Genomic DNA, 54,614 nt, shown 5'->3' on the forward strand with positions numbered 1-54,614 from the left:
CGCCTCGCCCGCCCCGGCACCGGCCCAGGCGCCGCGCGCGCCCAGCTCGGCCGATGACGCGGCGCGCGAGGAGCGGGTCAAGATGACCCGCCTGCGCGCCACCATCGCCCGCCGGCTGAAGGACGCGCAGAACACCGCCGCGATGCTGACCACCTATAACGAGGTGGACATGAAGGGCATCATGGACCTGCGCAACACCTACAAGGACCAGTTCGAGAAGAAGCACAAGGTCAAGCTGGGCTTCATGTCCTTCTTCGTGAAGGCCTGCTGCCATGCCCTGAAGGAAGTGCCCGAGGTCAATGCCGAGATCGACGGCAGCGACGTGGTCTACAAGCATTTCGTCCATATGGGCGTGGCCGTGGGCACGCCGAACGGTCTGGTGGTTCCGGTGGTGCGCGATGCCGATCAGAAGAGCTTCGCCCAGATCGAGAAGGAAATCGCCGAACTGGGCCTGCGCGCCCGCGACGGCAAGCTGACCATGGCCGAGATGCAGGGCGGCACCTTCACCATCTCGAACGGCGGCGTCTATGGCTCGCTGATGTCCTCGCCGATCCTGAACCCGCCGCAATCGGGCATCCTGGGCATGCACAAGATCCAGGAGCGGCCGGTCGTCGTCGACGGCCAGATCGTCATCCGGCCGATGATGTATCTGGCGCTGAGCTACGACCACCGCATCGTGGACGGCAAGGGCGCCGTGACCTTCCTGGTCCGCGTCAAGGAGGCGCTGGAGGATCCGCGCCGGCTGCTGATGGATCTGTGATCGCATCGGGGTGCGGCTTCGGCCGCGCCCCGGCCCGCTCGGGGCGCGCATCCGCGCCATGCGTGTCTCGCGCAACTCTTTCCGGCCTGTTCCGTTGTCCCGCACGGGGCCGCCTTGCCGCTCATCCTGACGGGAAGCCGGGCCGCAACGGAGGATTGTCCCATGACCCAGTTGATCGCCCATTACACCGTCGCCGGCTATGCCGCCTTCAAGACCGCCTTCGACGCGGATGCCGAGGATCGCGGCAATAACGGCCTGTCGCTGTTGCAGCTTTGGCGCGAGAGCGACCAGAGCGCCTGGGCGCTGTTCCAGGTCGGTGACGCCGTGGCCGCCAGGGCCTATCTTGAGGGCGCGGCCGGGGTCTTCAACAGCCAGGCCGGCGTTTCGGCCACCGAGTTCCACTTCGTCGAGACCGCCTGATGGCCGCCGAGACCACCGCCCTGGCCCTGGCCGCCTTGCTGCAGGCCATGCAGATCGGCCTTGCCGCAGCCTCGATGAACCGCGACGTGGGCGCGAAATGGAATGCCAGCCCGCGCGACCGGCAGCCGGAATTCTCGGCCCTGACCGGCCGGCTGCGCCGCGCGGTGGACAACCATTTCGAGGGGCTGGTCCTGTTCACCATCGCCGTGGTGCTGGTGGTGCTGTCCGATGCCGGCAGCCCGCTGACCACGCTTTGCGCCTGGCTCTATCTGCTGGCGCGCATCCTCTATGTCCCCGCCTATGCGCTTGGCTGGTCGCCCTGGCGCTCGCTGATCTGGGCGGTCGGATTTCTCGCCACCCTGGTGATGATCGTCACCAGCCTGTTTACCTGAACCGCGCCGGCGCAAGCGGCACCGGCTGATGCAAGGAGTCCTGAATGTCCACCTATGACCTGATCGTGATCGGCGCCGGCCCCGGCGGCTATGTCTGCGCGATCCGCGCCGCCCAGCTGGGCCTGAAGGTCGCCTGCGTCGAGGGCCGCGAGACGCTGGGCGGAACCTGCCTGAACGTCGGCTGCATCCCCTCGAAGGCGCTGCTGCATGCCAGCCACATGCTGCACGAGGCACATGAGAACTTCGAGAAGATGGGCCTGATCGGCGCCGCGCCGCAGGTCGACTGGCAAAAGATGCAGGGCTACAAGGCCGAGACGGTCGGCGGCAACACCAAGGGCATCGAATTCCTGTTCAAGAAGAACAAGATCGACTGGCTGAAGGGCTGGGCCAGCATCGAGGCGCCGGGCAAGGTCAAGGTCGGCGACACCACCCACGAGACGAAAAAGATCGTCATCGCCACCGGCTCGGAGCCGGCCAGCCTGAAAGGGGTCGAGGTCGACAACGCGGCGGGCGTGGTGGTCGATTCCACCGGGGCGCTGGCGCTGCCGAAGATCCCCAAGTCGATGGTGGTGATCGGCGCCGGCGTGATCGGGCTGGAGCTGGGCTCGGTCTATGCCCGGCTGGGCGCCCAGGTGACGGTGGTCGAATACCTGGACGCCATCACCCCCGGCATGGACGCCGAGGTGCAGAAGCAGTTCCAGAAGATCCTGGCGAAACAGGGGCTGAAATTCGTCCTCGGCGCCGCCGTGCAGGGCGCCACGGTCGAGGGCGACAAGGCCAAGGTCAGCTACAAGCTGCGCAAGGATGACAGCGAACATGCCATCGAGGCCGAGACGGTGCTGGTCGCCACCGGCCGCCGCCCCTATCTCGCCGGGCTGGGCCTCGACACGCTGGGGGTGGCGCTGACCGATCGCGGCTTCGTCAAGGTGGACAGCCATTGGCAGACCAATGTGGCGGGCATCCATGCCATCGGCGACACGGTGCCCGGCCCGATGCTGGCCCACAAGGCCGAGGACGAGGGCATGGCGGTCGCCGAGGTCATCGCCGGCAAGCATGGCCATGTGAATTACGACGTGATCCCCGGCGTGATCTATACCACGCCCGAGGTCGCCTCGGTCGGCTTGACCGAGGAAGCGGCGAAGGAAGGCGGCCGCAAGGTCAGGATCGGCAAGTTCCCCTTCATGGGCAATGCCCGGGCCAAGGCGCTGTTCCAGGCCGACGGTTTCGTCAAGCTGATCGCCGATGCCGAGACCGACCGCGTGCTGGGCTGCCACATCATCGGCCCGAATGCCGGCGAAATGATCCACGAGGTCTGCGTGGCGATGGAATTCGGCGCCTCGGCGCAGGACATCGCCCTGACCTGCCACGCGCATCCGACCTGCTCGGAAGCGGTGCGCGAGGCGGCGCTGGCCTGCGGAGACGGCGCGATCCACGCCTGATCGGGCCATATCGGCGGATTGCCACCGAAACTGCCGCAACCTTACGGCGAAATTCCGCCGACAGGCCGTCCCGACCGGGGCGGCCGTTTCTTTTGAATTCCCCGACTCTCGCGGCTGTGGCTAATCCCTTGGTCAATGAAAACACGAGGGCAGCCATGAAATCCATGATCGGTCTGTTGGTGCTGAGCGGTGTGCTGGCCGTCAGCGCCTGCGGCGATAACCGGGTTGACCCCGACCGCCGCTATCTGGTTGAACCGCGCGCCTCGGCCGCCGAGACCGTTGGCCTGCACGCGAACGAGACCCCGGAACTGCGGCGGCTGATCAACAAATACGCCGCCGAATACGATGTGCCGACCGATCTGGTGCATCGCGTCATCATCCGCGAATCGCGCCATCGCCCCGGCGCCCGCAACGGCCCCTATTACGGGCTGATGCAGATCCTGCCGGCCACGGCGCGCGGCATGGGCTACCAGGGCAGCGCCCAGGGGCTTCTGGATGCCGAGACCAACCTCAAATATGGGGTCAAATACCTGCGCGGCGCCTATATGGTCGCCGATGGCAACAAGGACGCCGCCGTCAAATGGTATGCGCGCGGCTATTACTACGAGGCCAAGAAGAAGGGCCTGCTGAAGGCCACCGGCCTGCGCTGATCACTTGGGACGGTGATGCGAGAGGGCGGCCCTGGGCCGCCCTTCTCCGTTTCAGAGCTTGCGGTTGTAGCGGATGAACGGCGATTTCGCCGCCACCCGGTCGTAAAGCATCCGCCCCGGATAGTTGTCCTCGGCCGTCAGCCAATAGACCGCGGGCACGCCGGCCCGGTCGGCGGCGGCATAGACGGCCTCGATCAGCCCCCGCGCCACGCCGCGGCCGCGCGCCTCGGGCGCGGTGAACAGGTCCTGCAGATAGCAGACCCCCTCGTCGCGCCAGAGATTCGGGTGAAAGACGTAATGCGTCAGCCCCAGCAGCCGGCCGCCCTCGTCCCAGACCAGCCCGTGAAAATCGCGCGCATCGCCCGAGACCAGCCGGGCGAAGGCCTTGTCGTAGAATGCCGCCGGCCGGTCGTGGAAGCCATAGAAGGCCTGGTACCCCTCATAGAGGCGTTGCCAGGGCGCGCGGTCCTCGGGGCGCAGTTCGCGGATCATCGCTGCCGCCGGGCCATGAAGGCCAGCCGCTCGAACAGCGCCACGTCCTGCTCGTTCTTCAGCAGCGCGCCGTGCAGCTTGGGCAGCATCTCGCCGGCCGGGCGCTTCAGATCCTCGGGCGACAGGTCTTCGGCCAGGATCAGCTTGAGCCAGTCCAGAAGCTCGCTGGTCGAGGGCTTCTTCTTCAGCCCCTGCACCTCGCGCAGTTCCAGGAACTGGCTCAGCGCCTCGTCGAGGATGCGGCGCTTCAGCCCGGGATAATGCACCTCGACGATGCGCTTCAGCGTCTCGGCATCGGGAAAGCGGATGTAGTGGAAGAAGCAGCGGCGCAGGAAGGCGTCCGGCAATTCCTTTTCGTTGTTCGAGGTGACGATGACCACCGGCCGGTGCCGGGCCACCACCGTCGCGCCGGTCTCGTAGACGTGGAACTCCATGCGGTCGAGTTCCTGCAGCAGGTCGTTCGGGAACTCGATGTCGGCCTTGTCGATCTCGTCGATCAGCAGCACGACCTTGCCCGGCGCCTCGAAGGCCTGCCACAGCTTGCCCTTGCGGATGTAATTGCCGATGTCATGCACCCGCGCCTCGCCCAGCTGGCTGTCGCGCAGCCGCGACACGGCATCGTATTCGTAAAGCCCCTGCTGCGCGCGGGTGGTCGATTTCACGTTCCATTCGACGATGGGCAGGTTCAGGCTGGCGGCGACCTGCCGCGCCAGTTCGGTCTTGCCGGTGCCCGGCTCGCCCTTGACCAGCAGGGGGCGTTCCAGCGTGATCGCCGCGTTGACGGCCATCGCCAGATCGGCGGGCGCCACATAGGTTTCGGTCGAGGAAAACTGCATCCGCCTGTCCTTTGCGCAATCTGCGCGACCCTAGCCAGCAGCCGCCGGCTTCGCAAGCGGCGGACAAAACCTGACGGAATGGCCTAGTGACAATTGGTCTGCCATACTTTATGCGGGCGCCAAGGATCGGGCATCCAGTCGCCCGGCTCCCGGAGGAACGATGAAAGCCCAGACCTTTCTGCCCGAAGATTATCGCCCCGCCGAAGACGAACCTTTCATGAACGAGCGGCAACTCGAATATTTCCGCCGCAAGCTGATTGCATGGAAACAGGAGCTGCTGGACCAGTCCGCCGAGACATTGGAAGGTCTGCAGGATAGCGCCCGCAACGTGCCCGACCTGGCCGACCGCGCCTCCGAGGAAACCGACCGCTCGCTGGAGCTGCGCACCCGCGACCGCCAGCGCAAGCTGGTCGCCAAGATCGACGCGGCGCTGCGCCGCATCGAGACCGGCGAATACGGCTATTGCGAGATGACCGGCGAGCCGATCAGCCTCAAGCGGCTGGACGCGCGTCCCATCGCCACCATGACGCTGGAGGCGCAGGAGCGCCACGAGCGGCGCGAGCGCGTGCATCGCGACGACTGAGCCCGCAGCCGCCCCGGCCTCGCAGCCCGAAAGGAGCAAGCATGCCGGACCACAGCTTGAAACCCGTGACGATCCTGCCGCCCGACCGGGCCGCGGATTGGGGAACCCCGCCGATCTCTGGCGTCGGCCGGGATTTCCATAGGCTGGGGGTCCGCCACGCCGCGCCGGGCGGCGGCACGGTCCGCCCCACCGGCAGGCCGATGGTGACCGGGCTCGGGAACACGATCCGCCGCGAGGATAAGGTCGTGGTGCTTTGCGGCGGCGAAAGCTGGACCGGCGCCGCGGCCCCCGACCTGACCGAGATGCGGCGGCGACGCCCCGATCTGCCGCAGGACCGGCTCGACCAGGTCCGCGCCGGCACCAGCGCCGAGGTGCGACGCTGAGCCCGCCCCCCGTCACCATCATCGGCGCCGGCATCGCCGGCCTGACCGCCGCCTGCGCGCTGGCGCAGCGCGGTTTTGCTGTCACCGTGCTGGAACGCGCCGGCGCGCTGCGCGAGGTCGGCGCCGGCCTGCAGATCTCGCCCAACGCGGTGCGGGTGATCGAGGCGTTGGGGCTGTGGCCGCGCTTCCGGGCGATCTCGGCACCCTCGCAGCGGGTCGAACTGCGCGATTCCGCCGGCCGGCCGGTCGCGGTGCTGGACCTGGCCCGGCATCGCCCGCAGGACCGCTTCCGGCTGGTGCATCGCGCCCGGCTGGTCACGCTGCTGGAACAGGCGGCGCGCGAGGCCGGTGCCCGGATCGAGCTGGGCCACGAGGTCACCGCCCTGCCCGACGTGCCGCTGCTGATCGGCGCCGACGGGGTGAAAAGCCGGCTGCGCCCGGCGCTGAACGGCGCCGAGACGCCGTTCTTCACCGGCCAGACCGCCTGGCGGGCGCTGATCCCGGCCGAATCCGATGCCGTGCCCGCGGCCCAGGTGTTCATGGGACCGGGCCGGCACCTGGTCAGCTATCCGCTGGGCCAGGGCCAGCGCAATATCGTCGCCGTGGTCGAACGTCCCGACTGGCACGAGGAAGGCTGGTCCATCTCCGGCGATCCGGCCGAACTGCGCGCCGCCTTCGCGCGCTTCGGCGGCCCGGTACCCGGCTGGCTGGAACAGGTCGAGCGGGTCGGCATCTGGGGCCTCTTTCGCCATCCGGTCGCCGCGCATTGGCAGGACGGCCGGCGGGCGCTGATCGGCGATGCGGCGCATCCGACCCTGCCCTTCATGGCCCAGGGCGCGGTCATGGCGATCGAGGATGCCTGGATACTGGCCGCCTGCCTCGACGCCGGCCCCGACCAGCAGACCGCCCTGGCGCGCTTCCAGGCCCTGCGCCAGCCGCGCTGCCAGCGGATCGTCGAGGCGGCCAATGCCAATGCCCGCAACTACCACCTGCGCGGCCCGACCCGCGCCGTCGCCCATGCCGGGCTGCGCGCCGTCTCGCGCCTGGCCCCGACCCGGCTGATCGAGCGCTTCGCCTGGCTCTACGATTACGACCCGACGGCGCTCTGACGCGTCCCTGTGCTGCAACGCTCATGCGGAACGCCCGCGTCACCGCAGCATGGGTATTTGTGAAACGGTGAAAGCGCCGCCGCGCCGCCATGGCACGCCTGTGCCCCGTTTCACCGTTTTCCAAATACCCCGGCCAACCTCGCCAGCGGCGCGACCCGCGCCCGCGGTCAGGCCGCCCGTTCCACCGCCGCGACGATATTCTCGACCACCTCGCGCAGCACGGTCTCGTCCTCGGCTTCGGCCATGACCCGGATCAACGGCTCGGTGCCGGACTTGCGGATCAGCACCCGGCCGCAGCCGTCCAGCCGCGCCTCGGCCCGCGCGATCTCGGCCTGCACGCTTTCCTGGGACAGCGGATCGGCCCCGACGGCATAGCGCACGTTCTTCAGCAACTGCGGCACCGGCTGGAATTGCACCACTAGATCCGAGGCGCGCCGGCCGCTATCCGCCAGCGCCGCCAGGAATTGCAGGCTGGCGATCAGCCCGTCGCCGGTGGTGGCGTAATCGGTCATCACGATATGGCCCGACTGCTCGCCGCCCAGGTTGAAGCCCTGGCCGCGCATCCGCTCGACCACGTAGCGGTCGCCGACAGCGGTCCGCTCCAGCCGCAATCCCCGGCCCTGCAGGAACCGCTCGAGCCCCAGGTTCGACATCACCGTCGCCACCAGCGCCCCGCCGCGCAGCCGGCCCTGCGCCGCCCAGCGATCGGCCAGCAGCGCCATGATCTGGTCGCCATCCGCCACCTGGCCCCTTTCATCGACGATCATCACCCGGTCGGCATCGCCATCCAGGCTGATGCCCATGTCGGCGCCATGCTCCAGCACCGCGCGGGCGCAAGCCTCGGGATGGGTCGAGCCCAACCCGTCATTGATGTTGTGGCCGTTCGGGGACACGCCCAGCGGGATCACCTCGGCGCCCAGTTCCCACAGCACGTCCGGGGCGGCGCGATAGGCGGCGCCGTTGGCGCAATCGACCACCACCTTCAGCCCCTCGAGCCGCTGTCCGGCCGGGAAGGTGGTCTTGGCATATTCGACATAGCGCCCGCGCCCATCGTCGATGCGCTTGGCGCGGCCGATGTTCTGTGGCTGCGCCGGGGTGATCTCGCCTGCCACGATGGCCTCGATCTCGGCCTCGGCCTCGTCCGAGAGCTTGAAGCCGTCCGGGCCGAAGAACTTGATGCCGTTGTCATGCGCCGGGTTGTGGCTGGCCGAGATCATGATGCCCACATCCGCCCGCATCGAGCGGGTCAGATAGCCCACCGCCGGGGTCGGCACCGGGCCCAGCAGCAACACGTTCATGCCGGTCGAGGTCAGCCCGGCGGTCAGCGCGTTTTCCAGCATGTAGCCCGACAGGCGGGTGTCCTTGCCGATGACGACGCGGTGGCGATCCTCGCCGTTGCGGCGGAAATAGCGGCCGGCGGCGGCACCCAGGCGCAGCGCCATCTCGGCCGTCATCGGATGGGTATTGGCGCGGCCCCTGACGCCGTCGGTGCCGAAAAGTTTCCTGCTCATCTTGCCCCGCTCAACTCGTTTCTGTGGTCACGGCCCGCCAGAGGGCGAGGCCCTGCCGTGTTTCCGCCACGTCATGGACGCGGTGGATCTGTATGCCCTGCGCGACCCCGGCCAGCGTCACCGCCAGCGTGCCCGCCATCCGCTCGGCCGGCTCGTCGGCGCCACCGATGCTGCCGATGAACCGCTTGCGCGACACCCCCAGCAGCACGGCGCAGCCCAGCCCGTGATAGACCGAGATCCGCCGCAGGATCGCCAGATTATGCGCCTGCGTCTTGCCGAAACCAATGCCCGGATCGATCACGATCCTGTCGCGGCGTATGCCCGCCGCCTCGGCCCGCGCGATGCGCTCGGCCAGCGCGTCATAGACGTCCAGCAGCACGTCGCCATAGGTCGGGTTGTCCTGCATCGTCTGGGGGATGCCCTGGGCGTGCATCAGGCAGACCGGCACGCCCGCCGTCGCCACCGTCGCCGCCATGGCCGGGTCGAAATCGAAGCCCGAGACATCGTTGACCAGTCCCGCCCCGGCGGCGATGGCGGCCCGCGCCACCTCGGCCTTGCGGGTGTCGATCGACACCGCCGCCAGTGCACGGCCCGCTGCGATGGCAGGGGTCACGCGGGCGATTTCCTCGGCCGCGGGCACCTCCTGCGCGCCGGGCCGGGTCGATTCGCCGCCGATATCCAGGATCTCGGCCCCCTGCCCGGCCAGCCGCCGCGCCTGCGCCGCCCCGTCATAGGCGCCGCCATCCGAGAAGCTGTCGGGCGTGGCATTGACGATGCCCATGATGCGCGGCCGGTCCTGCGACAGGCCCAGGAGCGGCGCGCGGGGCCCGGTCAGCGCCGCCAGCACCGCGTCGGGGGCGCTGTCCACCACGCGCGGCGCCTGACCGCGGCGCAAAAGCTCGAATCGAGAGAAGCGCAGCCAGCCGCCGGCAAGCTGCCAGCGGCCGGTTTCGCAAGGGATGGGGCGGAAGTAATCGGTCATGCTTCGGGTCTCTACGCCGGCCGGCAGCCGATTCAAGCGCGAAGATCAGATCCGTCCGGTCGGAACGCGAAAACCCGCCGGCACCGAAGGCTCCGCCGCGCCCGAGGGCAGAGCCCAGTCGAGCCGGCTCGCCCCCAGCCGTTCGGCCAGCCACAGCGCCAGCGCCTGCGGCTCGGCCGCGAGACCCGCCACGTCGCGCACCATCCGGGCCGGGGCCCAGACCACGACGCGGCCTTCGCTTGCCGCCCAGTCGAGCTCGGTGCGGCTGTCGGCGACGGTCAGTCCCAGATGGCCGGCCAGGGCCCAGGCGGCCTGGTCCAGCGCCAGCAACTCGATCTCGCGCGCGTTGCCGCCCTGCGGCAGGGGCAGGCGCGGCGCGTCGGGGACCAGCGCCACGGCGCCGTCGGGCAGCACCATGTCGCGGCCGTGGAAAACCACCCGGATCGGCGCCGCGATGTCGTCGGCCTCGACCCGCGCCTGGCGACGCACCAGCGTCACGCCCAGCGCCCCGGGGATGCGGTCCAGCTTTTCGACCATGACCGAGACCTGCGCGGCGCGCGGATGCGCCAGGATCTGCGCGGCGATCTTCTCGGCCAGCGTCTCCAGCAGGTCATAGCGGCGATCCGCCAGCCCGGCCGCCACGGCGCCGGTCAGGATGTCATAGCTGAGGATCCGGTCCACCTCGTCGTTCACGCCGACGACATGGGTCGCCAGGTCGACGTCGATGTTGAAGCGCAGCCGCTGCGGGTGACCCCGCTCGGTCTGAAACGCCCCGATCTCGGCCGAGACGATGTAGTCGCGCAGGTGGATGCGGTCTGGCTGGTCCATGCCGCCTGTGTTTTCAGGAAAATGGCCCCGCCGCAAGAGACGGGATCGCGAAATCCACGGAAGGAATGCGTCAGCCTGCGACCTTAGTTCGAGGCGAACCGGCGATCCGAGCGATAAAAGGTGTGGCTGCCGATGCGGATCGTGCGCTCGAAGCGCTTGGACCAGGACGGCCGGACGCCGCGGGCGTGGAAATAGGTCGCGCCATTGGTCAGCGTGCGCGGCGCGCCGGCCAGCGCCGCCATCGCGACCTTCTGCACCCGGGCGAAGGTGCCCTTTTCGCGGATGCGGGCGCCCTTGTTATAGGTGAACTGGCCGCGCTGGTTGACCACGCCGCAGACCGTCTTGGGAAAGCGCGGATGATCGACGCGGTTCAGGATGACCTCGGCCACGGCGCGCTGGCCATTGACGCCTTCGCCGCGGGCCTCGAAGTAAAGCGCCTCGGACAGGCATTGCAGATCGCGCTGGCTGATCTGGTGCAGGCCGGTCGCGGTGCGGACGGTCTTGATCTCTTGCTTGGTCTCGTGGGCGACCTGGTGCTGGGCATCGGCCAGGACCGGAGCGGCGGCGAAGGGCGAGAGTGCGACGGCAACACACACGGAAACGCGCGCCAGCCATGACTTGTTGAGCAGCATGTCGGTCCTGTTTTCGGTCCGGGGAGCAGACCCGGTCAGTTTCGTCGGGAAGACCCGTTCCGGGCCGTGAACTGACCGTTAAAGGCCCGAAACCGCCAAGACCGATCCAGCCCACATGCGCGTGAGAGGCCGGATTCGATTGAATTTGCTGGATTCTGGCGGAAACCCGCCGACCGCAAAAAGGTTAACGGGCGAATTCCGGCCAAAACCGGCTGGTCTTAGGACCTGTCGCCAGCCGCCGATTCCGCCTCTTCGCGGGCCATGAGAATCGATTCCTGCGCCGCGGCAAGCCGCGCCACCGGCACCCGGAAGGGCGAACACGAGACGTAATTCACCCCGGCGCGCAAGCAGAAGGCGATCGATTCGGGGTTGCCGCCATGCTCACCGCAGACCGAGATGGTGATGCCCGGCTTGTGGCTGCGGGCGCGGTCGGCGCCGATGGCGACCAGCTCGCCCACCCCGTCCTGGTCCAGGATGTGGAACGGATCCTCGGCATAGACGCCCTGGTTGACATAGGTGCCCATGAAGCGGCCGGCATCGTCGCGCGACAGCCCATAGGTCATCTGGGTCAAGTCATTGGTTCCGAAGGACAAGAACGCCGAATGCTCGGCGATGTCGCCGGCGCGCAGCGCGGCGCGCGGCGTTTCGACCATGACGCCCAGCCGATAGGTGAAGTCCTTGCGGGTCTCGTTGCGGACGGCGGCAGCGACGGCGTCGATGCGGGTCTTGACCAGTTCGACCTCGCGCCGGGCGCTGACCAGCGGGATCATGATTTCCGGGACCACCGGGTCGCCGTTATGGCTGGCCTCGATGGTGGCCTCGAAGATGGCGCGGGCCTGCATGTCATAGATCTCGGGGACGGTGATGCCCAGCCGCACGCCGCGCATGCCCAGCATCGGGTTGAATTCCGACAGCGCCTCGACCCGGCGGGTCACGTCCGACAAGGGCAGGTCAAGCGATTCGGCAAGTTCCCGCATCCCCTCGCGGTCATGTGGCAAAAATTCGTGCAGCGGCGGGTCGAACAGCCGGATGGTGACCGGCAGGCCGGCCATGATCTCGAACAGCGCCGCGAAATCGCTGCGCTGCATGGGCAGCAGGCGCTCCAGCGACAGGCGGCGGTCCTCGGGCTTCCCGGCGAAGATCATCTCGCGCATGGCCGGCAGCCGCTCGTCGTCGAAGAACATGTGCTCGGTGCGGCACAGCCCGATGCCTTGCGCGTTGAACATGCGGGCGGTGCGGGCGTCCTCGGGCGTGTCGGCATTGGCGCGCACCTTGATGCGGCAATGCGCGTCGGCCCATTCCAGAAGCTGGGTGAAGCTCTCGTCCAGCGCCGGCTCCAGCATCTCGGCGGCGCCGGCCAGCACCTCGCCCGAGGTGCCGTCGATGGTCAGCTCCTCGCCCTCGCGGAAAATGCGGCCGCCGACCAGCATGGTGCGGGCGCGCGGGTCGATCGAGATGCCGCTGGCCCCGACGATGCAGGGCAGGCCGATGCCGCGCGCGATCACCGCGGCGTGGCTGGTCATGCCGCCGCGCTCGGTCAGCACCGCGACGGCGGCATGCATGCCGCGGATGTCCTCGGGCACCGTCTCGCGGCGCACCAGCACGCAGCGCTCGCCCCGCGCCTCGGCGGCCTGGGCGGCGGCGGCGGTGAAGACGACGCGGCCGGTGGCGGCGCCGGGGCTGGCATTGATGCCGCGGGCAATGATGTCGCGGGGCGCGCGCGGATCGACCTGGTGGTGCAACAGGTCCGAAAGCGCCCGCGGCTCGACCCGCATCACCGCCTCTTCCGCCGGGATGATGCCGTCGCGGGCCAGCGCCACGGCGATGCGGACGCTGGCCCGCGAGCTGCGGCTTACCCGCACCGCATCGATGATCGAGAGCCGGCTGTCCGAAACCACGAATTCGATCTGCATCTCCTCGCGCAGCCTTTCGCGGGCGGCAACGCCGAAGCGGACCAGGTCGGCAAAGACCTCGGGCGCGGCTTCCTGCAGCGAAGGGCCGCGCGGATCGCAGGTCAGGTAGAGCGTCTCGGCCCCCTCGCCCTTCGAGCGGCCCTGGCTCTGGCCGCGGAAGCGGCCGGTGATGCGCGGCGCGCCGGTCACGCTGTCGATGAACTGGATGGTGCCCGAGCCGGTGACGCCCGGCCCGATGGCCAGCGCCATATCCTGCACCACCAGCCCCAGCGGCGCGATGGCCGGCGCCCCCTTGGCCTGGCGCAGAAGCCGGGCGGTCGGCCCGTCCCAGGCCCGCGCCATGCTGCGCAGCACCTCGGCCAGCTGCCGGGCCGGATCCTGGGGGAATTCCTCGTCGGTCTCGTCCTCATAGGCGCGCAGCGCGGCGTCGAGCCCGCCCTCGCTGTCCGAGAACATGTCGGGGTCGAGCCGGGCGACATGGATCGCGTAGGATTGCACGAAGCCCAGATAGATGGCGTCGGCCGCCGCCTTGCCGCGGCTTTCCACCAGCCGGGCGTGGCATGCGTGGTTGATGCCCACGTTCAGCACCGTGCCCGGTCCGCCCCAGGCCGGGTTCATCGCCGAGGGCCGCACGCTGACCAGCCCGTCGGCGCGCTCGATGATGGCGGCGAGGCGGGCGCGGTCGGGCATCTGTCCGGCGGAGATGGCGCGCACCGCCTCGGCCGAGAGCGCGAAGCTGGTCGGCACCGGCAGCTCCATGCGGATCAGGCGCTGCAGGCATTTGGCGCGCCAGCCGTGGCGTGCGGTCTGGATCCCCGCCGAGGGGGTGATTTCGACGATGGCTCCGGGATCTGTCAGCGCGGTCATGGTGCCGTCACATTAGGCATGGCCGGTGCATTGCTGCAAGTGCGAAGAGCGGGGGCCGACCGCCCCCGCGCCCCCGGTGGGTATTTGTGAAACGGTGAAGGGCCGGTCAGCCCTCGATGCGGCCGAAATCCGCGATCAGCCGGCCGGCTTCGCGGATCCGGGACAGCAGGTTCAGCCGGTTGCGGCGGGTGATCTGGTTGTCGGTGTTGATCTGCACCGTCTCGAAGAAGGCGTCGATGGGCGCGCGCAGGCTGGCGATGCCCTGGGTCGCGGCCGGGAAATCCTCGAGCCGCACGGCCTCGCGGATCGTGGGCTCGGCCTGGTCGAGGGCGGCGAACAGGGCGCGTTCGGCGTCGGTCTCGGCGAATTTCGGGTCGGCGCCGAAGCTGTATTCGACGCCGTCCTTTTCCTCGGCCTGGGCGAGGATGTTGCCGGCGCGCTTGAGCCCTTGCAGCAGGTTGGTGCCGTCCCCGGTCTTGAGCACGTCGTTGAGGGCGGTGGCGCGGTTCACCAGCAGCACCAGGTCGTCGTTGCCGGGCATGGCCAGCACGGCGTCGATGATGTCGTGGCGGATGCCTTGGTCTTTCAGGAAGACTTTCAGGCGGTCGTGGAAGAAGGCGAGAAGATCGGCGGCATCGGCGCCCGGATAGGCCTTGCCGATGGTCCGGGCGAGACTGGCGCGCACCCCGTTCCCCAGCACCAGCCGGATCACCCCCAGCGCGGCGCGGCGCAGCGCGAAGGGGTCTTTCGAGCCGGTGGGCTTTTCGTCGATAGCCCAGAAGCCGGTCAGCGTGTCGAGCTTGTCGGCCAGCGCCACCGCCACCGAAACCGGCGCCGTGGGCACGGCATCGGATGGCCCCAGCGGCGAGTAATGGTCGCGGGCGGCGTCGGCCACCGCCGCGTCCTTGCCCGCCTCGAGCGCGTAATAGCGACCCATAGTGCCTTGCAGCTCGGGGAACTCGCCGACCATGGCCGAGCGCAGGTCGAGCTTGGCGATCCGGGCGGCTTCCTCGGCCCGGCCGGCATCGGCGCCGACCAGCGGCGCGATCTCGCGCGCCAAGGCCGCGATGCGGGCGATGCGGTCGGCTTGCGAGCCGAGTTTGCTCTGGAAGGTGACGTGGGCCAGCCCCTCGGCCCAGTCGGCCATGCCGGCGCGCGCCTCGCGCAGGTCGTTTTCCCAGAAGAAGGCGGCGTCGGACAGGCGGGCGGCCAGCACGCGCTGGTTGCCCTTCAGGATCGTCTCGCCATGGTCCGGGGTCTCGATATTCGCGACCGTCACGAAGCCCTCGATGCGGCCGGTCTTGGGGTTGCGGGCCGAGAAGAATTTCTGGTGCTCTTTCATCGAGGTTTGCAGCACCTCGGGCGGCAGCGTCAGGAAGCGGTCCTCGATGGCGCCCATCAGGGCCACCGGCCATTCGACCAGACCGGCGACCTCGGAGAGCAGCCCTTCGTCCGGCACGATCTCCCAGCCGCGGGCGAAGGCGAGGTTGGCGGCTTCCTGCCGGATCGCCGCCTCGCGCTCGGCAGGGTCCAGCATGACGCGGGCGCGGCGCAGTTTCGCGGCGTAATCCTCGAAACCCGAGACGGTGAAGGCGTCGGGGGCCATGAAGCGGTGGCCGCGGGTGGTGGCGCCGGCGCGAATGCCCTCGATTTCCAGCGGCACGGCATTGGCGCCGGTTTCGTCCGAGAGCAGGCAGAGGATCGAGTGCAGCGGCCGCACCCAGCGCAGACTGCCCGCGCCCCAGCGCATCGACTTGGGCCAGGGGAAGGTGCGGATGGCGGTTTCCAGCACCTCGGCCACGATCTCGGCGGCCGGGCGCCCGGGCTTGGTGATGCTGGCGAACCAGACCTGGCCCTTCTTGTCGTCGCGCGCTTCCAGCTGCTCGCGCGTCAGTCCGGTCGAGCGCAGGAAGCCTTCGAGCGCCGCCGCGGGCGCATCGGTGCGCGGGCCCTTGCGCTCCTCGCGCGTGGTGGGGCTATGGGCGGTCAGGCCCTCGACGGCCAGCACCAGGCGGCGGGGGGTCGAAAAGGCACCGGCGGATTGATAGGTCAGGCCGGCCTCGACCAGCCCGTCGGTGACCAGTTTCTTCAGGTCCTCGCGGGCGCGGGCCTGCATCCGGGCCGGGATTTCTTCCGAAAAGAGTTCGATCAGCAAATCGGGCATCAGTCGATGGTCCTTTTCTCTTCGGCTTCTTCGTTCAGTTGATGCCATTCATAGGCACGCCCGTCGGGATAGACGGCGATGACATTGTCGATCTTGGGCGCCACGTCGTGCTGCCCCAGATAAGCGGTGGCCCGGCCGGCGGCCAGGTCTTCGGTCAGCGCGGCAGGGTCGAAGCAGCGAAACCAGCGCGGCGGGATCAGCGGCGTCGGCGTGGCATAGACCTGCGCGCCAGTCGCCGCCGCCGGGTCGGTGGTGAAGCAGGCGCGGTCGGCCAGCGGCGAGCTGACCGAATAGATGCCGCGATAGTCCGAAACCGGCAGCACCGGCCCGCCGGCCAGGGCGATGCTGCGCGGCGGCTCCTCGACCTCGCGGTAATAGTGATAGACCTGCAGGTAATACATGCCGATGCCGGCGACCAGCGCCAGCACCGCGAAGAAGATGGCGATGACCTTGCCGCTCACCGTGTCAGGCTCCGACCGGGAAGGCGGGCAAGGGTTCGCCGGTGGCGGCCGAGGTGGTGACGAACAGGTCGGCGCAGCGCTTGGCCAGCGCCCGGACCCGGCCGATATAGGCCTGCCGCTCGGTGACCGAGATCACGCCGCGCGCGTCCAGCAGGTTGAACAGATGGCTGGCCTTGATCGCCTGGTCATAGGCCGGATGCGCCATCGGGATCCGGCGTCCGGCGCTGTCGGTTTCCGGGGCCGACAGGATGCGCTCGCATTCCGCCTCGGCGTCCTTGAAGTGCTGCAGCAGCGTCTCGGTGTCGGCTTGCTCGAAGTTCCAGCGGGAATATTCGCGCTCGGCCTGGCGGAAGACATCGCCATAGGTCAGCGGGATCGGGCTGTCGGGGTGGTTGAAGGGCATGTCCATGACATGCTCGACCCCCAGCACATACATCGCCAGCCGTTCAAGCCCATAGGTCAGCTCGCCCGAGACCGGCTTGCAGTCATGGCCGCCGACCTGCTGGAAATAGGTGAACTGGCTGACCTCCATGCCGTCGCACCAGACCTCCCAGCCCAGGCCCCAGGCGCCGAGCGTCGGGCTTTCCCAGTCGTCCTCGACGAAGCGCACGTCGTGGATCATCGGGTCGAGGCCGATAGCCTTGAGACTGCCTAGATACAGGTCTTGCAGATTCGCCGGCGAGGGTTTGATGATGACCTGATACTGATAGTAGTGCTGCAGCCGGTTCGGGTTCTCACCGTAGCGGCCGTCGGTCGGCCGGCGCGAGGGTTGGACATAGGCCGCGGCCCAGGACCGGGCGCCCAGGCTGCGCAGCGTGGTCGCCGGGTGGAAGGTGCCGGCGCCGACCTCCATGTCATAGGGTTGCAGCACCGCGCAGCCCTGGGCCGCCCAATAGGATTGCAGGCGCAGGATCACGTCCTGGAAGCAGACGGGTTTCGCCGTCTGATTGTCCTTTGGGCTGGTCATCGGGGCTTCCTTCGGCATAACTGGCAGGAAATGTCTGCCGCCTTCTAGGCAGAGGGCGGCGCAGGGTCAATGTAAGAGGGACATGCCCATGCGGCGCTTTGCATTCGTCATCGGCGCGGCTCTGCCGCTGGCTCTTGCCCCGGCGGCGCAGGCCGAGGATGTGGTGATCCGCATCGAGGCCAAGCGCGGCGCCGAAGCCGCCCGCGCCAGTGCCGAAGGCTGGGGGGCGCAATTCTCCGATGTCGTGACCTTCCCGCTGGCCGATGGCTGGGTCGGCATCGCGCTTGGTCCGATGCCGCGCGACGAGGCGGCGGCGCGGCTGGAGCGACTGAAACAGGAACGCAAGGTGCCGGGCGACAGCTTCCTGGCCGCCGCGGCGGGCCGCGATCTGACCCCGGCGGCCGCGCCGGCAGCGCCCGAGACGGCGACCGGCAATGCCTCGACCTTCCCGCAGGGCGCGGGTCAGCCGGCGACTGCGGATGCGGCTGCGGCCGAACCCGAAACCGCGGCAGCCGAGCCGGCCCCCGCCGCCGAACCCGCGCCGGCGCAATTCTTCCTGCGCCTCGAATCCAGCACCGACCGGGCCCGTGCCGAGGAGCTGCTGGCGAAATGGCGCGAGACCCTGCCCGAAGCCGGGCTCTGGACCCTGCCCAACGGCCGTTCGGCCATCGCCTTCGGCCCGCTGGACGAGGCGACCGGCGCCGCCTGGTTGAAGGCGTTCAAGGCCGCCGGCGCCGTACCCAGGGACGCGTTCCTCTCGGCCGCCGAGGACATGGGCGAGATCGCGATCATCGGCAAGGTGCCGGAGCTGGGCGCCCCTCCTGCCCCGGACGCCGCCCCGGCGGCCATGCCGCCGCTCGAGGACATTCAGCGCGCCCTGCGTTGGGCGGGCCATTACGACGGCGGCATCGACGGCAAGGACGGCCCCAAGACCCGCGCCGCCATCGCCGAGGAGATCGTGCGCCTGCGCGCCTCGCCCGACACCGCCACCGCCATGGCCGAGCTGATCCGGCGGCGCGAGGCCTGGCGCGCCGAGATGGGCCTGACCGCGCTTCGGGACAGCCATACCGGGCTGGCGCTGCCGGCGCCGATGGACAAGCTGCAATTCGACCGCGCCGAGCGGGCGCTGTCGATCTATGGGCCGAAGGAAGGCTCGGGCGCGGCGCTGATCCTGTTCAGCCAGCCCGGCGGCCGGCAAGAGATGCTGGACCTTGCCGGCCTGGTCACCGCGCTTGGCTGGGTGCCGGCGCCCGAACGCAGGGTGGAACGCGGCAGCGTCACGCTGGACGGGCGCAACCAGACCCATATCGGCCATGCCGAGGGCCGGGTGGTGGACGGCCGCGTGCAGGGCTTCGTGCTGATCTGGCCGATCTCGGACCCCGAGGACCAGCACCGGCTGGCGGCCGAGATCTCGGACAATCTGAGCCGCTTCGCCCCCGGCGCCGGCGAGGCCCGGCCCGAGACCCCGGCCATCGCCCCGGCCGTGGCGCAGGACTAGCCGGAACTAGGCGCGCCAGAACCGCGGCAGGAACAGCACCAGCACCGAGATCAGCTCGAGCCGGCCCAGATACATGCCGAAGGTCATCAGCCATTTCGCGGCGGTGGGGAAATCCGTCACCGCACCGCTGGGCGTCAGCTCCGGCCCCCAGACCACGCCGACATTGGCGATGGCGGTCCAGGCCGCGGTCAGCGCCGTGCGCGAATGCAGCCCGGTCAGCGCCAGCCCGACGATCAGCAGGCCGAAGGACAGGATGAACAGGGTGAAGAAGGCCATGACCGAATCGACCACGTCCTCCTCCAGCGGTCGGCCGCCGTAAAGCAGCGGGAAGACCCGGTGCGGCGACTGCATCCGCCGCAGCTGCGCCTTGACCGCCTGGAACAGCACCAGATAGCGGAACACCTTGACCGAGCACGAGGTCGAGCCGGTGCAGCCGCCGATCAGCCCGACGATGATCAGGATGACCAGCGGGAAATGCCCCCATTGCGTCATGTCGGTCGAGGCGAAGCCGGTGCCGGAAAAGGTCGAGATCACGTTGAAGACGGTCTCGCGGATCACGTCGAACGGATTCTGCGTCTCGAGCCACAACAGCCGATAAAGCACGATCACCGCGATGGCATAGAAGGTCCAGCGCAGATAGGCCCGGATCTGGGTGTCGTTCCAGATCGGCTCGGCCGAGCCACGGATCAGCTGCACCATGCGGATGAAGGGAATCGAGGCCAGGATCATGAAGAAGGACGCCGCATATTCCGCCGGCCCGATGAAGGGCGCGAAGCTGGCGTCGTAATTGGAAAACCCGCCGGTCGAGCAGGTGGACAGGGCCAGCACCAGCGCGTCGAAGCCCTTCATGCCCAGCAGGATGTAGACCACCATGCACAGCCCGGTCATGGCGATGTAGACGCCGGTCATCTCGCGGGCGATGTCGAAGGCGCGGGGCAGGATCTTGCCCAGCGTGTCGAAGCCCTCCGAGCGGAAGAACTGCATGCCGCCGACCTTCATCACCGGCAGGAAGATCATGGCGACCACGATGATCCCCAGCCCCCCGGACCAGTTCAGGAAGGCGCGCCACAGGTTGGTGCCCTTGGGCAGCCCGTCCAGATCGGGAAAGGCCGTGGTGCCGGTGGTGGTCAGGCCCGACATGGCCTCGAAATAGGCGTCGGTGAAGCCGACCTGCGGCGCCCCCAGGATGAAGGGCAGCGCGCCCGCCACCGGCACCACCAGCCACAGCATCGCGGTCAGCAGGAACACCTGCTGGATGGTCAGCGACTTGTCGGCCTGCCGCGTCGACAGCGCCACCAGCCCGCCGCCCAGCATGGTCAGGATGCCGCATTCCAGGAAGATCAGCCAGTGCGGGTCGCCATGCCACCAGTCGACCAGCATCGGCAGCGCCATCGCCGCCCCCAGCGTGACGACGACCTTGCCGACGATATTGGCCACGGGACGGATATCGATCATGCCGCCCTGCTTGCCCCGCCGCCCCGCAGGCGTCAAGCGCGCGACGCTTGCGCGACGCCCCGCCAGCCCCTATAGAAGGGCGCGACGCGGGTGTAGCTCAATGGTAGAGCAGCAGCCTTCCAAGCTGAATACGTGGGTTCGATTCCCATCACCCGCTCCATGATTCCAGGCAAATCGCAAGAAATTCGGGGCGCCGGGCAAGCGGTCGGGGAACGCCTCCGCGGTTTTCTGCGCCCTTCGTTTGCGGTGGTCGGAACCAGGGCGCGTCGCATCACCCGCTCCGGCCTGCCCCGCTTGCATCCGCTCCGGCCCGGAACCGGCTTTCGCCGTTTCCCAAATACCCCGGGGGGAGCGCCTGATGCGTCCCGCCTCGGGGCGCATCAGGCCGGGGGGCAGAGCCCTCGCGCCCCCGCCCTTCCGTTCGCGGCCGGCAAGCCCTATATCCTGCGGGCAAATCCCCTGCGGATCCTCCGCCGAACCCAAAGCCCGACGCACCGAAAGGAAGCCCATGTCCCAGAAAGCCATGCAGCGCCTGTCCTTCTTCCTGCTGATGGGCCTGACGCTCTACGCCTCCTTCGTGGGCGCGGGCTGAAAGGGGGCAGCGATGGCAAGGCGTTTCGGCGGCCGCTTCTCGCCGCAGCCCCGGCTGGACGGAACCGACCCGCGCCCGCCCGCGCGCCCGGCGCCGGGCGAGGTCCGGCACCCGCTGGAATCGCGCACCCGCTGGGTCACGATCATGGCGACGCCGCTGCTGATCAGCGCCTTCTGGCAGGATCCGACCGGCCTCGCGCTGCAGCTCATCGGCTTCGGCAGCCTCGCCTCGGGCATGTGGATGACCCGCGAGGGGCTGCAGGCCGAGGCCGCCTATGACGCCCGCCGCGTCGCCCGCCGTCCGGCGATCCCGCGCAAGCTGTTCGGCGGCATCCTGACCGGGCTCGGCCTTGCCGTCGGCGCCTATGTGCCGGGGGCCGAGGCCGGCGCCGGGGTGATCGGCGTCGCCGGCGCGGTGCTGCACTGGCTGGCCTTCGGCACCGATCCCCTGCGCGACAAGGGCATGGAAGGCATCGACGGCGTGCAGCAGGACCGCGCCCAGCGCATCGTCACCGAGGGCGAGGCGCATCTCAAGGCCATGCAGGACGCCATCCTGCGCACCGGCGACCGCCGGCTCGAGGCCCGGGTCGGCCTGTTCGCCGCCACCGCGCGCGAGCTTTTCGGCCATGTCGAGGACAATCCCGACAATATCGGCGCCCTGCGCCGCTATCTGGGCGTCTATCTGCAGGGCGCCCGCGACGCGACGGTGAAATTCGCCGATCTCTACGCCCAGTCCCGCGACCCGCGGGCGCGGCAGGATTACGAAACCCTGCTCGACGACCTGGAAACCGAATTTGCCGCCCGCAGCGCCAGGCTGCTCGAGGGCGGGCGCACCGACCTCGACATCGAGATCAGCGTGCTGCGCGACCGCCTGGCGCGCGAGGGGCTGCGCCCCGCCGCCACCCTGCCCGACCCCGCATCGGACCCTGCCGAGCTGCAGCGACCGATGACCATGGACGACCTGCTGATCCCGCGCGACGCGGACAAGCAGCGCCGCTGAGAGACATGCCCCGTTTTGCCTTGCTGATCGAATATGACGGCGGTCCCTTCGCCGGCTGGCAGGCCCAGGCCGACCGGCCCAGCGTGCAGGGCGCCGTCGAGGCGGCGCTGGCCCGGCTCGATCCCGGTTTCGCCGCAGGCAGCCGGATCGCCGCGGCGGGGCGCACCGATGCCGGCGTCCATGCCACCGGCCAGGTCGCCCATGCCGACCTGGTCCGCGACTGGGATCCGTTCCGGCTGTCCGAGGCGCTGAACTGGCACCTGAAGCCCGCCCCGGTCGCCATCCTTGCCGCGACGCGGGTGGCCGAGGATTTCCACGCCCGCTTCTCGGCGCATGAGCGGCGCTATACCTTCCGCCTGCTGGCGCGGCGCGCGCCCGCCACCCATGACCGCGGCCGGGTCTGGCAGGTGTCGCAGCCGCTGGATGCCGGGGCGATGCGGGCCGGCGCCGCCCATCTGATCGGCCTGCACGACTTCACCAGCTTCCGCTCGACCATGTGCCAGTCGAAAAGCCCGGTAAAGACCCTGGACGAGATCCGCATCGAGGAACTGGCCGTGCCGCAGGGCCGCGAATACCGCTTTCACCTGCGGGCGCGATCCTTCCTGCACAACCAGGTCCGCTCGATCGTCGGCACGCTGGAACGGGTCGGTGCCGGGGCATGGCCGCCCGCGCGCGTGGCCGAGGCGCTGCAGGCGCGCGACCGCGCCGCCTGCGGCCCGGTCTGCCCGCCGCAGGGGCTGTATCTGACGGGCGTGGGCTACGCGCCGGCGCCCTTCGGCGCCTGAGCCGCCCAGAACTGCAGCAGCCCTTCGGCAACCTGGATGCGCGCGGTGAAACCCAGTCGGGCCCGCGCCGCCTCGGGATTGCCGCGCGAGGCGCGGATGTCGCCGCCGCGCGCCGGGGCATGGTCGATCGCGCTTGTCCCGCGCCCCGCCACCCGGTCGATCTGCGCCGCAAGCTCCAGCAGCGTCGTCTCGGTGCCGGTGCACAGGTTGAAGACCTCGGCGCCGCCCTGACCCGCGACATGATCCGCGGCGCGCAGCAGGCCGTCGACCACATCGGCGACATAGATGAAGTCACGGCTTTGCAGCCCGTCGCCAAAGATCAGGTGCGGGCGGTCCGCCAGCCGGTTGGCGCAGAATTTCGAGATCACCCCGGCATAGGGCGAGGCCGCATCCTGGCGCGGACCATAGACGTTGAAGAACCGCAGCCCCACCGAGGCAAGGCCATGCACCTCGGCCATGGCCCGGGCCTGATGCTCGCAGGCGAGCTTGTCCGCGGCATAGGGCGAGATCGGCAGCGGCAGGTCGGTTTCGCGGCAATCGGTGCCCGAACGGTTGCCGTAGACGGCCGCCGTCGAGGCATAGACCACGGGCACATTGCCCGCCCGCTGCGCGGCTTGCAGGACAGCGATGGTGCCGCCCAGATTGACCCGGTGCGCCGCCATCCAGTCGGTGATGCAAAGCTGCACCGAGACCCGCGCCGCCAGGTGTATGACGCAATCCACGCCGACGAGCAGCGATCCCAGCAGCTCTGCGTCCAGCACGTCGCCCGGAACCAGCCGCAGGCCGGCGGGCAGATTGCAGCGCCGGCCGCTCGACAGGTCGTCGAGCACGATCACCTCGTCGCCGGCGGCCAGAAGCCGTTCGACCAGATGGCTGCCGATGAACCCTGCCCCGCCCGTTACCAGGATCTTTCGATGCAAGATCTTCCCCTTACGCTTTCAGGTCAGCTCTTACGCTGCAATGCGGGCTTGGACCAGATGGGTAAGGGCGCCGATCGCGAAAAGGCGGCAGGAGGCGGGATCAGTCGCGGCCGCGGCGGCGCGGGCGCTCGTCCTTGTAGACGACGATCAGCACCGTGCGCCACAGGATCCACAGATCCAGCCAGATGGTGCGGTTGCGCTGGTAGATCAGGTCGATCTTCAGCTTGGTCGGCAGGCAGCGCTGCGCATAGGCGGCCTCGGTGGCCTCGGCGCTGTCGCAGCGACGCAGGATCTTGTCCTCGTGCCGGTGATAGATCAGCGTCGCCAGACCGGTGACGCCGGGGCGGCTTTTCAGCACCTGGCCATAGACGACCGGGTAGCGGTCCACGTATTCGCGGATGGTCGGACGCGGGCCGACAAAGCTCATGTCGCCGCGCAGGATGTTGAAAAGCTGCGGCAATTCGTCGATGCGGGTGCGGCGCATGAAATGGCCCAGCGGCGTGATGCGCCAGGCCTTGTGCGCGCCGGTGACGCCGAAATCGCCGTCCTGGCGCAGCATGGTGCGGAACTTCAGATGGGTGAAGGACCGGCCCGGCGCGATCATCCGCGGCGCGGTGTAGAAGATCGGCCGCCCCTGCACCACCACCAGCAGCAGCGCGAAGGCCGCCATGACGACTGACAGCGGCACCAGCAGGATCAGCGCCAGCGCGATGTCGAAAAGCCGTTTCGAGACCGGCATGGCCGCCACGTCGCGTCCATGCGCCTCGCCCTTGAACCACGACATCTCGGGCTGGGGCAATGTGGCAAGCCGCGCGATGTCGGTCTTTTCCCAGTCTTGATGGATCGTCACGATTCCGTCCCGTGTTCGGCGATTTGGCTAACATATCTCGCGTAACACAGGGTCTGTGAATTAGGAACCGACGCAAGAGGGAAACAGCACAAGACTTGCGCAACAGTGTCCTTTCGGCCAGTCTTTGCTCAAATCGGGGCTGCCGGTAGGGGACGATGCGGAAATTTCTGGTGGTTCTGGACGATTCGCGCGAATGTCTGAACGCCATCCGCTATGCCGCCCTGCGTGCCGCCAAGACCGGCGGCGGCGTTCAGGTGCTGGCGGTGATTCCGGCCAATGCCATCCAGCACGGCATGGGCGTGGCCGAGGTGATGCGCGCCGAAGCCTATGAGCGGATCGAGGCGCATTACGAGGTCTTTGCCAAATGGATGCGCGACCGCCCCGGCATCGAGCCGGAGCTGGTGGTGCGCGAGGGCGAGCCGGGCACCGAACTGCTGGCGCAGATCCACGAGGATCCCGAAATCGGCGTGGTGGTGCTGGCCGCCTCGACCGAAAGCGCCGGGCCGGGGCCGCTGGTCACCCGGCTTTTGCGCGAAATGGCTAGCCTGCCCTGCCCGATCACCATCGTGCCGGGCGACATCTCGCGCGAGCGGCTGGAACAGGTCACCTGATGAACCGCCGGCTGGCGGCGGCGACGCTTTTGGCGTTTCCGGCGCTGGCGGGGCTGTTCCACCTGCTGGGGCAAAGCGGGTTGCGGCCGCTCGACGGCTATCTGGCCGGGCTGGCCGTCTATTGGGCGCTGCTGGCCCTGGCGCTGCGCCGCTGCGGCGAATGGTCGCTGCGCCTGCGCCGTCCCTCGGCCCCGGCGGTGCTGGCCCTGGCCGCTCTGGTCGCGGCCGCCGCGCTGTGGTCGGGCGATGCGCCGGGCCGGCTTTCGCCGCATGTGCTGGCGGCGGTGGCGCTGGCGGCGCTGCTGAACGGCACGCTCGAGGAAGGGTTCTGGCGCGGCGCCCTGATCCCGCGGCCGGGCCCAGCCGCGCAGGTTCTGGCGGCGGCCCTGTTCGTGCTGTGGCACCTGGCGCCGGCAATGGGCGCCGCCCGGCTTTCCGGGCAGGGTGCCGCGACGATGATCGCCGGCGCGGCGCTGATCGCGCCCTTCATGATGGCGGCGCGGCTGTCCTCGGGCACGGCGGGCGCGGGCGCCCTGGCGCATGCGCTGGTGAATTTCTTCATCTTCGCCGGGCTTGCCGCCGGCAAAGGCGCCACCCTCTAGCTTGACTTGCCCCCCCTTCGATCCCCATATCCGGGCACAAAGGAGTCCCGCGCATGTTCATCCAGACCGAGACCACCCCGAACCCCGCGACGCTGAAGTTCCTGCCGGGCGAAACCGTGCTGGGCAATGGCACCGCGGATTTCCCGCAGGCCGATGCCGCCGCCACCAGCCCGCTTGCCCGCCGCATCTTCGCGGTGCCGGGCGTGACCGGCGTGTTCCTCGGCTCGGATTTCGTCACCGTGACCAAGGCCGAGGACGCGGTCTGGGACCATCTGAAGCCCTCGGTCCTGGGCGCGATCATGGAGCATTACCAGTCCGGCGCCCCGGCGATCGAGGGCCCGGCCAGCACCAGCGGCCATAACGACCAGACCGGCCCCGACGCCGAGATCGTGAACCAGATCAAGGAACTGCTGGATACCCGCGTCCGGCCGGCCGTGGCGCAGGATGGCGGCGACATCACCTTCCACGGTTTCGACCGCGGCGTGGTCTACCTGCACATGCAGGGCGCCTGCGCCGGCTGCCCCTCCTCCACGCTGACGCTGAAGATGGGCATCGAGAACCTGCTGCGCCATTACATCCCGGAAGTGACCGAGGTCCGCCCCGTTGGCTGAGGCGCTCTCGCTGGGCTTCGACACATCGGCCGCGCATTGCGCGGCCGCTTTGCTGCAAGGCGACCGGGTGCTGGCCCAGCGCCACGAGGACATGGCCCGCGGCCAGGCCGAGCGGCTGATGCCGCTGCTGGCCGAGGTGCTGGCGCAGGCGGGCCTGGGCTGGCGCGACCTCGACGTGATCGGCTGCGGCATCGGGCCGGGCAATTTCACCGGCATCCGCATCGCGGTCGCGGCGGCGCGCGGGCTGGCGCTGTCTCTGGACATCCCCGCCATCGGCGTCGGCGTAACCGAAGCTGCGGCCTTCGGCCTGCCCCGCCCCTGCCGCGTCGCGCTGCCCGCGCGTTCGGGCGAGGTCATCTGGCAGGATTTCGGCCCCGGCGGCGACCCCGAAACCGCGCCGCGCCAAGCCCTGGCGCAGGACCTGCCGCCCGGCCCGCCCGCCCTGCCCCCGGCCATGCCGCTGGCCGAGGCCATCGCCCGCATCGCCATGGCCCGGCGGGCACAGCCCGACCTGCCGCGCCCGGCGCCGATCTACCTGCGTCCCGCCGATGCCGCGCCGGCCCGCGACCGCGGCCCGGTCATGCTGCCCTGACGGCCCGATGACCCCCAGATGAATCCCGACCAGCTTGCCACCCTGCACCTGCGCTGTTTCGGGGCGCATCCCCGACCCTGGTCGGCGGCCGAGTTCGAGGATCTGCTGCAAAGCCCGCTGAACTTCCTGCTGGCGCGGCCGCAGGGCTTCCTGTTGGGCCGCGCCGTCGCCGACGAAGCCGAGCTGCTGACCCTGGCCGTCGCCCCCGAGGCGCGGCGGCAGGGTCTCGCCTCGCGCCTGCTTGGGGATTTCGCCGCAGCGTCACGGGCGCGCGGCGCCGAGCAGGCCTTCCTGGAGGTCGCGGCCGACAATGCGGGCGCCATCGCGCTTTATGCCGGGCAGGGTTGGGAAGTGGCCGGCCGGCGGCGGAATTACTACGCCCCCGGCCTCGACGCGATCCTGATGCGCTGCGCCCTGCCAGCCAAGACAAACGGTTGACGGAATCCGGCCCTTGCGCCCTAATCCGGCTATTCTCGGGCTGAATCGCCCGCAACAGGTTGAGGTTCTGACATGTCCCTGATGAAATCCCTGCTGGCCGGCGCCTGCCTGACCCTGCTGCCGCTGGCGGCGCTGGCGGATCCGGCGCTGATCTTCGACCTGGGCGGGAAATTCGACAAATCCTTCAACGAGGCCGCCTATAACGGCGCCGAGCGCTGGAAGGCCGAGACCGGGGGCAGCTACAAGGAACTGGAGATGCAGTCCGAGGCCATGCGCGAGCAGGCGCTGCGCCGGCTGGCGCAATCGGGGGCCAATCCCATCGTCATGACCGGCTTCGCCTTCGGCGAGGTGCTGAACAAGGTCGCCCCCGACTATCCGGACACGAAATTCGTCATCATCGACATGGTGGTCGAACAGCCGAACGTGCAATCCATCGTCTTCACCGAGGAACAGGGTTCGTATCTGGCCGGGGTGCTGGCGGCGCAGGCGTCGAAATCCGGCACCGTGGGTTTCATCGGCGGCATGGACATCCCGCTGATCCACAAGTTCGAATGCGGCTATGCCCAAGGCTTCAAGGCCGCGAAACCGGACGGCAAGCTCATCATCAACTATACCGGCACCACCCCCGCGGCCTGGAACGACCCGGTCAAGGGCGGCGAGCTGGTCAGGGCGCAGATCTCGCAGGGCGCCGACGTGATCTATGCGGCGGCCGGCGGCACCGGCATCGGCGTGCTGCAGGCGGCGGCCGATGCGGGCATCCTGTCGATCGGCGTCGACAGCAACCAGAACCACCTGCACCCGGGCAAGGTGCTGACCTCGATGGTCAAGGGCGTGGACAATTCCGTCTATGAAGCCTTCAAGGCCGGGGCCGAGATCCAGCCCGGCGTGAAGGTGATGGACCTGGCCTCGGGCGGGGTTTCGGTCGCCATGGACGAGAGCAACAAGCCGCTGATCAGCGATGAGATGACCGCCGCCGTCGAGGCCGCCACCAAGGCCATCGTCGGGGGCGAGATCAAGGTGCATGACTACATGACCGACAATACCTGCCCGGTCGAGTAACATGGCGCTTGCTGGCGCGACGGACACGGCCCCCGCAATCGAATTGCGGGGGATCTGCAAGGCCTTCGGGCCGGTGCAGGCCAACAGGAACATCGACCTGAGCGTGCCGCGCGGCACCATCCACGGCATCATCGGCGAGAACGGCGCCGGCAAGTCGACGCTGATGTCGATCCTCTACGGCTTCTACCGGCCCGATGCCGGCGAGATCCTGGTCGGCGGCCAGCCCATCGCCATCACCGACAGCCAGGCCGCCATTCGTGCCGGCATCGGCATGGTGTTCCAGCATTTCAAGCTGGTGCAGAACTTCACCGTGCTGGAAAACGTCATCCTGGGGGCCGAGGACGGCCGGCTGCTGCGCCCCTCGCTGGCGCGGGCGCGCGGCGAGCTGAAGCGGCTGGCGGCGGAATACGAATTGCAGGTCGATCCCGACGCCCTGGTCGAGGAGCTGTCGGTCGGCCACCAGCAGCGGGTCGAGATCCTCAAGGCGCTGTATCGCCAGGCCGACATCCTGATCCTGGACGAGCCGACCGGCGTCCTGACCCCGGCCGAGGCCGACCACCTGTTCCGCATCCTGCGCGGCCTGAAGGACGAGGGCAAGACCATCATCCTGATCACCCACAAGCTGCGCGAGATCATGGAGATCACCGACAATGTCTCGGTCATGCGGCGCGGCGAGATGGTGGCCTCGGTCCGCACCGCCGAGACCAGCCCGACGCAACTGGCCGAGCTGATGGTCGGGCGCAAGGTGCTGCTGCGGGTGGAGAAGCCGCCCGCCATCCCCGGCGCCCCGGTGCTGCAGATCCGCGGCCTGCGCATGGTCGATCACGACAAGGTCGAGCGGCTGCGCGGCATCGACCTGGAGATCCGCGCCGGCGAGATCCTGGGCATCGCCGGCGTGGCCGGCAACGGCCAGACCCAACTGCTGGAGATCCTGGGCGGCTTTCCGGAAGCAGGCAGCCACATCTCGGGCGAGATCCGGCTGAACGGCAAGCCGCTGCCGCTGAGCGGCAAGGGCGCCGACGGGCGTTCGCGCAGGCAGGCCGGCATCGGCCATGTTCCCGAAGACCGGCAGGCCGAGGGGCTGATCATGGATTTCACCGCCTGGGAGAACGCGGCCTTCGGCTATCACGACGCGCCCGAGTTCAACCGGGGCTGGTTGATGGACAATGCCGCGATCCGCGCCGACGCCATGGGCAAGATCGAGCGTTTCGACGTGCGCCCGCCCGATCCCGACCTGGCGGCCAAGAGCTTTTCGGGCGGCAACCAGCAGAAGATCGTGGTGGCGCGCGAGATCGAGCGCAATCCCGACCTGCTGCTGATCGGCCAGCCGACGCGCGGCGTGGATATCGGCGCCATCGAGTTCATCCACAAGCGCATCCTGGCGCTGCGCGATGCTGGCAAGGCGGTGCTGCTGGTCTCGGTCGAGCTGGACGAGATCACGGCGCTGTCGGACCGCATCGCGGTGATGTTCGACGGCCGCATTATGGGCGAGCGGCTGCCCGGCGAGGCGACGACCGGCGAGCTGGGCTGCCTGATGGCCGGGGTCGACCCCGCCGTCACCCCGCCCGGGGCGGCGATTCCGCCGGCTGCGGCGCCGGGCTCCGATGCCGGCGGGGGCGCGGGATGATCGGCCGCTCGCCTCCGGCGGGGGTATTTGGACAACAGAGAAAGCCGGGGGAGGCGAGCTGATGGAGCGAATGCCGAAATGGGCGGATGTGATCCTGACGCCGCTGATCTCGCTGGCGCTGGCCTTCGTTCTCTCGGCGCTGGTGATCCTGGCGATCGGGGAAAGCCCGGCCGAGGCGCTGAAGGTCATGGTCGAGGGGGCGCTGGGGTCCAGCTATGGCTGGGGCTTCACCTTGTACTATACCACGAATTTCATCTTCACCGGGCTGGCGGTGATGGTCGCCTATCATGCCGGCCTGTTCAACATCGGCGGCGAAGGGCAGGCGGCGGTGGGCGGCCTGGGCGTGGCGCTGGTGCTGCTGGCCCTGCCCTGGCCGCATTGGGCCCTCGCGCTGCCGGCGGCGATGCTGGGGGCGGCGCTGTTCGGGGCGGCCTGGGCACTGATCCCGGCCTGGCTGCAGGCCCGGCGCGGCAGCCATGTCGTCATCACCACCATCATGTTCAACTTCATCGCCGCGGCGCTGCTGAACTACGTTCTGGTCAACCTGCTGCGCCCGGTGGGCAGCATGGACCCGGCCTCGGCCAACTTCGCGCCGGCGACGCATCTGCCGAAGCTGTCGGGCATGGCCAAGGCGCTGGGGCTGAACTGGGGCGAGAACACGCCGGTGAACATCGCCTTCTTCATCGCCCTGGCCGCCTGTCTGCTGGTCTGGCTGCTGATCTGGCGCACCCGGCTGGGCTATGAGATCCGCGCCTTCGGCAAGTCCGAACCCGCCGCGCTTTACGCCGGCATCTCGGCCCTGCGGATCACCGTGGTGGCAATGCTGGTCTCGGGCGGGCTGGCCGGGCTGATGGCGGTGAACAACGTCATGGGCGAGGCCGAGCGGCTGGTGCTGAACGCCGTCGAAGGCGCCGGCTTCATCGGCATCGCCGTGGCGCTGATGGGCCGCAACCATCCGTTCGGCGTGTTGCTGGCGGCGCTGCTGTTCGGCTTCCTCTACCAGGGCGGCGGCGAGCTGGCGCTGTGGACCACCATCCCGCGCGAGCTGATCGTGGTCATCCAGGCGCTGGTGATCCTGTTCACCGGGGCGCTGGACAACATGGTGCGCATGCCGCTGGAACGGCTGTTCATGGCGTTGCGCCGGAAGGGGGCGTGATGGATTTCGCGACGGTCCTGCAGATCCTCGATTCGGCGGTGCGGCTGATGACGCCCCTGCTGCTGGCTTGCCTGGCCGGGCTGTATTCCGAACGCGCCGGGGTCTTCGACATCGGGCTGGAAGGCAAGATGCTGATGGCGGCCTTCACCTCGGCCTCGGTCGCCTATGCCACCGGCAGCGCCTGGCTGGGCCTGCTGGCCGGCATCGCCGGCGCCGCGGCCATGGCCGGGCTGCATGGCCTCGCCTCGATCAGCTTTCGCGGCAACCAGCTGATCTCGGGCGTGGCGATCAACTTCCTCGCCTCGGGGCTGACGGTGCTTCTGGGGCAGAAGATCTTCGGGCTGGGCGGCCGCACGCCCTCGCTTTCCGGCGCGGCGCGCTTCGGCGAGATCACCCTGCCCTTCGCCGACAGCCTGCGCCCGGTGCCGGTGATCGGCCCGGTCTATGCCGAGCTGATCTCGGGCCACACGCTGCTGGTCTATGTCGCCTTCGCCATGGTGCCGCTGACCTGGTGGGTGCTTTATCGCACCCGCTTCGGCCTCAGGCTGCGCGCGGTGGGCGAGAACCCGGCCTCGGTCGATACCGCCGGCGTCTCGGTCACCCGGCTGCGCTATGGTGCGGTGATGATCTGCGGGGTGCTGTGCGGCATCGCCGGGGCCTATCTCGCCACCGGCATCTCGGCCGGCTTCGTCAAGGAGATGACCGCCGGGCGCGGCTTCATCGCGCTGGCGGCGCTGATCTTCGCCAAGTGGCGGCCGTGGAGCGCGCTGTTCGCCACCTTCCTGTTCGGGCTGATGGAGGCGGTGGCGAACCGCTTCCCCGATCTCGACCTGGGGATCATCACCGTGCCCTCGATGTTCATGAACGCCCTGCCCTATATCCTGACCGTCATCATCCTGGCCGGCTTCGTCGGCCGCGCCATCCCGCCCCGCGCCGGAGGAGAGCCTTATGTCAAGGAGCGCTGAGCTTGCCCGCCTGATCCGCGACCGCGCCGGGGATGCGCCGCCGGAATACGGGCTGATCCTCGGCTCGGGCCTCGGGCATCTGGCGGCGGCGGTCGAGGGCGTGGCGATCCCCTATTCCGACCTGCCGGGCTTTCCGCATGCCGGGGTGTCGGGCCATGTGCCGCAACTGGTCGTCGGACGGCTGCAGGGACGCCGGGTCGCGGTCCTGGGCGGGCGGGCGCATTACTACGAATCCGGCCGCGCCGATGTCATGCGCCTACCGCTGGAGGTGTTGCAGGCGCTGGGATGCAAGCGGCTGATCCTGACCAATGCGGCCGGCAGCCTGCGCGCCGACATGCCGCCCGGGGCGCTGATGCTGCTTTCGGATCACATCGCCTTCGCCGGCACCAACCCGCTGATCGGCGAACCGTCCGAGGCGCGCTTCGTGCCGATGACCGATGCGCATGATCCCGAAATCCGCGCCGCGCTGCAGGCCGCCGCCGCGGCCGAGGACATCCCGCTGCCCGAGGGGGTCTATTGCTGGTTCTCGGGGCCTTCCTTCGAGACCCCGGCCGAAATCCGCGCCGCCCGCATCCTGGGCGCCGACGCCGTCGGCATGTCCACCGTGCCCGAGGTGATTCTGGCGCGTTTCCTGGGCCTGCGCTGCGCCGCCGTCTCGGTCATCACCAACATGGGCGCGGGTCTCTCGGACGAAGCGATCAGCCACGACCACACCAAGGCCATGGCACCCCTGGGCGCGGCCAAGCTGGAACGCATCCTGCGCCGCTTTCTTGGCCAGGGCGCCTGACGCCCCTCATTCACCGTTGCCAAATACCCCCGCCGGAGGCAAAGCACCGCGCCACCGGCGCTAGGCCAGCCCCGCCAACACCGCCTCGACCCGGACCGCGGCGCCGTCCAGATCGTCGAGGCTCTCCAGCGCCACCACCGGTCCCCGCCCGTCGTCATGGCGGGCGCGGTGTTTCTCATAGCGCGGGTCGTAATGGTCGCGCATCAGCCCCGCCGCCAAGCCGCGCCAGTCGGCGGCGTCGATCATGCGCAGCCAGTCCTCGATCCGTTCGGCCGGGTGCAGCGGGCGCAGGCCGTTGACGATCCGCGCCAGCGTTTCCGGATCGGCACAGGCCTCGGCATAGCTTTGCGCCGTATAGGCGGCGCGGGCCTCGACCGGAACGGCCAGACGGATGCGCGGCGCGGCGACGATCGCCTGCCAGATGCCGCGCGGCAGGTTCAGATCGCCGATGCGCGAGCTTTCCGCCTCGACCAGCAGCAGCCGTGCGGGGTCCAGCGCCTCCAGCGCCATGGCCAGCCGGCTCTCGAACAGTTTCTGGCCGGGCTGGCCGCCGGGCATGGCGCCGAACAGGCTGCCGCGATGGTTCGCCAGCCCTTCCAGGTCGATGACCTGATAGCCGCGCGCCGCAAGCCGCGCCAGGATCTCGGTCTTGGCGCTGCCGGTATTGCCATCCAGCACCACGACCGGCGCCGTCACGGGTGCCGTGACCCGCGCCACCACCAGCGCCCGCCAGGCCTTGTAGCCGCCCTCGATGCGGCCGACGCGCCAGCCGATCTGCTGCAGGATGGTGGCGAAAGCGCCCGAACGCTGGCCGCCGCGCCAGCAATAGACCAGCGGCCGCCAGCCGCCGCCGAACCCCGCAAGCGGCCCGGCGATGTGGCGCGCGGCATTGGCGGCGACCATGGCGCCGCCCAGCTTGCGGGCGTCGAAGGGCGAGACCTGCTTGTAGATGGTGCCGACCTGGGCGCGTTCCTCGTCCGAAAGCACCGGCAGGTTGATGGCGCCCGGCAGGTGATCCTCGGCGAATTCGAGGGGCGAGCGCGTGTCGATCAGGGTGTCGAACCCGGACAGCGCCGGATCCGACAGCGATGTCAGGCGGATGTCCACTTAATAGACATAGACCGGCGTGCCGACCGGGATCTGCTCGTACAGCGCCATCACCGCCTCGTTGCGCATGCGGATGCAACCATTCGAGACGGCGCGGCCGATCGAGCCCGGCTCGGTCGTGCCATGGATGCGGATCGAGGTATCGTTGCCCCGCGCGTCGTAAAGATACAGCGCGCGCGCGCCCAGCGGGTTGGTCGGGCCGCCCGGCATGCCGTCCGCCCATTTGCCGTATTGCTCGGGCTTGCGCTTGATCATCGCCGGGGTCGGCCTCCAGCTCGGCCATTCGGTCTTGCGGCCGACGGTGGCGCGGCCCTTCCAGACCAGCTCGGCCTTGCCGACGGCGACGCCGTAGCGGACTGCCCGGCCCGGCGCGACGACATGGTAAAGGAAGAAATCCTTCGAGACGACGACGATGCTGCCGACCTCGAAATCGTTGCGGATCGAGACCTCGGTCGGGGCATAGGGGTCGCGCCGGGGTTCGGCCTTGGGCGCGGCCGGCATCGCCTTGTCCTGCGCAAGAAGCAGCGTCGGCGCGGCGACCAGCGGCAGCGTAGCCAACAGCATCTGTCTGCGGTTCATGTTTACGTCCTGAATCCTTGGAATCCTTGGTCTCCGCCTAACCGCTCGGGCGCGCGGGATCAACTCAAAGCGCCGTGACGCGGTTGAAACGCGCCGCCAGCGTGCCTAGCTTGCATCGGGAAAGGATCGCCCGCCATGACCAGCGCGACCGCCACAGCCTGCTGCCCCACCCCCCGGCCCCGCCGGGCGGCGACCCGCGTCCCGCATCTGTGCCGGGGCCGGGGCGGGCGCGGCTGTCGCTGTCATGTCGCGGCCCGCCTGCGGCTGGCCCGGCCGGTTCTGGCCGGGAACGGCCATGCCCTGCGCTGGTGCCCCGACGCGGCGGAAACGCCGCCGCGGCACCAGGTTCTGCACCATCTGCCCCAGCATCCGCAGGCCCCGCCCCATCCTGTCTGAATCGCGTCTTTTCCGCCATTCTGACAGGACAAAACCATGAAACCTCACACGAACGACGCCGAGCTGACCGTCACCGGCATGAGCTGCGCCTCTTGCGTAGGGCGCGTCGAAAAGGCCCTGGCCGCCGTGCCGGGCATCCAGAACCCGCAGGTCAACCTGGCCACCGGCCGGGCGCATTTCCACATCGACACCCCCGAGGCCCTGCCCCGCGCGGTCGAGGCGCTGGCCAAAGCCGGCTACCCGGCCGAGTCCCGGCAGACCCGGCTGGCCGTCGAGGGCATGAGCTGCGCCTCTTGCGTGGGCCGGGTCGAAAAGGCCCTGGCCGCCATGCCGGGCGTGAGTGCGGCGCAGGTGAATCTGGCCACCGGCACCGCCACCATCCACCATTCGCCCGCCGTCGCGCCGCAGGCGCTGGCCGATACCGTAAGCGCCAAGGGTTATCCCGCGCAGGTGCAGGCCGAGGCCGGCCATCACATGCACGACCATGGCGGCGACGCGGCAACGCTGAAGCGCAACTTCCTGATCGCGCTGGCGCTGACCCTGCCGGTCTTCATCGCCGAGATGGGCGGCCATGCCTTCCCGGCCTTCCATCACTGGCTGCATATGGCGATCGGCCAGCGCACGCTTTGGGTGCTGGAATTTCTGCTGACCAGTGCGGTTCTGGCCGGGCCCGGCCGGATGTTCTTCCGCATCGGCATCCCCGCGCTTCTGCGCCGCGCCCCCGAGATGAACAGCCTGGTCGCGCTGGGGGCCTCGGCGGCTTGGCTCTATTCGACGGTGGCGACCTTCGCGCCGGGCCTCTTGCCGGCGGATTCGGTGCATGTCTATTTCGAGGCCGCCGCCGTCATCGTGACGCTGATCCTGCTGGGCCGCTGGCTCGAGGCGCGCGCCAAGGGCCGGGCCGGCGACGCCATCCGCCGGCTGATCGAACTGGCGCCCGACAGCGCCCATGTCGAGCGCGACGGCCGCATCGTCGAGATCCCGGTGGCCGAACTGCGCTCCGGCGACATCGTGCACCTGAAACCGGGCGAGCGGGTGGCGGTGGACGGCGTGCTGACCGAGGGCAGCGGCGCCATCGACGAATCCATGCTGACGGGCGAACCGGTGCCGGTCACCAAGAACCCCGGCGATCCGGTGACGGGCGGCACGGTGAACGGCAATGCCGCGCTGGCCTATCGCGTCACCGCGACCGGCGGCGACACGGTTCTGGCCCGCATCATCCGCATGGTCGAGGACGCGCAGGCCGCCAAATTGCCGGTGCAGGCGCTGGTGGACCGCATCACCGCGGTCTTCGTGCCGGTGGTGATCGGACTGGCGCTGCTGAGCTTCGCGCTGTGGATGATCCTGACCGGCTCGCTGGGCCAGGCGCTGGTCGCGGCAATCTCGGTGCTGATCATCGCCTGCCCCTGCGCCATGGGGCTGGCGGTGCCGGTCTCGATCATGGTCGGCACCGGACGCGGCGCCGAGCTGGGGGTGCTGTTCCGGCGCGGCGACGCGCTGCAAAGGCTGGCCGATGCCCGCATCGTCGGCTTCGACAAGACCGGCACCCTGACGCAGGGCGCGCCCGCCCTGACCGCGCTGGAAACCGAGGACATCGCCCCGCTCGAGGCATTGCGCCTTGCCGCCGCGGCCGAGGCGCGCTCCGAGCATCCGCTGGCCGCCGCCATCCTGGCCGCCGCGCGCGACAAGGGGCTGGACCTGCCGGCGGCCGAGGCGGTCGCGGCCACCGCCGGACGCGGGCTTTCCGCCCGGGTCGAGGGGCGCGCGCTGCTGATCGGCAATGCCGCCGCGCTGGCCGAGGCCGGCGTCAGTGCCTCGCCCGCCCTGATCGCCGCGGCCGAGGACTGGGCCGCGCAAGGTGCGACGCCGGTGCATCTGGCGGTGGACGGCCGCCACGCCGCCGCCATGGCGCTGGCCGACCCGATCCGCCCCGAGGCGGCCGAGGCCATCGCCGAGCTGCACGGGCTGGGCCTGCAGACCGCGATGATCTCGGGCGACGTGCAGGCCACGGCCGAGGCGGTGGGCCGCAAGCTGGGCATCGACCGGGTGACCGCCGGCGTCCTGCCGGAAGGCAAGCTGCAGGCCATCCGCGAGATGGGACCGGGCACGGTCTTCGTCGGCGACGGCATCAACGACGCCCCGGCGCTGGCCGCGGCCGAGACCGGCATCGCCATCGGCACCGGCACCGATGTCGCCATCGAATCGGCCGAGGTGGTGCTGGTCGGCGGCGATCCGGCGGGCGTGGCGCGGGCGGTCCGCTTGTCACGCAACGTCATGCGCAATATCCGGCAGAATCTGTTCTGGGCCTTCGGCTACAATGCCGCCCTGATTCCCGTGGCCATGGGGGGGCTGGTACCCTTCGGCGGGCCGCAATTGTCACCCATGCTGGGGGCCGGGGCGATGGCACTCTCCTCGGTCTTCGTGGTCAGTAACGCGTTGCGATTGAGGCGTGCCGGATGATCCTGAGAGCCCTTGTCCTGTTCCTGGCGCTGGCCGTCGCCCCGGTCGCCGCGGCCGCGCCGTTGCGCATCCTCGCCTTCGGCGACAGCCTGACCGAGGGCTACGGCCTGCCCGCCCGCGACGGGCTGGTGCCGCAACTGCAGGCCTGGCTGAAGGCGCGGGGGCATGACGCGGTGGTGCTGAACGGCGGGCTATCCGGCGACACCACCGCCGGCGGGCGGGTGCGGATCGGCTATTCGCTGGTCCGCCACAAGCCCGACGCGGTGATCGTCGAGCTGGGCGGCAACGACCTGCTGCTGGGCTTCACCCCGGACATGGCCGAGGACAATCTCGATTCGATCCTCGAACAGGCGGGCAAGGGCGGCAGGCCGCTGCTGCTGGTCGGCATCGCCCTGCCCGACGCGGACGCCCCGCAGCGCGAGGAATGGGCCGGGATCTGGCCGCGCCTCGGCACCCGGCACGGGGCGCTGGTGCTGGATAACCTGTACCAGCCGCTCTACGACGGTCCGGGCGAGGCCTATATGTCCTTGCTGCAAAGCGATGGGCTGCATGCCTCGGCCCAAGGGGTCAGGCTGATCGTCGAGACGCTGGGGCCGAAGGTCGAGGAACTGATCGCCGAGACCGAAGCCCGGCGTTGATACCCCTTGGGGCCGGCCGCCAGCCACAGGGCGGCTCCGTTCCGATTGCGGGCCAGACCGACGCAGGCGCTGGTCCCGCCCCCACCCGCAAGCCGGTCTGGGACGGATCAGGTCCGGATATGCAAAAGCCCCGCCGGTGAAGGCAGGGCGCATCGCATCCGCGACGAGGTCTCAAGAGGGGGCCTCGAATCGACTGGCCCCTTCCCGGAACCGGCGGATCAGGCTTTCGCCAGCTCGCGCTTGATCTTCAGGGCGCGGTCCGACAGCTCGACATCCTTGGCTTTCGCCAGGAAGGCGTCGAGGCCGCCGCGGTGGTCGACCGAGCGCAGCGCCGCGGCCGAGATGCGCAGCTGGTAGCTGCGGCCCAGCTTTTCCGACAGCAGCGAGACTTCGTTCAGGTTCGGCAGAAACCGACGACGAGTCTTGTTGTTGGCGTGGGAGACGTTGTTGCCGCTCATCGGGCCCTTGCCGGTCAGTTCGCAAACGCGCGACATGATCTTGTTCCTTCGATTCGATCCTGCACGGGCGTGGGCCCGCAATATGAAAGGGCGCCGCGTGGCAGCGCCCGGAAATCCGTTTGCGGGGGATAAAGCCAGACGGGCGGCGCGTCAAGCCTTTTTGCCCCGGTTTTCCGCCCTGCCGCCGCAGTCCACGGCGGCGACGCGCGCCGCCTCGTGGCGGATCAGCGCCTGCTTGCGCCACAGCCCGCCGCCATAGCCGGTCAGCCCGCCATCCGCGCCGATCACCCGATGGCAGGGAATCACCACCGCGATCTGGTTCGCGCCATTGGCCCGCGCCACGGCACGGATCGCCGAGGGCCGGCCGATGCGTCGCGCCAGTTCGGCATAGCGGATGGTGGTGCCGGGCGGAATGCGCTGCAATTCCTGCCAGACCTGCCGCTGGAAATCCGTACCATGCAGGGCCAGCGGCAGATCGAAAGCCGACCGTTCACCGGCGAAATAGCCGGCGACCTGCGCCTCGGTCCGGTCGGTGACGGCGGTGCGGCCGGAAACGATGCCGCCTTTGGCGGCAAGGCGGCGCAGCTCGGCCGGCAGCGCTTCGCGTTCCTGGAATTCCAGCAGGTGCAGCCGCTCCCGGTCGGCGACCGCGATCATGCCGCCCAGCGGTGTGTCGATCCAGGCGGCCGCAAGCTCGGCCACCCCGTGCGGCGGCCCCAGCAGCGCAGCCAGCATCGCGCCGGCATCCGCCTGCGGGTCAGGCCCGGCGCTCATGCGCCTGTCGCCCGGCGATCGGCGAATCGCATTCGGCGGCGCCCAGCCAGTCGAGCATCCGCGCCGCCGTCGAATCGGGATCGCTCTCGCCCCGCGCCACGGCATCGCCCAGCTCGCGCAAGCGGGCGCGCACCTCGGGCCGGTCGAGCCGCGCCAGCAGCCCGGCGCGCAGTTCCGACAGGAACCAGTGCCGCGCCTGCTCGGCCCGGCGGCTGGCGAAATGCCCGTGCTCGCGCCGCCAGTCGGCAAGCCAGGTCATGCTGGCCCAGGCCTTGTCCAGCCCGTCGCCGGTATAGGCCGAGACCGGCAGCGCCTTGGGGAATCCCTCGGGGTCGTAGGGGCGCTTGCGCAGCAGCCGCAACGCCCCGGCATAATCGGCGACGGTGCGCATGGCGGTCTCGCGCAGCTCGCCATCGGCCTTGTTGACCAGGACGATATCGGCGATCTCCATGATGCCGCGCTTGACGCCCTGCAGCTCGTCGCCGCCCGCCGGGGCGAGCAGCAGGATGAACAGGTCGGACATCTCGGCCACCAGCGTCTCGGATTGCCCGACGCCCACGGTCTCGATCAGCACCACGTCAAAGCCCGCCGCCTCGCAAAGCCGCACGGTTTCGCGGGTGCGGCGCGCGACGCCGCCCAGTTCGGCGCGCGAGGGCGAGGGGCGGATGAAGGCGTTGGGATCGCGCGACAGCGTCTCCATCCGGGTCTTGTCGCCCAGGATCGAGCCGCCCGACCGCGCCGAGCTGGGATCGACGGCCAGCACCGCGACCTTGAGGCCCTGCCCGGTCAGCAGCTTGCCGAAGGCCTCGATGAAGGTGGACTTTCCGACCCCCGGCGTGCCCGACAGACCGATGCGCAGCGCCTGCCGCTCGGGCAGTTCGGCAAGCAGCGCCACGGCGCGGGCGCGGTGGTCGGGGCGGGTGCTTTCGATCAGCGTGATCGCGCGGGACAGCGCGCGGCGATTGCCCTGCATCAGGGGTTCGGTCAGTTCGTCCATGGCCATCCCGGCAGCATCCTTGCGACGCGGGCGCCGACTGCCCCGCATCCCCGTGGATATGGGCACAGGCCCGTCATGTAAACGCCGACGGTTGTGGCGGATCGGCGCGGGCGGTAAGTCTGGCCCCGGAAACGGAGCGGGACGATGCTGACACGGCGGGCGATTCTGGCCGGGATGGCGGCGATGGCGGCGGCGCCCGGCATGGCGGCCCCGGCGCTGCAATTGCTGATGGTCCGGCGCAAGGGCTGCGTCTATTGTGCGCAATGGGATCGCGAGATCGCCCCGATCTATGCCCGCCACCCCGAAGGCCGCGCCGCACCGCTGCTGACGGTGGACCTGGACGGACCCTATCCCGACGGCCTGGCGCTGGCGCGGCGGCCCTGGCTGACGCCCACCTTCATCCTGCTGCAGGGCGGGGTCGAACGGGCGCGATTCGAGGGCTATCCGGGGCGCGAGCGGTTCTTCGACGTGTTGCGCGACATGCTGGCCCAGGCGGCGGCTTAAGATGGCCGGCCAAGGCTTTCGCCTTGCGCCGCTTTGGGTTATCCGGGCTTACAGTAAGGACTTCCTATACACGGGTCAGCCATGCACGACATCCGCGCCATCCGCGAAAACCCCGCCGCATTCGACACCGCGCTTGCAATGCGCAACATGGCCCCGGTTTCGCCCGAGATCCTGTCGCTGGATGCCGACCGCCGCTCCCGCATCAGTGCGGCAGAAACCGCGCAGGCCGAGCAGAACCGCGCCAGCAAGGAGGCCGGTGCCGCCAAGGGCCGCGGCGACGAGGCCGAGTTCCAGCGCCTGCGCGCCCTGGTCACCGCCAAGAAGGACGAGACCGCCCGCCTGCAAGCCGAGGCCGGCGCGCTGGACGCCAAGCTGCGCGAGCTGCTGCTGACCATTCCGAATCTGCCGCTGGACAGCGTGCCGCCGGGCGCGGACGAGAACGACAATGTCGAGATCCGCCGCTGGGGCGAGCCGCGCCAATTCGACTTCGCCCCGCGCGAGCATTTCGAGATCGAGGGCGTCAGGCCCGGCATGGATTTCGAAACCGCGGCGAAGCTGTCGGGCGCTCGTTTCGTGCTGCTTTCGGGCGGCGTCGCCCGCATCCACCGGGCGCTGGCGCAGTTCATGCTGGATCTGCACAGCGAGGAACACGGGCTGGCCGAGACCTGGACCCCGGTGCTGGTGCTCTCGGAGATGATGGAGGGCACCGGCCAGCTGCCGAAATTCGGCGAGGACAGCTATCAGACCCGCGAGGGCTGGTGGCTGATCCCGACCGCCGAGGTGACGCTGACCAATACCGTGAACGGCGATCTGGTCGATCATGCCAGCCTGCCGCGGCGCATGGTGGCGCATAGCCAGTGCTTCCGTTCGGAAGCCGGCAGCGCCGGCCGCGACACTTCCGGAATGCTGCGCCAGCACCAGTTCGAGAAGGTCGAGATGGTCTCGATCACCGATGCGGAATCGGGGGTCGCGGAACATGCCCGCATGACCCGCTGCGCCGAGACGGTGCTGGAGCGGCTGGGCCTGCCCTATCGCACCATCGTGCTGTGCGGCGGCGACATGGGCTTCGGCGCCCGCATCACCCATGACCTGGAAGTCTGGCTGCCCGGGCAGGACCGTTATCGCGAGATTTCCAGCGTCAGCTATTGCGGCGATTTCCAGGCCCGGCGCATGAATGCCCGCTATCGCCCCGAGGGCGGCGGCAAGCCGGAATTCGTGCATACGCTGAACGGCTCGGGCCTGGCGGTGGGGCGCACGCTGATCGCGGTGCTGGAAAACGGCCAGCAGGCCGACGGCTCGGTCCTGCTGCCCGAGGCGCTGCACCCCTATCTGCGCGGCAAGACCCGGCTGGGCGCCGACGGCACGCTGGCGTGACTTAACAAAAGATAAATCGCGCGAAACCCGCTGCGAGCGGGCGGCGTTTCCAACCATGTCTCGCGCGGGCCCGATCCTTCTGCTGCTAGCGGTGCTGGTCTTCTTGGCCAGTTCGCTGGCCTATGCGCTGGCACCGTCGCCCCCTGCCCCGGCCGTCCCGGGCGGCGGCGATGCCGCCGCGCTGCTGCACGGGCTTCCCTCTGGCCGTCAGGCGGTGGACCTGCCCGGCCTGTTCCTCCAGCCCAAGAACCCCGGGATGATGGCGCTGCTGGGCTTGACCTGGGCGGCGCTCGGCTTTCACGCGGCCCGGCGCCTGGCCAAGGCGGAGCGGATGCGGCAGGCCCGGCTGTCGCCCCTTGACGAAGCCAGCGAGGCGCCGCCGGAGGTCGGCCCGCCGCTGCCGCGCGACATGCTGCAACTGCACGGCCGCGATGACACCCTGCAAGAGCATGGGCCGCTGATCCTGGGCCTGCTGGCCGGCGCGCTCTGGCCCTGGCTGCTGGGGGCCTATCCGCTGACCGCCTTTCTGCTTTCGGCATTGATGCTGGCCTGTTTCCTGGCCGCAGCCCTGCGCGGCGTGCGCGAGGGGCTGCTGGTGCATCGCAGTTCCGCGCTGGGTTTCGTGGCGGGCTGGGGGCTGCTGGTCTGCTTCGCCGCCTTCACCTCGCTGCTGCGCGACCGGCTGGGCGCCCCGCAAGAGGTGGCGGCGGTGATCGCCATGCTGATCGGCTCGGTCGCGGCGGTCAGCGTGCAATTGCGCATGCCGAAGCGGATCGGCTTCAGCGTGGCGCTGATCTGGGGGCTGATCGGCATTGCCGCCAACACCGTCACCACCGATGCCGCCATCGCCACGGTGACGGTGATCGCCATCGCCATCATCGCCGTGGCGCTGGTGCGGGTGACGACCTAGGCGCTGCCCTTCGGCTTCTGCCGGTGCTTGTGCTTGGACAGCGCGCCGGACTGGCTGATCTTGCTGGCCTTGTCCTTGTAAGGGTTCTTGCTGCCCTGATCGCGGAAGGTCAGCCGGATCGGCGTGCCGGGCATGTCGAAATCGGCCCGCAGCCCGTTCACCAGATAGCGCTGATAGCTGTCGGGCAGCTTGTCGGTATGGGTCGCCATGACCACGAAGGCCGGCGGCCGGGTCTTGACCTGGGTGATATAGCGCAGCCGGATGCGGCGGCCGCCCGGCGCGGGTGGCGGATGCGCCTCGGTCATCGCGCCCAGCCACTGGTTCAGCCGCGCGGTGGGGACGCGGCGGTTCCAGACTTCATGCGCCTTCAGGATGGCGTTGTGCAGCCGGTCCAGCCCCTTGCCGGTGCGGGCCGAGACCGTGACCAAGGGCGCGCCCTTCAGCTGCGGCAACAGCCGCTCGAAAGCCTCGCGCAGTTCCTTGAGCTTCTCGGGCTTGTCCTCTTCCAGGTCCCATTTGTTCGCGGCCACGACGACGGCGCGGCCCTCGGTTTCGGCGAAATCGGCGATGCGCAGGTCCTGCTGTTCGAAGGGGATACCCACGTCCAGAAGCACCACCACCACCTCGGCGAAGCGCACGGCGCGCAGGCCGTCGGCGACGGAAAGTTTTTCCACCTTGTCGGTGACGCGCGCCTTCTTGCGCATCCCGGCGGTGTCGAAGATGCGGACCGGCGTGCCCATGAAATCGGCGCTGACGCTGATCGAATCGCGGGTGATGCCGGCCTCGGGGCCGGTCAGCAGGCGGTCCTCGCCCAGGATCTTGTTGATCAGCGTCGATTTCCCGGCATTCGGCCGGCCGATCACCGCAATCTGCAGGGGCTTCGCGGCCGAGGGACGCCAATCCTCGATCTCCTCGTCGCCATCCTCGACGGCAACGTCGGTCTCGGGCGCCTGCTGGACGTTCTGCGCCTCGAAGGCTTCGGCCAGCGGCTGCAAGGCGCGATAAAGATCGTCCATCCCCTCGCCATGTTCGGCCGAGATGCGCAGGGGCTCGCCCAGGCCAAGCGCATAGGCTTCCATCGCCCCCGCCTCGCCCGCCCGGCCCTCGGCCTTGTTGGCGGCCAGGATGACGTGCTTGGCCCGCTTGCGCAGGATATCGGCGAAATATTCGTCGGCCGCCGTCACGCCCACCCGGGCGTCGATCACGAACAGGCAGACATCGGCCTCATCGACCGCGCGCTCGGTCAGGCGGCGCATCCGGCCTTGCAGGCTGTCGTCCTCGGCAATCTCGAGCCCGGCCGAATCGACGACGATGAAGCGCAGGTCGCCCAGCCGCCCCGCCCCCTCGCGCAGGTCGCGGGTCACGCCGGGCTGGTCGTCGACCAGGGCCAGGCGCTTGCCGACAAGACGGTTGAACAGCGTGGACTTGCCGACATTGGGACGCCCGACAATGGCGAGGGTGAAGCTCATCTGTATGCGATCAACTGGCCGTCATGGGTGACGACGTAAAGGGTCTGGCCCGCGACGGCCGGCGCCGCGGCGGCGCCGCCCGGGATCTCGGCGGTGCCGATCAGCGCGCCCGAGGCGGGATCGAAGACGCGCAGATAGCCGTCCGACGAGGCGAGGTAAAGCTTCGATCCCGCCAGCACCGGACCGTAATGGTTCCAGACCTTGTCCTGTTTGCGGATGATCTGCTTGGTGAAATAGGGCAGCTTCTGCGCCCAGACCCGTGCGCCGTTGGCGGCGTCGAGCCGCAACAGCTGCGCCTGGTCGTTCACCAGGAAGACCGAGTTCCCGGCCGGCACCACCGGGCTCGATGCGCCCTCGCGCGCCTCCCATTTCATCGCGCCGGTGGCCAGCTCGAAGGCGGCGACCCGGCCCGAGCTGGTGCCGGCATAGACCGTGCCGCCCGCGATCACCGGATCGCCGGTCACGTCGCGGAAATAGCCCACCGCACGGCCCAGGCGCTGGCCGGCGACATTGGCGGTCCAGATCTGGCTGCCGCTGGCGCCGTCCACGCCCATCAGCTCGCCCGTGGCGAAGGGGAAGACGACGGTCGAGCCCGAGACGGCCGGCGCCGCGACGCCCATCACCCCGGCCATGCCGTCATTGCCGAAGGCCCGCCACAGCACCTTGCCGTCATTGGCGCGCACCGCCCAGCCGGTGGCGTCGCGGCCCAGCACATAGACGACACCGTCCTGCACCGTGGGCGCGCCGCTGATCGGCGCATCGACCTTTTGCCGCCAGACCACGCCGCCGGTGCGGGCGTCCAGCGCCACCAGCTCGCCATAGCCGGTGGTGGCAAAGACGCGGTTGCCCTCGAAGGCCAGGCCGCCGCCCGAGACGCTGCGGTCGGATTCGCCGCCGGGCCGCAGGTCGCGGCTCCAGACCCGGCCGCCGCCGGTGCTGGTGGCGGTCACCGTGGACTGGCTGTCCAAGGCAAAGACCAGGCCCGCCGCGACGATCGGGGCGGCGGCGACGCGGTGGCGGCGATCCGAAGGCTGGCCGATGCTCGTCGCCCAGATGCGGCTGGTGCCGGCGCCGATCGCCATGTTGCCCGAGACATGGGCCGCGTTGCCGGCGCGCTGCGGCCAGTCGCTGTTGCCGCGCACCGCCGGCAGCGACAGGGCGGTGGTGATGGGCGCGGCGGTGCCCTCGACCACGGGGCCGTCGGGCGACAGCACCGCGCGCGGGTCCAGCCGTTCGCCCGACAGGACGGTTTCGCGTTGCTGGCAGGCCGAAAGGGCGGTCAGCCCGGCCAAAGCGGCGATCAGGGGCAGCCTCGTCATCGCTCTCTCCTCTATCCGGGCCGGGCGTGAGGTCGGAAACCCGGCCGCGGGCGCAGTTTCTTGTCTTGCCGGCGGTGCCGGGCTTCAGTTGGCGCCGGGGGCCGGCATGGTCTGCGGGCCGGGGCCCTCGGCGCGGTCGGGCTCGGCGCCCAGGGTGATCATCATCTCGGAAAGACGGCGGCGCAAGGGTTCGGACAGCCCGTCCTTTTGCTGGATCTGGCCGATCAGCATCACCGCGTCCTCCTTGCGGCCGGCGCCGATCAGCGCCACGGCCTTCTGTTCCAGTGCCAGCAGCTCGAAGGGCGCGCCGGGCTTGGACAGCTCGGCCAGGACGCGGTCGCGCTCGGCCGCGTCCATCGCCGGGCCGGCGGCCATCACCGCCTTGAGCATGGCCAGGTCATGCAGCACCGCATCCCCCTCGACGCCCTTGGCCGCGGCCTTGAGCCGCTCGGCCGCCTGCTGGGTCAGCCCGGCCTCGGCCTCGGCCCCGGCGGCCAGCATCTCGGACAGCAGCTTGCGGCTGGCAGAGCCCTGCGGATCGACGGCGGACAGCGCCGCCACCCGGTCCTCGGCCTCGCGCGCGGTCAGGATGGCGTCGCCCCAGCTCTGGGCCTTCGCCTCGTCCTGGTTGCGCGCATATTCGCGCCAGGCGGCGCCGCCGACGATGCCCAGGATCACCAGGATGGCGATCCAGCCATAGCGGCGGAACAATCCGAACAGCCGGTCGCGGCGCAGATCCTCGGTGACCTCGTCGATGAAGCTGTCGTTCTGATTGGCCATGTCGCCCCCGGGAAGTTCTTTGGCGCTGTTCTATACGCGGTTTCACCCGTTTGCCAATGGCGGGACGCGCCGGGCCTGCCGGAAGGCCGAGGCGCTGTAGATCGCCAGCGCCGCCCAGATCATCGCGAAGGCGATCATGTGCCAGCGGGTGAACGCCTCGCCGAACAGCAGCACCGCGCAAAGGAACTGCAGCGTCGGGTTCAGGTAGAACATCAGCCCCAGCGTCGCCATGCCGACCCGGCGCGCGGCATAGCTGAACAGGATCAGCGGCACCGCCGTGATCACCCCCGAGGCGGCCAGCAGCAGCGAGACGGGCAGATCGGCGCCGAACCGCATCGGTTCGGCCACCCCGGCCGGCAGCAGCCCCAACGCCTGCAGGACCAGCCAGCCCGCGGCCAGCGGCGTCAGCAGCGCCACTTCGGCCGCCACCGACAGCACCGGGCCCAGTGGCAGCGATTTCTTGATCGCGCCGTAAAGCACGAAGGTGACGGCGAGGCCCAGGCTGATCCAGGGCGCCACGCCCAGGCCCCAGGTCAGCAGCGCCACGGCGAAGCCCGCCAGCAGCACGGCCATGGCCTGCGCCCGGCTCAGCGCCTCGCCAAACATCAGCACGCCGGCGACCACAGCCATCAGCGGAAAGATGTAATAGCCCAGCGAGCTTTGCACGACATGGCCGGCCTGCACCGCCCAGATGAACAGCCCCCAGTTCAGCGACACGGTCAGCGCCGCCAGCACGATGCGCCCGACATGCGGGCCGGTCAGCGCCCCGCGCAGTTCGCGCAGCCGGCCCTGCACGGCCAGCACCGCCAGGAACAGCAGCAGCGACCACAGGGTCCGATGCGCCAGCACCTCGACCACCGGCACCTCGGACAAGGCGCGGTAGAAGATCGGCGACAGGCCCCAGGTCACGCAGACCCCGATCATCGCCCAGAAACCCTTGCTCCATTCGCTCATGCGCAGCCCCTTTCCATCCGCCCAGCCATGCGGCCGATTCGCGGCCGGGGCAAGGGGGCCGCTTCCGGCGGTGATGGGGCTCAAGCAACGAAAAAGGCCCGCCGGGCGGGCGGGCCTTGATGCGGTGTCCCGACGGGGATCAGAGGCGCGAGGCCACGTTTTCCCAATTCACCAGATTGCTCAGGAAGTTCTCCAGATATTTCGGCCGGGCGTTGCGGAAGTCGATGTAATAGCTGTGCTCCCACACGTCGCAGCCCAGAAGCGCGGTCTGGCCGAAGCAAAGCGGGTTCACGCCGTTCTCGGTCTTGGTGACCTTCAGGCTGCCGTCCTTGTCCTTGACCAGCCAAGCCCAGCCCGAGCCGAACTGCCCGGCGCCGGCCTCGGCGAATTTCTTCTTGAACTCGTCCACCGAACCGAAGGCTTCGGTCAGGGCCTTTTCCAGCGCACCCGGGATGGCGCCCGGATTCGGGCCCATCATTTCCCAGAACTGCGCGTGGTTCCAGTGCTGGCTGGCATTGTTGAAGATACCGTTCTGCGCCACCGCGCCCGACTGGTAGGTGCCCTTGACGATGTCCTCGAGGCTCTTGCCTTCCCACTCGGTGCCGGCCACCAGCTCGTTCAGCTTGTCGACATAGGCTTTGTGGTGCTTGTCGTGGTGGTATTCCAGCGTCTCCTTGGACATGCCGCCAGCGGCCAGCGCGTCGTGAGCATAGGGAAGATCGGGAAGCGTGAAGGCCATTTTCGATTTCCTTTCCAACGGTTTCGGATTGTGTTCTGGCACAGGAGCCAGTCGGGGAAAAGCCCTGTCGGCCGCTAAACGCCTTCAACGCGGCGCGGGTTCCGGCCCTAGCCGTCGCCGGGCGAGCCGCAGACGCCGCTGCCGGTCATGACGTTGTCATAGCCCTGCGCGACGGCGGTGACCGAGGCCGTGCCGTCGGATTTGCGCACCATCAGCCGGTAGTCCAGCCGCTCGGTCCGCTGGCCCGAGGCGTTGCGCACCCCGGCCAGCGCCCAGCCATAGCTGCGGCTGCGGCGGTCGTCGGCGGTGATCCTTGCCTCGATCGGGTGGCCAAGCAGGTTCTGCAGGATCGGGTCGAAGACCTCGATCCGGCCCTGGCGCGGGCCGGAGGTCTGGCGGGTCAGCATGATGAATTCCGGCACCCAGCCGGTGCCGCTTTCGTCAAGGATCTGGCACATCATCACCACCGGCGGTTCCTGCGCGAGATCCTGCGCCCGCAGGGCCGGGGCCGGCAGCAGCAGGCCGGCAAGGAAAAGGGCGGGCAGGATCAGGGCGGGACGCATGGAATCAACCGGATGGCTTTTGCCTCCCATCCATACGCCGCCCTGCCGCCGCCACAAGCCCCCGTCCGGACCCGCGGCGCGGAACTAGCGCGGGTCGAGCTGCGTGCCCGGCGCCGCGGCGCCGGTCAGGATGCCGCGCAGGTAGTCGGCCACCGAACGGAAGCCGATCAGCACATAGCCGCCCGGCTCGCGCCAGATGCCGCAGGCGACCTGGGCGGCGCGGGTGCGGCGCAGCCCGTCCTCGGGCATGGCCGCCAGGTCGGTCGGGCAAAGCTTCGCCAGCACGTCCAGCGCCCTGGCGCCCTGGATGCGGAACGCGGCGCGCATGTCGCTGACGTCCAGCACCAGCGCGTGTTCGGTGGACAGCGCGTCCTGCAGCGCCGCCAGCGCCTCGGCCGTCTCGGCCCGCGGCAGCACCAGCAGCAGCTCGTCCGGCGACATCCAGCCCAGCGACCGGCGGCCATCGGTGGTGATGCGGCCCCGTTCGGGCAGCGCCACCCCGGCGGCCGCGGCGATGGCCTCGCCCGCGCGCGCCAGGTCGGCGCGGATCTGGATCATGCCCCAGTCCTGCACCTGAGAGATCTTTGCCAGTGCCTCAGCCATTCGCCCGGCTCCCTTCCTTGTCGTAGAAGACCGGATCGCAGATCCGCGCCTTGTAGCTTTCCTGACCCGCGACCGGGAATTCCAGCACCTCGCCCATGCGCTCGGGGCCGTTCTGCACCAGGCCCATGGCGATGGGCTTCGACAGCGTCGGCGACATATAGGTCGAGGTCACGCGGCCCTGGGTGTTGCGCTGGCCGTTCGGGTTGACGCCATCGGCCACCGCATAGACGCCATCGGGCAGCACCCGGCCGTCGACGCTTTCCAGCCCCACCAGCTTCCAGCGCCGGGGATCGGTCATGTGGCTGCGTTCCTGGGCCCGCTTGCCGATATAGTCGGCCTTCTTCTTGCTGATCGCCCAGGTCAGGCCCAGATCCTGCGGGATCACCGTGCCGTCGGATTCGTCGCCGATCATGATGAACCCTTTTTCGGCGCGCATGACGTGCATGGCCTCGGTGCCGTAGGGGGTGACATCCAGGTCGCGGCCGGCCTCATGCAGCTTTTCCCACAGCTCCAGCCCCCGGTTCGCGGGCACCGCCACCTCGAAGGACAGCTCGCCCGAGAAGCTGATGCGATAGACCCGGGCGGGGATGCCGGCGATCTCGCCCTCGGCCCAGCCCATGAAGGGCAGCGCCTCGGCCGACAGGTCCATGCCGCCCAGCCGTTCCAGCAGCACGCGGGCTTTGGGGCCGACCACGGCGACCTGCGCCCATTGCTCGGTGACGTTGGCGGTATAAACCTTCCAGTCCCACCATTCGCATTGCAGCCAGTCTTCCATATGGCCGTGCATGCGGTCGGCGCCGCCGGTGGTGGTGTGCACCAGCCAGGTGTCCTCGGACAGGCGCGCGGCGACACCGTCGTCCACCAGGAAGCCGTTCTCGTTGCAGATCAGGCCATAGCGGCACTTGCCGACCGGCAGCGTCGACATCATGCCGGTATACATCATGTCGAGGAACCTGCCCGCATCCGGGCCCTTGACGATGATCTTGCCCAGCGTCGAGGCGTCGAGCGTGCCGACGCTGGCCCGCACCGCGCGGATCTCGCGCGCCACCGCGTCGCCATGGCTTTCGCCGGATTTCGGATAGCAATAGGGGCGGCGCCAATGGCCGACCGGCTCGAAAAAGGCGCCGCGGCTTTGGTGCCAGCCATGCATCGGGGTCTTGCGCAGCGGCTGGAACACCTCGCCCCGCGCCTCGCCGGCGATGGCGCCCAGCGTCAGCGGCGTATAGGGCGGGCGGAAGGTCGTGGTGCCGGTGGCCGGGATCGGCTGGTTCAGCGCATTGGACAGCACCGCAAGGCCGTTGATGTTGCTGACCTTGCCCTGGTCGGTCGCCATGCCAAGGGTGGTATAGCGCTTGGTATGCTCGACGCTGTGATAGCCTTCCTGCGCGGCCAGTTCGACATCCGAGACCTTCACGTCGTTCTGGAAGTCGAGCCACATCTTGAACTTCATCTTGCGGGTGGCGTGGGCCGGCATGACCCAGACCGGCATGGTCGCGGCTTCCGCCGCCGCGCCGGTCAGTTCGGGGACCAGCAGATCGCCCGCCGCCGCGCCGACGCAGCTGGCCATCGCCTTGCCGTCGGCGCCGGTCGGCGGCCGGTTCGGGTCGGGGGCGAACATCGACTGCGCGTCCGACCAATTCAGCTTGCCGCCGCAATGGCTCCACAGATGCACGACCGGCGACCAGCCGCCGGACATGGCGACGCAATCGGCAGCCACCGTCTCGGTCACCTCGCCCGAGCCGGAATGGGCGCAGATCTTGACCGCTTCGACGCCCTGGCCGCCCTTGATGCCGGCGATGGCGCTGCCGGTCAGGATGCGCACGCCACGGGCGCGAACCGCCGCGGGCAGCGCGCCGCCGGCGGAGCTGCGGGCGTCGATCACCACCGGCACCTCCAGCCCCGCATCCAGCGCCGCCAGCGCGGTGCGATAGGCGTCGTCGTTATTGGTGACGATGACGATGCGGCGGCCGGGCGCCACGCCGTAATTGTCGATATAATCGCGCACGGCCGAGGCCAGGATGACGCCCGGCACGTCGTTGCCGGCAAAGCTCAGCGGCCGCTCCAGCGCGCCCGTGGCGACGATGACATGGCCGGCGCGGATGCGCCACAGGCGCTGGCGCGGAATGCCGGCGTTCGGGTCGTGATCGGCCAGCGATTCCCGCGCCAGCAGATAGCCGTGGTCGTATAGCCCGGTCGCCTGGGTCGAGCGGCGCAGGGTGACGTTGGCCATGCCGCGCAGTTCGGCCAGCAGCGCATCAAGACGGGCCTGGCCTTCGGCATGGTCGGTGGGGGTGCGGCCGCCGAAATGCGGCGTCTGCTCGACCAGCCAGACCGACTTGCCGTCGCGGGCCGCGTCACGGGCGGCGGTCAGGCCGGCGATGCCGCCGCCGACCACCACCACATCCACATGGGCATAGGCCTGTTCATACTTGTCCGGATCGGCCTCGGTCGGGGCCTTGCCCAGACCGGCCGAGCGGCGGATGATCGGCTCGAACACATGCTTCCAGAACGGGCGCGGATGCATGAAGGTTTTGTAATAGAAGCCCGCCGGGAAAAAGCGATACATCCAGTTGTTGATCGCGCCGATATCGGCGTTCAGGCTGGGCCAGCAGTTCTGCGCGGTGGTGACCATGCCGCCGACCAGCGGCGTGGTGGTGGCGCGCTGGTTCGGCTCGAACCGGCCGCCCTGGCCCAGGCCCAGCAGCGCGTTCGGTTCCTCGGCCCCCGAGGCGATGGGGCCGCGCGGCCGGTGATACTTGAAGCTGCGGCCCATCATCAGCTGGCCGTTCGCCAGCAGGGCCGAGGCCAGGGTATCGCCCACCAGGCCGCGCATCTGGCGGCCGTCGAAGCGGAAGGGCAGTTGATAGGCGCGGTCGATCAGGCGGCCGCCGCGCGGCAGGCGGAAGGGTCCGGTCTCGGTCATGCGTTCAGGCTTTCGGCGGGGGTGTCAGCGGGCGTTTCGCCGGGGTTTGCGGCGGCGGTCTCGGTCCAGTCGGGCTGCCAGTCGGGGCGTGCCGCCCGGATCGCGGCGACGATCCCGGGCGTCGGATGCGGGGTCTGGGCGCTATAGGTGCCGAAGACCTGCAGCGTGGCGGTGTCGCGCGCCGCCAGGAACCACTTGCCGCAGCCATAGGCATGGCGCCAGCGTTCGAAATGCACGCCCTTGGGGTTCTTGCGGGCGAACAGATAGGTCTCGAATTCCTCGTCCGTCGAACCGGGGCCGAAGCGCTTCAGATGGGCTTCGCCACCCGGCTGCAGCTCGGTTTCCTCGGCCGCGACGCCGCAATAGGGACAGGTCAGGATCAGCATCGGGTCACTCCTTCGGCGGCAAATGGCGCACGCGATCCTTGGCCCGGACGGTCGGCCGGGCGCGCGTGGCGAGATCGGGAAACGGGCATCGGTCGGCATGGCCCGACACGCGCGCCCGGCCATGAGACACGGGCAAGGCAGGCGCCTTGGGCGCAGGGATCGGGCGGATGCCGGCGGCAGGATCCATGGCACGGCACGGCTGGCCGGTGTGGAGGCTGCGGACGGAAAAGGAAAGCAGGCGGCCGAGGCTGGCTGCGGCAAGGCCGGGCCGGGCGCCGGGCCGGACGCCGGACAGACCGGCGCGGCGCATCATCGCGGCAGGCCGGACATGGCCGGGAACCGAGGGGCGGAAGGCCCCCCGGTCCTTGGCAGGGAAGGCGCCTTGCGGCGCCTGGGCGGTCGCCTTAGTTGGTGGAAGGCGCCGCGGGTTCGGCCGGAGCCGGAGTCGCAGGCTCGGCCGGAGCCGGGGTTGCGGGCTCGGCGGGAGCAGTGGGTTCGACAGAGACGGCCCCGTCATCGACAGGCGCCGGCTCGGTTGCCGCGGCCGGTGCGTCGGTCGGTTCGGTCGTCGCTGCGGGCTCGGTGCCCGATGACATGAACCAGTAAATGACCACCAGCACGACGACGATGACGCCGGCGATGAGCCAGAGGTTGCTCTTGTTCTGTTCGGCCATGAAGAAAACTCCTTGGTCATGGTGACGTGCAACCTAAATTCGCAAGTGCAGCAAGAGTTTCCCATGGGTTGCGCGAAATTTTCCGCCGCCAGCGCAGGATGGGCGGAAACCGGCCAATGGCGGCCGGGCGCAGGCAGGATCCCGCGCGCTTTCGCCATCAGTGCGCCACCCCCGCGGCGACGCTCTCGTCGATGAAGCGGCCCTCGATGAACCGGTTCAGGCCGAAGTCCTTGGCCAGCGCCCCCGGCTGGCCCTTGGCCAGCAGTTCCGCCATCGCCCAGCCCGAGCCGGGGATGGCCTTGAACCCCCCGGTGCCCCAGCCGCAATTGACGAAGATGTTGCCGACCGGCGTGGTCGACAGGATCGGCGAGCGGTCGCCGGTCATGTCGACGATGCCGCCCCATTGCCGCAGCATCTTCAGCCGCGACAGCATCGGGAAGGTCTCGATCAGCGCCCGCACGGTCTCCTCGACATGCTGCCACGAGCCGCGCTGGGTATAGTTGTTGAACCCGTCGGTGCCGCCGCCGATCACCATCTCGCCCTTGTCGGATTGCGACAGATAGCCATGCACGGTGTTGGCCATGATGACGATGTCGCAGCACGGCTTGATCGGCTCGGAAACCAGCGCCTGCAGCGCCAGCGATTCGATGGGCAGGCGGAAACCGGCCATCTCGGCCAGGACCGAGCTGTGGCCGGCGGCGATCAGCGCCAGCTTGTCGCATTCGATCCGGCCCTTGCCGGTGTTCACCGCCCTGACCTGGCCATTGGCGGTCTCGATGCCGGTGACCTCGCAGTTCTGGATGATGTGCATGCCCATGGCCGAGCAGGCGCGGGCATAGCCCCAGGCCACGGCGTCGTGGCGGGCGGTGCCGCCGCGCTCCTGGTAAAGCCCGCCCAGGACCGGATAACGCGGCCCGTCGATATTGATGATCGGCAGCATGTCCTTGATGCGCTTGGGGCTGACCCATTCGGTCGCCACGCCCTGCAGCTGGTTGGCATAGACGGTGCGCTTGTAGCCGCGCACCTCATGCTCGGTCTGGGCCAGCATCAGCAGGCCGCGCGGGCTGAACA

56 protein-coding genes, 1 tRNA gene and 1 pseudogene (1 of these 58 running past the window's edge) are annotated in these 54,614 nt (G+C 69.4%); 28 read left to right on the forward strand and 30 right to left on the reverse strand.

Going from position 1 to position 54,614, the window contains the following annotated elements; translation table 11 throughout:
• From odhB to ACFOMP_RS12770, 5 genes are all read left to right on the forward strand, one after another.
• The coding region (odhB, locus tag ACFOMP_RS12750; protein ID WP_379031123.1) for a 2-oxoglutarate dehydrogenase complex dihydrolipoyllysine-residue succinyltransferase at positions 1-760 on the forward strand (760 nt) is incomplete at its 5' end.
• A 162-nt stretch (positions 761-922) separates the two neighbouring features.
• The gene (locus ACFOMP_RS12755; protein WP_289893166.1) at positions 923-1,180 is read left to right on the forward strand and encodes a hypothetical protein; all 258 of its coding nucleotides are present in this window, start codon (positions 923-925) and stop codon (positions 1,178-1,180) included.
• A complete protein-coding gene (locus ACFOMP_RS12760) occupies positions 1,180-1,572 on the forward strand; it encodes an MAPEG family protein (RefSeq protein WP_289893165.1) in 393 nt (130 codons plus the stop codon). The genes ACFOMP_RS12755 and ACFOMP_RS12760 overlap by 1 nt, the downstream gene beginning before the upstream one ends.
• A gap of 44 nt (positions 1,573-1,616) precedes the next feature.
• The gene (gene lpdA / locus ACFOMP_RS12765; RefSeq protein WP_379031128.1) at positions 1,617-3,011 is read left to right on the forward strand and encodes a dihydrolipoyl dehydrogenase; all 1,395 of its coding nucleotides are present in this window, start codon (positions 1,617-1,619) and stop codon (positions 3,009-3,011) included.
• A gap of 155 nt (positions 3,012-3,166) precedes the next feature.
• Positions 3,167-3,661: a transglycosylase SLT domain-containing protein gene (locus ACFOMP_RS12770; protein WP_019353763.1), complete on the forward strand. Its 495-nt coding sequence runs from the start codon at positions 3,167-3,169 to the stop codon at positions 3,659-3,661.
• 51 nt (positions 3,662-3,712) lie between these two features.
• On the opposite strand, the gene ACFOMP_RS12775 is transcribed toward ACFOMP_RS12770, so the two are convergent.
• Positions 3,713-4,153, reverse strand: a complete 441-nt coding sequence (locus ACFOMP_RS12775) for a GNAT family N-acetyltransferase (RefSeq protein ID WP_289893162.1) — start codon at positions 4,151-4,153, stop codon at positions 3,713-3,715.
• Entirely contained in the window at positions 4,150-4,989 is an 840-nt protein-coding gene (locus ACFOMP_RS12780) for an AAA family ATPase (protein WP_289893161.1), read from the reverse strand. Before ACFOMP_RS12780 ends, ACFOMP_RS12775 begins: the two co-directional genes overlap by 4 nt.
• A gap of 160 nt (positions 4,990-5,149) precedes the next feature.
• Between ACFOMP_RS12780 and dksA the strand changes: the two genes are divergently transcribed.
• From dksA to ACFOMP_RS12795, 3 genes are read left to right on the forward strand one after another with little or no spacing between them, the layout of a single operon-like run.
• On the forward strand, positions 5,150-5,572 hold the full coding sequence (dksA, locus tag ACFOMP_RS12785; protein WP_024842929.1) for an RNA polymerase-binding protein DksA: 423 nt from the start codon (positions 5,150-5,152) through the stop codon (positions 5,570-5,572).
• Positions 5,573-5,613: 41 nt separating this feature from the next.
• Complete coding sequence (locus ACFOMP_RS12790; protein ID WP_379031133.1) at positions 5,614-5,955, forward strand: hypothetical protein; 342 nt, start codon at positions 5,614-5,616, stop codon at positions 5,953-5,955.
• A 17-nt stretch (positions 5,956-5,972) separates the two neighbouring features.
• A complete protein-coding gene (locus ACFOMP_RS12795; protein ID WP_289894852.1) occupies positions 5,973-7,064 on the forward strand; it encodes an FAD-dependent monooxygenase in 1,092 nt (363 codons plus the stop codon).
• A gap of 167 nt (positions 7,065-7,231) precedes the next feature.
• Here ACFOMP_RS12795 and glmM read toward each other — a convergent pair whose 3' ends face one another.
• The 8 genes from glmM to ACFOMP_RS12835 form a co-directional block, all read right to left on the reverse strand.
• A complete protein-coding gene (glmM, locus tag ACFOMP_RS12800) occupies positions 7,232-8,575 on the reverse strand; it encodes a phosphoglucosamine mutase (RefSeq protein WP_379031136.1) in 1,344 nt (447 codons plus the stop codon).
• Positions 8,576-8,585: 10 nt separating this feature from the next.
• Positions 8,586-9,557, reverse strand: coding sequence for a dihydropteroate synthase (gene folP / locus ACFOMP_RS12805; protein ID WP_379031139.1), 972 nt, complete (start codon positions 9,555-9,557; stop codon positions 8,586-8,588).
• Positions 9,558-9,602: 45 nt separating this feature from the next.
• On the reverse strand, positions 9,603-10,385 hold the full coding sequence (locus tag ACFOMP_RS12810) for a dihydroneopterin aldolase (protein ID WP_289893157.1): 783 nt from the start codon (positions 10,383-10,385) through the stop codon (positions 9,603-9,605).
• Between the two features lie 83 nt (positions 10,386-10,468).
• A complete protein-coding gene (locus ACFOMP_RS12815; RefSeq protein ID WP_289893156.1) occupies positions 10,469-11,017 on the reverse strand; it encodes a cell wall hydrolase in 549 nt (182 codons plus the stop codon).
• Positions 11,018-11,235: 218 nt separating this feature from the next.
• A complete protein-coding gene (locus ACFOMP_RS12820; protein ID WP_379031143.1) occupies positions 11,236-13,797 on the reverse strand; it encodes a putative PEP-binding protein in 2,562 nt (853 codons plus the stop codon).
• A gap of 106 nt (positions 13,798-13,903) precedes the next feature.
• Positions 13,904-15,961, reverse strand: coding sequence for a glycine--tRNA ligase subunit beta (glyS, locus tag ACFOMP_RS12825; protein WP_379031147.1), 2,058 nt, complete (start codon positions 15,959-15,961; stop codon positions 13,904-13,906).
• Positions 15,961-16,422 (reverse strand): DUF6446 family protein, encoded by a 462-nt coding sequence (locus ACFOMP_RS12830; protein WP_379031150.1) that lies wholly within the window; start codon positions 16,420-16,422, stop codon positions 15,961-15,963. Before ACFOMP_RS12830 ends, glyS begins: the two co-directional genes overlap by 1 nt.
• A 4-nt stretch (positions 16,423-16,426) precedes the next feature.
• Positions 16,427-17,389: a glycine--tRNA ligase subunit alpha gene (locus tag ACFOMP_RS12835; RefSeq protein WP_289893152.1), complete on the reverse strand. Its 963-nt coding sequence runs from the start codon at positions 17,387-17,389 to the stop codon at positions 16,427-16,429.
• 88 nt (positions 17,390-17,477) lie between these two features.
• Here ACFOMP_RS12835 and ACFOMP_RS12840 point away from each other — a divergent pair, with 88 nt between their 5' ends.
• Positions 17,478-18,887 carry a peptidoglycan-binding domain-containing protein gene (locus tag ACFOMP_RS12840; RefSeq protein ID WP_379031153.1) on the forward strand — a complete coding sequence of 470 codons (1,410 nt, stop codon included), beginning with the start codon at positions 17,478-17,480 and terminating at the stop codon, positions 18,885-18,887.
• A gap of 6 nt (positions 18,888-18,893) precedes the next feature.
• Here the strand turns inward: ACFOMP_RS12840 and ACFOMP_RS12845 are convergent, their stop codons facing one another.
• A complete protein-coding gene (locus tag ACFOMP_RS12845; protein WP_289893150.1) occupies positions 18,894-20,342 on the reverse strand; it encodes a TrkH family potassium uptake protein in 1,449 nt (482 codons plus the stop codon).
• 86 nt (positions 20,343-20,428) lie between these two features.
• On the opposite strand from ACFOMP_RS12845, the gene ACFOMP_RS12850 reads away from it, so the two are divergent.
• The 3 genes from ACFOMP_RS12850 to truA all read left to right on the forward strand — a co-directional run bounded on the left by ACFOMP_RS12850 (position 20,429) and on the right by truA (position 22,718).
• Positions 20,429-20,502 (forward strand) — tRNA-Gly (locus ACFOMP_RS12850).
• A gap of 444 nt (positions 20,503-20,946) precedes the next feature.
• A complete protein-coding gene (locus tag ACFOMP_RS12855; protein ID WP_289893149.1) occupies positions 20,947-21,933 on the forward strand; it encodes a 5-bromo-4-chloroindolyl phosphate hydrolysis family protein in 987 nt (328 codons plus the stop codon).
• A 5-nt stretch (positions 21,934-21,938) separates the two neighbouring features.
• Positions 21,939-22,718 (forward strand): tRNA pseudouridine(38-40) synthase TruA, encoded by a 780-nt coding sequence (truA, locus tag ACFOMP_RS12860; RefSeq protein ID WP_379031158.1) that lies wholly within the window; start codon positions 21,939-21,941, stop codon positions 22,716-22,718.
• Here truA and ACFOMP_RS12865 read toward each other — a convergent pair.
• A complete protein-coding gene (locus tag ACFOMP_RS12865; RefSeq protein ID WP_379031161.1) occupies positions 22,691-23,638 on the reverse strand; it encodes an NAD-dependent epimerase/dehydratase family protein in 948 nt (315 codons plus the stop codon). The two genes, truA and ACFOMP_RS12865, sit on opposite strands and share 28 nt — an antisense overlap.
• Positions 23,639-23,738: 100 nt before the next feature.
• Positions 23,739-24,488, reverse strand: coding sequence for a sugar transferase (locus ACFOMP_RS12870; protein ID WP_289893146.1), 750 nt, complete (start codon positions 24,486-24,488; stop codon positions 23,739-23,741).
• A gap of 155 nt (positions 24,489-24,643) precedes the next feature.
• On the opposite strand from ACFOMP_RS12870, the gene ACFOMP_RS12875 reads away from it, so the two are divergent.
• From ACFOMP_RS12875 to ACFOMP_RS12920, 10 genes are all read left to right on the forward strand, one after another.
• Positions 24,644-25,099, forward strand: coding sequence for a universal stress protein (locus ACFOMP_RS12875; RefSeq protein WP_019352269.1), 456 nt, complete (start codon positions 24,644-24,646; stop codon positions 25,097-25,099).
• Positions 25,099-25,701 carry a CPBP family glutamic-type intramembrane protease gene (locus tag ACFOMP_RS12880; protein ID WP_379031165.1) on the forward strand — a complete coding sequence of 201 codons (603 nt, stop codon included), beginning with the start codon at positions 25,099-25,101 and terminating at the stop codon, positions 25,699-25,701. Before ACFOMP_RS12875 ends, ACFOMP_RS12880 begins: the two co-directional genes overlap by 1 nt.
• Positions 25,702-25,754: 53 nt before the next feature.
• Positions 25,755-26,312, forward strand: a complete 558-nt coding sequence (locus ACFOMP_RS12885) for a NifU family protein (RefSeq protein ID WP_379031168.1) — start codon at positions 25,755-25,757, stop codon at positions 26,310-26,312.
• A complete protein-coding gene (gene tsaB, locus ACFOMP_RS12890; RefSeq protein ID WP_379031171.1) occupies positions 26,305-26,904 on the forward strand; it encodes a tRNA (adenosine(37)-N6)-threonylcarbamoyltransferase complex dimerization subunit type 1 TsaB in 600 nt (199 codons plus the stop codon). Before ACFOMP_RS12885 ends, tsaB begins: the two co-directional genes overlap by 8 nt.
• Positions 26,905-26,922: 18 nt before the next feature.
• Entirely contained in the window at positions 26,923-27,342 is a 420-nt protein-coding gene (locus ACFOMP_RS12895) for a GNAT family N-acetyltransferase (protein WP_289893142.1), read from the forward strand.
• A gap of 72 nt (positions 27,343-27,414) precedes the next feature.
• Positions 27,415-28,401, forward strand: coding sequence for a BMP family lipoprotein (locus tag ACFOMP_RS12900; RefSeq protein WP_379031174.1), 987 nt, complete (start codon positions 27,415-27,417; stop codon positions 28,399-28,401).
• A gap of 1 nt (position 28,402) precedes the next feature.
• The gene (locus tag ACFOMP_RS12905) at positions 28,403-30,028 is read left to right on the forward strand and encodes an ABC transporter ATP-binding protein (protein ID WP_379031177.1); all 1,626 of its coding nucleotides are present in this window, start codon (positions 28,403-28,405) and stop codon (positions 30,026-30,028) included.
• A 61-nt stretch (positions 30,029-30,089) separates the two neighbouring features.
• The gene (locus ACFOMP_RS12910; protein WP_289893139.1) at positions 30,090-31,184 is read left to right on the forward strand and encodes an ABC transporter permease; all 1,095 of its coding nucleotides are present in this window, start codon (positions 30,090-30,092) and stop codon (positions 31,182-31,184) included.
• Entirely contained in the window at positions 31,184-32,149 is a 966-nt protein-coding gene (locus ACFOMP_RS12915) for an ABC transporter permease (RefSeq protein ID WP_379031181.1), read from the forward strand. The genes ACFOMP_RS12910 and ACFOMP_RS12915 overlap by 1 nt, the downstream gene beginning before the upstream one ends.
• A complete protein-coding gene (locus tag ACFOMP_RS12920) occupies positions 32,133-32,936 on the forward strand; it encodes a purine-nucleoside phosphorylase (RefSeq protein ID WP_379031184.1) in 804 nt (267 codons plus the stop codon). Before ACFOMP_RS12915 ends, ACFOMP_RS12920 begins: the two co-directional genes overlap by 17 nt.
• A 60-nt stretch (positions 32,937-32,996) precedes the next feature.
• Here ACFOMP_RS12920 and mnmH read toward each other — a convergent pair whose 3' ends face one another.
• Positions 32,997-34,043: a tRNA 2-selenouridine(34) synthase MnmH gene (gene mnmH / locus ACFOMP_RS12925; RefSeq protein WP_379031187.1), complete on the reverse strand. Its 1,047-nt coding sequence runs from the start codon at positions 34,041-34,043 to the stop codon at positions 32,997-32,999.
• Complete coding sequence (locus tag ACFOMP_RS12930) at positions 34,044-34,622, reverse strand: L,D-transpeptidase (protein WP_379031190.1); 579 nt, start codon at positions 34,620-34,622, stop codon at positions 34,044-34,046. It abuts the gene before it with no gap.
• A 135-nt stretch (positions 34,623-34,757) separates the two neighbouring features.
• On the opposite strand from ACFOMP_RS12930, the gene ACFOMP_RS12935 reads away from it, so the two are divergent.
• From ACFOMP_RS12935 to ACFOMP_RS12945, 3 genes are read left to right on the forward strand one after another with little or no spacing between them, the layout of a single operon-like run.
• Positions 34,758-35,018, forward strand: a complete 261-nt coding sequence (locus ACFOMP_RS12935; RefSeq protein ID WP_379031193.1) for a hypothetical protein — start codon at positions 34,758-34,760, stop codon at positions 35,016-35,018.
• Between the two features lie 36 nt (positions 35,019-35,054).
• Positions 35,055-37,478, forward strand: coding sequence for a heavy metal translocating P-type ATPase (locus tag ACFOMP_RS12940; RefSeq protein WP_379031196.1), 2,424 nt, complete (start codon positions 35,055-35,057; stop codon positions 37,476-37,478).
• Positions 37,475-38,116 (forward strand): arylesterase, encoded by a 642-nt coding sequence (locus tag ACFOMP_RS12945; protein ID WP_379031199.1) that lies wholly within the window; start codon positions 37,475-37,477, stop codon positions 38,114-38,116. Before ACFOMP_RS12940 ends, ACFOMP_RS12945 begins: the two co-directional genes overlap by 4 nt.
• Before the next feature lie 218 nt (positions 38,117-38,334).
• Here the strand turns inward: ACFOMP_RS12945 and rpmB are convergent, their stop codons facing one another.
• From rpmB to meaB, 3 genes are all read right to left on the reverse strand, one after another.
• Entirely contained in the window at positions 38,335-38,610 is a 276-nt protein-coding gene (gene rpmB, locus ACFOMP_RS12950; RefSeq protein ID WP_379031202.1) for a 50S ribosomal protein L28, read from the reverse strand.
• A 114-nt stretch (positions 38,611-38,724) separates the two neighbouring features.
• On the reverse strand, positions 38,725-39,348 hold the full coding sequence (locus ACFOMP_RS12955) for a methylated-DNA--[protein]-cysteine S-methyltransferase (protein ID WP_379031205.1): 624 nt from the start codon (positions 39,346-39,348) through the stop codon (positions 38,725-38,727).
• Entirely contained in the window at positions 39,332-40,345 is a 1,014-nt protein-coding gene (gene meaB / locus ACFOMP_RS12960) for a methylmalonyl Co-A mutase-associated GTPase MeaB (protein WP_289894851.1), read from the reverse strand. Before meaB ends, ACFOMP_RS12955 begins: the two co-directional genes overlap by 17 nt.
• Before the next feature lie 144 nt (positions 40,346-40,489).
• On the opposite strand from meaB, the gene ACFOMP_RS12965 reads away from it, so the two are divergent.
• The 3 genes from ACFOMP_RS12965 (at position 40,490) to ACFOMP_RS12975 (ending at position 43,133) form a co-directional block, all read left to right on the forward strand.
• Positions 40,490-40,849 (forward strand): SoxS protein, encoded by a 360-nt coding sequence (locus ACFOMP_RS12965; protein WP_379031208.1) that lies wholly within the window; start codon positions 40,490-40,492, stop codon positions 40,847-40,849.
• Positions 40,850-40,930: 81 nt separating this feature from the next.
• On the forward strand, positions 40,931-42,223 hold the full coding sequence (gene serS / locus ACFOMP_RS12970; RefSeq protein WP_289893128.1) for a serine--tRNA ligase: 1,293 nt from the start codon (positions 40,931-40,933) through the stop codon (positions 42,221-42,223).
• Positions 42,224-42,278: 55 nt separating this feature from the next.
• Complete coding sequence (locus tag ACFOMP_RS12975; RefSeq protein WP_379031211.1) at positions 42,279-43,133, forward strand: hypothetical protein; 855 nt, start codon at positions 42,279-42,281, stop codon at positions 43,131-43,133.
• Here the strand turns inward: ACFOMP_RS12975 and der are convergent.
• From der to ACFOMP_RS13035, 12 genes and pseudogenes are all read right to left on the reverse strand, one after another.
• Positions 43,130-44,602, reverse strand: a complete 1,473-nt coding sequence (gene der / locus ACFOMP_RS12980) for a ribosome biogenesis GTPase Der (RefSeq protein WP_289893126.1) — start codon at positions 44,600-44,602, stop codon at positions 43,130-43,132. The genes ACFOMP_RS12975 and der overlap by 4 nt on opposite strands.
• On the reverse strand, positions 44,599-45,921 hold the full coding sequence (locus ACFOMP_RS12985; protein ID WP_379031214.1) for a PQQ-binding-like beta-propeller repeat protein: 1,323 nt from the start codon (positions 45,919-45,921) through the stop codon (positions 44,599-44,601). Before ACFOMP_RS12985 ends, der begins: the two co-directional genes overlap by 4 nt.
• A gap of 84 nt (positions 45,922-46,005) precedes the next feature.
• Positions 46,006-46,701, reverse strand: a complete 696-nt coding sequence (locus ACFOMP_RS12990; RefSeq protein ID WP_289893124.1) for a hypothetical protein — start codon at positions 46,699-46,701, stop codon at positions 46,006-46,008.
• A gap of 42 nt (positions 46,702-46,743) precedes the next feature.
• Positions 46,744-47,655, reverse strand: a complete 912-nt coding sequence (rarD, locus tag ACFOMP_RS12995; protein ID WP_379031217.1) for an EamA family transporter RarD — start codon at positions 47,653-47,655, stop codon at positions 46,744-46,746.
• A gap of 139 nt (positions 47,656-47,794) precedes the next feature.
• Positions 47,795-48,394, reverse strand: coding sequence for a superoxide dismutase (locus tag ACFOMP_RS13000; RefSeq protein WP_289893122.1), 600 nt, complete (start codon positions 48,392-48,394; stop codon positions 47,795-47,797).
• 107 nt (positions 48,395-48,501) lie between these two features.
• Positions 48,502-48,957 (reverse strand): hypothetical protein, encoded by a 456-nt coding sequence (locus ACFOMP_RS13005; protein WP_379031220.1) that lies wholly within the window; start codon positions 48,955-48,957, stop codon positions 48,502-48,504.
• 84 nt (positions 48,958-49,041) lie between these two features.
• On the reverse strand, positions 49,042-49,560 hold the full coding sequence (locus ACFOMP_RS13010; RefSeq protein WP_289893120.1) for a sarcosine oxidase subunit gamma: 519 nt from the start codon (positions 49,558-49,560) through the stop codon (positions 49,042-49,044).
• A complete protein-coding gene (locus tag ACFOMP_RS13015; RefSeq protein ID WP_379031223.1) occupies positions 49,553-52,483 on the reverse strand; it encodes a sarcosine oxidase subunit alpha family protein in 2,931 nt (976 codons plus the stop codon). The genes ACFOMP_RS13010 and ACFOMP_RS13015 overlap by 8 nt, the downstream gene beginning before the upstream one ends.
• Positions 52,484-52,557: 74 nt before the next feature.
• Positions 52,558-52,869, reverse strand: a pseudogene (locus ACFOMP_RS13020) (sarcosine oxidase subunit delta); the annotation flags it as partial.
• Positions 52,870-52,873: 4 nt separating this feature from the next.
• The gene (locus tag ACFOMP_RS13025) at positions 52,874-53,182 is read right to left on the reverse strand and encodes a hypothetical protein (protein ID WP_379031226.1); all 309 of its coding nucleotides are present in this window, start codon (positions 53,180-53,182) and stop codon (positions 52,874-52,876) included.
• A gap of 91 nt (positions 53,183-53,273) precedes the next feature.
• On the reverse strand, positions 53,274-53,543 hold the full coding sequence (locus tag ACFOMP_RS13030) for a hypothetical protein (protein ID WP_289893116.1): 270 nt from the start codon (positions 53,541-53,543) through the stop codon (positions 53,274-53,276).
• A gap of 157 nt (positions 53,544-53,700) precedes the next feature.
• On the reverse strand, positions 53,701-54,614 hold the 3' portion of the coding sequence (locus tag ACFOMP_RS13035; RefSeq protein ID WP_379031229.1) for a sarcosine oxidase subunit beta family protein. Its footprint extends 358 nt past the window's final position; only the last 914 of its 1,272 coding nucleotides appear in the window; the start codon falls outside the window, past its right edge; it ends in the stop codon at positions 53,701-53,703.

This window comes from Paracoccus simplex (genome assembly GCF_042648325.1).
GTDB lineage: Bacteria > Pseudomonadota > Alphaproteobacteria > Rhodobacterales > Rhodobacteraceae > Paracoccus > Paracoccus simplex.

Coding starts and splice junctions, on each gene's coding strand:
- ACFOMP_RS12755 (WP_289893166.1), top strand. CDS start 923: ATGACCCAGTTGATCGCCCATTACACCGTCGCCGGCTATGCCGCCTTC.
- ACFOMP_RS12760 (WP_289893165.1), top strand. CDS start 1,180: ATGGCCGCCGAGACCACCGCCCTGGCCCTGGCCGCCTTGCTGCAGGCC.
- lpdA (WP_379031128.1), top strand. CDS start 1,617: ATGTCCACCTATGACCTGATCGTGATCGGCGCCGGCCCCGGCGGCTAT.
- ACFOMP_RS12770 (WP_019353763.1), top strand. CDS start 3,167: ATGAAATCCATGATCGGTCTGTTGGTGCTGAGCGGTGTGCTGGCCGTC.
- ACFOMP_RS12775 (WP_289893162.1), bottom strand. CDS start 4,153: ATGATCCGCGAACTGCGCCCCGAGGACCGCGCGCCCTGGCAACGCCTC.
- ACFOMP_RS12780 (WP_289893161.1), bottom strand. CDS start 4,989: ATGCAGTTTTCCTCGACCGAAACCTATGTGGCGCCCGCCGATCTGGCG.
- dksA (WP_024842929.1), top strand. CDS start 5,150: ATGAAAGCCCAGACCTTTCTGCCCGAAGATTATCGCCCCGCCGAAGAC.
- ACFOMP_RS12790 (WP_379031133.1), top strand. CDS start 5,614: ATGCCGGACCACAGCTTGAAACCCGTGACGATCCTGCCGCCCGACCGG.
- glmM (WP_379031136.1), bottom strand. CDS start 8,575: ATGAGCAGGAAACTTTTCGGCACCGACGGCGTCAGGGGCCGCGCCAAT.
- folP (WP_379031139.1), bottom strand. CDS start 9,557: ATGACCGATTACTTCCGCCCCATCCCTTGCGAAACCGGCCGCTGGCAG.
- ACFOMP_RS12810 (WP_289893157.1), bottom strand. CDS start 10,385: ATGGACCAGCCAGACCGCATCCACCTGCGCGACTACATCGTCTCGGCC.
- ACFOMP_RS12815 (WP_289893156.1), bottom strand. CDS start 11,017: ATGCTGCTCAACAAGTCATGGCTGGCGCGCGTTTCCGTGTGTGTTGCC.
- ACFOMP_RS12820 (WP_379031143.1), bottom strand. CDS start 13,797: ATGACCGCGCTGACAGATCCCGGAGCCATCGTCGAAATCACCCCCTCG.
- glyS (WP_379031147.1), bottom strand. CDS start 15,961: ATGCCCGATTTGCTGATCGAACTCTTTTCGGAAGAAATCCCGGCCCGG.
- ACFOMP_RS12835 (WP_289893152.1), bottom strand. CDS start 17,389: ATGACCAGCCCAAAGGACAATCAGACGGCGAAACCCGTCTGCTTCCAG.
- ACFOMP_RS12840 (WP_379031153.1), top strand. CDS start 17,478: ATGCGGCGCTTTGCATTCGTCATCGGCGCGGCTCTGCCGCTGGCTCTT.
- ACFOMP_RS12845 (WP_289893150.1), bottom strand. CDS start 20,342: ATGATCGATATCCGTCCCGTGGCCAATATCGTCGGCAAGGTCGTCGTC.
- ACFOMP_RS12855 (WP_289893149.1), top strand. CDS start 20,947: ATGGCAAGGCGTTTCGGCGGCCGCTTCTCGCCGCAGCCCCGGCTGGAC.
- truA (WP_379031158.1), top strand. CDS start 21,939: ATGCCCCGTTTTGCCTTGCTGATCGAATATGACGGCGGTCCCTTCGCC.
- ACFOMP_RS12875 (WP_019352269.1), top strand. CDS start 24,644: ATGCGGAAATTTCTGGTGGTTCTGGACGATTCGCGCGAATGTCTGAAC.
- ACFOMP_RS12880 (WP_379031165.1), top strand. CDS start 25,099: ATGAACCGCCGGCTGGCGGCGGCGACGCTTTTGGCGTTTCCGGCGCTG.
- ACFOMP_RS12885 (WP_379031168.1), top strand. CDS start 25,755: ATGTTCATCCAGACCGAGACCACCCCGAACCCCGCGACGCTGAAGTTC.
- ACFOMP_RS12895 (WP_289893142.1), top strand. CDS start 26,923: ATGAATCCCGACCAGCTTGCCACCCTGCACCTGCGCTGTTTCGGGGCG.
- ACFOMP_RS12900 (WP_379031174.1), top strand. CDS start 27,415: ATGTCCCTGATGAAATCCCTGCTGGCCGGCGCCTGCCTGACCCTGCTG.
- ACFOMP_RS12905 (WP_379031177.1), top strand. CDS start 28,403: ATGGCGCTTGCTGGCGCGACGGACACGGCCCCCGCAATCGAATTGCGG.
- ACFOMP_RS12910 (WP_289893139.1), top strand. CDS start 30,090: ATGGAGCGAATGCCGAAATGGGCGGATGTGATCCTGACGCCGCTGATC.
- ACFOMP_RS12915 (WP_379031181.1), top strand. CDS start 31,184: ATGGATTTCGCGACGGTCCTGCAGATCCTCGATTCGGCGGTGCGGCTG.
- ACFOMP_RS12920 (WP_379031184.1), top strand. CDS start 32,133: ATGTCAAGGAGCGCTGAGCTTGCCCGCCTGATCCGCGACCGCGCCGGG.
- ACFOMP_RS12930 (WP_379031190.1), bottom strand. CDS start 34,622: ATGAACCGCAGACAGATGCTGTTGGCTACGCTGCCGCTGGTCGCCGCG.
- ACFOMP_RS12935 (WP_379031193.1), top strand. CDS start 34,758: ATGACCAGCGCGACCGCCACAGCCTGCTGCCCCACCCCCCGGCCCCGC.
- ACFOMP_RS12940 (WP_379031196.1), top strand. CDS start 35,055: ATGAAACCTCACACGAACGACGCCGAGCTGACCGTCACCGGCATGAGC.
- ACFOMP_RS12945 (WP_379031199.1), top strand. CDS start 37,475: ATGATCCTGAGAGCCCTTGTCCTGTTCCTGGCGCTGGCCGTCGCCCCG.
- rpmB (WP_379031202.1), bottom strand. CDS start 38,610: ATGTCGCGCGTTTGCGAACTGACCGGCAAGGGCCCGATGAGCGGCAAC.
- ACFOMP_RS12955 (WP_379031205.1), bottom strand. CDS start 39,348: ATGAGCGCCGGGCCTGACCCGCAGGCGGATGCCGGCGCGATGCTGGCT.
- meaB (WP_289894851.1), bottom strand. CDS start 40,345: ATGGACGAACTGACCGAACCCCTGATGCAGGGCAATCGCCGCGCGCTG.
- ACFOMP_RS12965 (WP_379031208.1), top strand. CDS start 40,490: ATGCTGACACGGCGGGCGATTCTGGCCGGGATGGCGGCGATGGCGGCG.
- serS (WP_289893128.1), top strand. CDS start 40,931: ATGCACGACATCCGCGCCATCCGCGAAAACCCCGCCGCATTCGACACC.
- ACFOMP_RS12975 (WP_379031211.1), top strand. CDS start 42,279: ATGTCTCGCGCGGGCCCGATCCTTCTGCTGCTAGCGGTGCTGGTCTTC.
- der (WP_289893126.1), bottom strand. CDS start 44,602: ATGAGCTTCACCCTCGCCATTGTCGGGCGTCCCAATGTCGGCAAGTCC.
- ACFOMP_RS12985 (WP_379031214.1), bottom strand. CDS start 45,921: ATGACGAGGCTGCCCCTGATCGCCGCTTTGGCCGGGCTGACCGCCCTT.
- ACFOMP_RS12990 (WP_289893124.1), bottom strand. CDS start 46,701: ATGGCCAATCAGAACGACAGCTTCATCGACGAGGTCACCGAGGATCTG.
- rarD (WP_379031217.1), bottom strand. CDS start 47,655: ATGAGCGAATGGAGCAAGGGTTTCTGGGCGATGATCGGGGTCTGCGTG.
- ACFOMP_RS13000 (WP_289893122.1), bottom strand. CDS start 48,394: ATGGCCTTCACGCTTCCCGATCTTCCCTATGCTCACGACGCGCTGGCC.
- ACFOMP_RS13005 (WP_379031220.1), bottom strand. CDS start 48,957: ATGCGTCCCGCCCTGATCCTGCCCGCCCTTTTCCTTGCCGGCCTGCTG.
- ACFOMP_RS13010 (WP_289893120.1), bottom strand. CDS start 49,560: ATGGCTGAGGCACTGGCAAAGATCTCTCAGGTGCAGGACTGGGGCATG.
- ACFOMP_RS13015 (WP_379031223.1), bottom strand. CDS start 52,483: ATGACCGAGACCGGACCCTTCCGCCTGCCGCGCGGCGGCCGCCTGATC.
- ACFOMP_RS13025 (WP_379031226.1), bottom strand. CDS start 53,182: ATGATGCGCCGCGCCGGTCTGTCCGGCGTCCGGCCCGGCGCCCGGCCC.
- ACFOMP_RS13030 (WP_289893116.1), bottom strand. CDS start 53,543: ATGGCCGAACAGAACAAGAGCAACCTCTGGCTCATCGCCGGCGTCATC.